Consider the following 57,671-nt stretch of genomic DNA (forward strand, 5'->3'; position numbering starts at 1 on the left):
GGCCGGACAGATACTGGACGTTCAGATGCCATTATGGTAGCAACCGTGAGTCCAGAAGACAACAAAACGCAAATTGTCAGCATTCCACGAGATACCTATATGGAGATTGTTGGTTACGGAACCGAAGATAAAGTAAACCATGCCTACGCATTTGGTGGACCAGCAATGTCAATGGATAGTTTGGAAAAATACTTGGATATTCCAATTGACCATTATGCAGCGATTAATATGAAAGGGATTAAAGACCTCGTAGACGCTGTCGGTGGTGTGACAGTAAATAATGACCTGGCATTTACAAATGAAGGTGTTTCTTTTGATATCGGACAAATTCGTCTGAATGGGGATCAAGCCTTAGCATTTGTCAGAATGCGTTATGATGATCCAAGAGGGGACTATGGTCGACAAGAACGCCAGCGGATGGTTGTAGAAGGAATTGCGAGACAACTATTAACATTCTCCGGTGTCACGCAGTATAAAGCTGTTTTAGACGCAGTTTCGATCAATATGAAGACGGATATGGATTTTGACATGATGCAAAAAATAGCCTTAGATTACCGCGATGCATTCGAAACGATTCAAATGGACCAGCTTCAAGGAGAAGGCTTTATGCAAGACGGTGTTTCCTATCAAAGAATTAGTGAGTCAGAATTACAACGTATTCAAGCAGAACTAAAAGATCAAATGAATATAAAATAATACTCAAAATAAGAGGAGTCGATTGAATGCCACGATTAATTTATTTGTCGTGGTATTTACATGTGGATAAGGGGGATAAGGATGGAACGAGAAACCGTTCAAAAAAGAGCCACAACCGTTTCGTTTATAGAAGGACAAGGGAGAAAAGTTGATATGAAACTTGTTAAAAGAAAATATTGGTTTTTCATGGTTAAGCGGGTGATGGATGTTGTAGGCAGTTTGTTAGGATTAATTGTTCTATCGCCACTTTTTCTTATTATTGCTATACTTATGAAGTTAGAAGACCCAAAAGCACCAATCTTTTTTAGTCAAACTCGAATTGGTCTAGATCAAAAGGAATTTAAAATGTATAAGATTCGTTCGATGGTGACGAATGCGGAAGAATTATTAGACGACTTGCTTTCTGAAAATGAAATCGAAGGGGCTATGTTCAAAATGAAAGAGGATCCTAGAGTTACGAAAGTAGGAAAAGTCATTCGTAAATTTAGTATTGATGAATTGCCTCAGCTTTGGAATGTTGTTATAGGAGATATGAGTCTAGTAGGTCCACGACCGCCGTTAGAACGAGAAGTGAGTGAATATACGGAATATGATAAACAACGACTTGCGATTAAACCAGGATGTACCGGTCTATGGCAAGTGAGTGGGCGGAATGATCTAGATTTTAACGAAATGGTAGAATTAGATTTAAAATATATAAGAAAATTAAGTTTGAAAAATGATATCTTAATAATGTTGAAAACAATATGGGTAATGATTAAGCCTAATGGCGCATATTAAACAGTGGTAGGGGAGAAAAAGTTGAAAGTCGCATTAGTAATACCAACTTATAATGCAGGAGAAGAGTTTAGAGATGTATTAGCATTAATAAATCAGCAACGAGAAATTTTAAGTACTATAAAAATTATTGATTCCTCCTCAATAGATAATACCGTTGAACTAGCAAAGGAATTTAATTGTGAAGTTGAGATGATAAAGCAATCTGATTTTAGTCATGGTGGAACTCGTAGACGTATCGGTATTGAGTTTTATGAAAAGGAGTATGACTATTTAATATTTATGACCCAAGATGTCTATTTACAAGAAGATGCTCTTCAAGAGTTATTAAAATTCATACAATCAGACTCTATGTTAGGACTTGCTTATGGTAAACAGGAAGTTGATTTGTCAAAAGGAGACTTATTTGAGTATTATGCTCGTAAGTTCAATTATCCTGATAAAAGCTATAAGAGAAAAATAGAAGATGTAAAAAAATACGGAATTAAAACAATATTCAGTTCGGATGCTTTTGTGGTTTATAATCTAGCATTGTTGAATAAAGTTGATTTTTTTGAAGATTCAAAAGATGTTTCGGAAGATATGTTGGTGGCACATAAAATGGTTCAATCGGGTTATAGTGTTGGCTATTGCTCAGAGGCCAGAGTTTACCATACCCATAATTATAATATGGTTGATGAATATAAGAGATATAAAGAAATCGGGAAATTTTATAAGAAACAAGCACACGTACTAGAGAAATATGGCAAAACAACCAGTAATGGATTGAGTTTAGCTTTAGGAGAACTTTCTTTTTTAATAAAAAAACGAAAAGTTTTTTTATTGCCAAAATCAGTTTTAAGAAATGCAGCAAAATTTATAGGGCATAAGGTTGGATATTATTATGGAAATAATTAAAATAAAGGTGGTAAAATAGTGGGGAAAGTAATAGATTTAATAAAAAATAAAAGAAATATAAATTTTTTTAATCCTTATTTTTTATTTTCTTTTATTTTTTTAACAATATTTATAATCTATCAGTTCGATTGGTCTCGATTAACTAATTCTCTTGATTGGGAGTTAAGAATTTTTTTGCTGTTTAATATTTTGTTATTTCTTTTTTTAGGTTATTTTTTTGAGAATAATGTAATTGAAAATAGTAAAAGAATAAGGTTTTATGAATATAAAAAATCATATATTTTTCTATCTATTTTTATTTTATTTGGAACATTACTTGAAGGTGTTGTTTTGAAGGGCTATCCATTATTTAATTCACTTGGATGGGGGAGTATTCAATATATTGAATATGGGATACCTCTATTTCATGTGCTACTATTAACAGTTAGTTACTTTTTTATATTGATACTCTTTGAACAAAGTATTTATAATCGAAAAGAAAAAAAAATATATGTTTCAATGACAATAGCTATAGCACCTTTTGTTTTAACGATAAACAGAGGAATGATTGTCATGATTATAATCAGCTGTGTCTGCTTATATGCTCGATATAATAAAATTAATCTTAATAAGAAAGTTGTATCAATACTAATAGTAGGGATGGTGTTCTGCTTATATGTATTTGGTTTGTTTGGAAATTATCGAATTAATTCTGATTATAAACAACAAAGAAGTATTACAGATTCCGCTATAATTATGGATGTTGGGGAGGCTACCAATTCTTTTAGACAGAGTTTTATACCTAAAGAGTTCTTTTGGTTTTATACATATGTGACTACTCCTTTGTCCAATCTACAGCATAATATGGATGAGCATAGAAAGATAGGAGGAAAAGAGCGAGACAACTTCTTCGATTTTATTAAAATAACATTTCTGCCTGAAACGTTATCAAAAAGAATGAATCCTACAGTTATTAGTAACTATCAAGTAAAAACAGAGTTGACAGTAGGTACTTCATATTATGAGATATATCCACGATATGGATGGACAGGAATGTTTTTATATTTATTTGTGATTTCAATTTTTCCTTTTCTTTATGTAAGTTTGTTAAAAAAGAATGCTGCTGAGTATGTTAACATTGGTGTTTCACTAGTGTGTACGATGTATGCTCTATTGTTTTTCACTAATTTTTTGAGTTATACAGGTCTTGTTTTTCAGTTAACATTCCCGTTTGTTTTAAGTTTTGAGAAAAAATATAGTATTGGAAGTAGGTTTTTAAAATTCATTCGGAAGTAGCAATACTGTTGTCAACATATAATGGGCAAGATTATCTTGCAGAACAATTAGAATCAATTATTAATCAAAGTTATTCAAACTGGCAAGTTTTTATTCGAGATGATGGCTCAAAAGATCGAACAGAAGAAATCATTCATGAATATGTGTCGAAAGATTCACGAATTGTTTATTTATCAGAGATGAGTCTTGAAAATGTGGGAGTAAAAAAATCATTCTTATCACTTCTTTTAGCAGTTGAAAGTGACTATTATTTTTTTTGTGATCAAGATGATTTTTGGTTACCTAATAAAGTAGCAGATACTTTAAACCTTTTGAAAAAAGAAGAGCGAGGTGACTTACCAGTTTGTGTTCACACAGATTTAGAAATTGTCAATCAAAGCCTAGTGAAAATAGATAGCTCGATGATTGAATCGCAAAACTTATATAAGGAAGATCACTTAAAAGAACTGTTGGTGCAAAATTCAGTAACTGGTTGTACAACTGCTTTAAATTATTCGTTAAAGCAACTTATTTTAAAGCAACCAAATGCAGAACATATTTTAATGCATGATTGGTGGATTGCGTTAGTGGCTGCAGCATTCGGTAAAGTTGTGTTGTTAGATATGCCAACAATCTTGTACCGTCAACACGGAAACAACGAAGTCGGAGCACAATCAATGATAACTAAAATTAAGAGTGGTTATAATTTAGATAAAGTACTATCGGCAGTTGTCGCTGCATACGTCCAAGCTCAAGAACTACTAGACGTCTATTCTGATTCTCTGCCTGTTAAAGAGAGAAAAGAAATTGAGTTCTATCTTTCGATCTTGTCTACTAAACAGTCGCCTTTCTTTTATCATAAATGGTTCCAAAAGTTTAAGAAAAAAGGTTTTTTGAAAAACCTTGTTTTTATACTAATCAATACATTTTATAATAAGCGAGTAAGGAAACAAGTGACAGAAAAAAAATCGAGAAATTAAAAATACTGAATAAAATTAGGATAAGGAGTTTTAATCAATGAAAGGTATCATCTTAGCAGGGGGATCAGGGACGCGTTTGTACCCCTTAACAAAAGCAACATCTAAACAACTAATGCCAATTTACGATAAGCCAATGATTTACTATCCGTTATCAATTTTAATGCTTGCTGGAATTACAGAAGTTTTAATCATTTCAACACCACAAGATACTCCGAGATTTGAAGAATTGTTGGGTGATGGAAAAGAGTTAGGGATTCAATTGGAGTATGCGATTCAACCAAATCCAGATGGATTAGCTCAAGCATTCATTATAGGTGAAGAATTTATCGGAAGAGACAGTGTTTGCTTGATCTTAGGTGATAATGTTTACTATGGTGGAGGGTTATCACAAATTCTTCAACGTGCAGCTAAAAAAGAAGAGGGAGCAACGGTCTTTGGTTATCATGTAAATGATCCTGAACGTTTTGGTGTTGTTGAATTTGATGATGAAATGCGTGCCTTATCAATTGAAGAAAAACCAGAATCACCAAAATCTAATTATGCTGTAACTGGCTTATATTTCTATGATAATGATGTGGTAGAAATCGCGAAGAATATAAAACCTTCTCACCGAGGAGAATTGGAAATTACAGACGTTAATAAAGCGTATTTAGATCGTGGTAATTTATCCGTAGAAATTATGGGGCGTGGTTTTGCCTGGTTAGATACAGGAACTCATGAATCTCTTCTAGAGGCTTCGCTTTTCATTGAAACAATTGAAAAACGTCAAAACTTAAAAGTTGCTTGTTTAGAGGAAATTGCTTATCGAATGGGATACATTACTAAGAAGCAAGTACTTGAGCTTGCCCAGCCATTAAAGAAAAATCAATATGGACAATACTTACTAAGACTAGTAGGTGAAGTATAAAATGGAAAAAATTAAAGTAACTGAAACGAATCTATTAGATGTTAAAATTATTGAACCTGCCATTTTTGGGGATCATCGTGGATTTTTTACAGAGAGTTACTCTAAAGAAGCTTTTAAAGATGTGGGGATTGATTTTAAATTTGTACAAGACAATCATTCGTTATCTGCTGAAGCAGGTGTGATTCGAGGACTCCATTTTCAAAAAGGAGAAGCTGCTCAAACAAAACTCATACGTGTGACTTCAGGAGTCGTCTTAGACGTGATTGTCGATATTCGTAGAGGTTCACCAACTTATGGTAAATCAGAAGGTTATATTCTATCTGAGTATAACCATCGTCAATTACTAGTTCCAAAGGGGTATGCCCATGGTTTTGTGACGCTCACTCCAAATGTAAACTTTTTGTATAAATGTGATAATTATTATAACAATGAAGCGGATGCTGGAATTGCTTTTGATGATCCAGAGTTAGAAATTGCTTGGCCAATTGACTTATCAAAGGCAATTTTATCTGAAAAAGATAAACAACATCCAACTCTAGCAGAGTTTGAAAAAGAAAATCCATTTGTTTATGGAGCTATTTAAGGAGAAGAAATCATTGAAAAAAATTATTGTAACTGGTGGTGCAGGATTTATTGGTTCAAACTTTGTTCACTATGTAGTGAACAATCATCCAGGAATTCATGTGACCGTATTAGATAAATTAACTTATGCAGGGAATAAAGAAAATTTAGCAGGTCTCCCAGAAGATCGTGTGACTTTAGTTGTTGGTGACGTGGCAGATGCCGAACTTGTCGATCAATTAATCAAGGAGACCGATGCAGTGATACATTATGCTGCAGAATCTCATAATGATAACTCACTAAGAGATCCTTTTCCTTTTGTTCAAACGAATCTGATTGGAACATATGTACTAATCGAAGCTTGTCGTAAATATGATGTTCGTTACCACCATGTATCGACAGATGAAGTTTATGGAGATCTACCATTAAGAGAAGATTTACCCGGACAAGGCGAAGGAGAAGGCGAAAAATTTACTGATACAACGCCTTATAATCCCTCAAGCCCTTATTCTGCAACAAAAGCAGGATCTGATTTACTTGTAAAAGCCTGGGTTCGTTCTTTTGGGTTACGTGCAACATTATCCAATTGTTCAAATAACTATGGTCCTTATCAACACATTGAAAAATTTATCCCTCGTCAAATTACCAATGTTTTAAGTGGGATTCGTCCGAAACTTTATGGTGAAGGAAAAAATGTACGTGATTGGATTCATACCGACGATCATTCCTCTGCAGTTTGGACGATTTTGAATAAAGGGCGAATGGGAGAAACTTATCTAATTGGTTCTGATGGCGAAGAAAACAATAAAGATGTAATGGAACTTTTACTAGAATTAATGGGCCAACCGAAAGATGCATATGAACATGTTGTTGATCGCCCAGGCCACGATTTACGTTATGCAATTGATCCAATGAAATTAAGAGATGAATTAGGTTGGGAACCTTCTTTCACGAATTTCCGTGAAGGACTAGCAGATACAATCGAATGGTATAAAGAAAATGAACAGTGGTGGAAAGCAGAGAAAGACGCTGTTGAACAAAACTATGCGAAGCAAGGACAATAATTAAATAGCTAGGTAAAGCAGGAGAAATCCTGCTTTTTTGAAAGGGAGAATAAAATGAATCTAATTATCGGAGCAAATGGTCAGTTAGGAACCGAGCTATGCCGCTTGTTTGATGAGCAATCAATTTCCTATATTGGGACTACAACAAACGAACTGGATATTACGAATCAAGAACAAGTCACTTCTTTTATTCGTCATTTAAATCCAAAGGTTATTTATCATTGTGCAGCTTATACCGCTGTTGATAACGCAGAAGATGAAGGGAAAGAATTAAATACTTTAGTGAACGTGGAAGGCACTAGAAATATTGCTTTAGTCGCACAAGAGTTACATGCTAAACTAGTTTATATTAGTACAGACTATGTTTTTGATGGGGAACTCAGAACTGGTGAATATCAAACCGATAGCCCAACCAACCCACAAAATGAGTATGGAAGGTCTAAATTGGAAGGTGAAGAAGTGATCAAAGAAATCATGTCTTCGTATTACATTATTCGGACTTCTTGGGTCTTTGGAGAATTCGGGCATAACTTTGTGTATACGATGCAAAAGTTAGCAGAAACAAGAGATAGTTTAACGATTGTTAGTGATCAGGTAGGTAGACCAACTTGGACGCGAACATTGGCAGAGTTTATGCAATTTGTTGTTGAAAAACCAGCAGCTTACGGTGTTTATCATTTGTCTAATCAAGGATCATGTTCATGGTATGAATTTGCGAAAGAAATCTTAAAAGAGAATATTGATATAACAGTATCACCAGTTACATCTGAGGAGTTTCCTCAAAAAGCAAAGCGTCCACAGTACTCAATCATGGATTTAAGTCAGAGCGAGGCTCTTGGGTTTAAGATTCCAAGGTGGGAAGAAGCTTTAAATCAATTTTTAAAGAGAAAGTAAGAAGAAATAGTCTATAGGGGGATGAAAATTGTTTAATCAAAAAAATAAAATCTATCAAATGTTAACGACAGTGTTTATTATTTCAATCTTAGTATCAAATTCGTTGATTGTTTATGCAACAGATATATCAGAAACTTCAACAACTGTAGACTCAACCGAATTAAGCATATCAGAGTTAATGAATGGTGAAGGAGGAATTGATCCTTACTTCCCACTAGATCCAAATGAAGATGATTTAATAGGGGACCAGATCAATCCAGGAGAAGTAGAGGCACCAGTCGATACAAGTAATGCTAGAAGTCGATCAAGTAAAATGAACCAAGAAATTATCAACAATGTAAATAATGGAACATTTAAAAAAGCGAAGATAAAAGAAGATTGGCGAGAGTACTCAATGTTTCCTTATCAATCACTGAATGGTGGCACACAAAATAAGCCGCATGGTATAGTAATCCATGAAACGGCTAACCCAAAATCGACAATTGAAGGTGAAATTTCATACATGGATCGTAATTGGCGTAATGCCTTTGTTCATGCTTTTGTTGATCAAAGTCAAATCATTGAAATCCATGATCCAAGCTATGGTGCTTGGGGTGCAGGTCGTGAAGCCAATAAATATTTTTTGCATATCGAGTTAGTTGAGCATCCAGATAATCGTACGGCGTTTATGAAATCTGTTTTAAATGATGCTTATTACGCAGCAAGTAAATTAGCACAGTTTGATTTAGAACCAAGTAGACCAAAGAAGAAAAAAGGAGACATCTCTGGTACCATTTGGAGCCATCATGAGGTTAGTACTTATCTAGGTGGAACGAATCATAGTGACCCAACAGGTTATTTTTCAAAATTTGGTTACTCAATGGAACAGTTTTATGAGTTAGTTCAATATGAGTATGAGAACTTGAGTGTGATATTACCTGATGGAAAAGAAGTAAAGAAAACTGGTTGGCATAAACTTGAAACAGGTAAGTGGTCCTTTGTAGAAAAGAAAAAATTAGCTAAAGATTGGCTAGAAGTAGGTGGTAAGTATTACTACTTTGACTCTAAAGGGATTATGCAACAAGGTTGGATTAAAAAAGGAAATGATTGGTATTATCTATTATCAGATGGTGCAATGGCTAAGGGATGGATATTAGCTGGAGGTAAATGGTATTACTTTAATCAATCAGGAGTGATGCAGCAAGGTTGGATTAAAGAAGGAAATGATTGGTACTATCTATTATCAGATGGTGTGATGGCTAAGGATTGGATATCAGCTGGAGGTAAATGGTATTACTTTAATCAATCAGGAGTGATGCAGCAAGGTTGGATTAAAGAAGGAAATGATTGGTACTATCTATTACCAGATGGTGCAATGGCTAAGGATTGGATATCAATTGGAGATAAATGGTATTACTTTAATTCATCGGGAATTATGGTGAGAAATTGACCAAGTCAAAAGGTCAGCAGTATCATCAATTACTAAGGAATATGTTGACTTGAGCTTGGAAAACACTGACATAATTAGTAATATTTCGATGATAAAAATACTAATATCGATACTAATCAAGCGAACGCTACTCCATGATTATGCTAATTCATTTTGTTTTATATTCTGGTTATGTTACAAGTGAGTTTACTAAAGAGGAATATAATATTTGTTATGAGGATAAAAAAAACGACAAGAAGAATGATGGTGCAATTATGGTTTATCCGCTATTTAGAAAGTACCAGAATCAATAATGTTTTACAAATAACTCGATAAAATTAAGCTAAGGTGTTAGTTTAGATACAAATTATTGTATAAATGATCGGAGAGAAAATACAAAAAAATATAATAATAAGCTAAATTCAGTAATTGAGTGTTGAAATCTACATTAATTTGATGAATAATTTAGAAAAAAATATATTTGAAATATTATAGAGAAAAGAGTGGTGTATTAATGGATGGGTTATATAAAAAAGCTGGGAGTACATTTTTCCTGAAAGTCTTTGGTTTAGGGGTGGCCTTTATATTTCAAATAATTTTAGGAAGAATGCTTGAGCCCGCATCTTACGGAGAATATACCATGTATCTGACTTATTCTTCAATATTTACAATTATTGCCGTTTTTGGTATGGATCAAAATTTGATTAAAGAAATAGCCAAAAATAAAAATGATCGACAGCAGTCAAATAGTTTTCTACAGTTATCAATGGCTATTTCAACAATATTGATTATAGTATTATCAGTGATTGTTCTTTTTTTAAAAGATAAACTAGGATTTAGTGCAGATGGTATTTATCTTTTTATTGCGATGTCAGTTATTCGAACGGTTGTGATGATATTTGATGGATTCTTACAAGGAAATGGTTTTGTGGTAAAAGTTACCATACTGAATGACGTGATAAACAATATCTTAAAAGTAATCTTGTTTATTACTTTAGTGATGGGTGGTATTTCGTCGCTAAAGGCAGCACTTTGGAGTTTTATCTTTAGTGAATTTATTATGGGATTCATTCGATTATTAAGTATTAATAGAATTTTAGGAAATAAATATAAATTGGTAATTGGTCTAGAGAAAAAAGTTAAGAATGAATTTATTAAATATTCTTCTACTGTTCTATTTGTCTCAGGAATAGGTATTTTACTTCAAAACGTCGATCGTATCATGATTTCTAGTTATCTAGATTTAGTAAACGTTGGAATCTATAAAGTGAGCCAAAACTATGTCGCTTTAATAGGAGTTTTTATTAGTCCTTTTATTGCTTTTTGGCCAATCATTTCAAAACTGTATCATGAAAATAAACTATTTGAAATTCAAGAAGAAATGAAAAAAATAGTTAAAATTGTGACATATTTAGTTATTCCTATGTTTTTTATTTTCGTTTTTCAAAGTGGAAATTTATTATCAATATTTGGTGAGTTTTATGCAACCGGTACAGGGAAAAAGGTATTGGTCATTTTAGCTTTTTCATTTTTAGTGGACGCGATATCTGGTCCTATTGGTTCAATACTCACAATGACAAATTATGCAAAATTTATATTGTATAATAGTATAGCATCGTTAGTTGTGAATGTTATTTTGAATTATCTTTTGATTGGAAAATATGGTATTGTTGGTGTTGCCGTTGCAACAGGGGTCAGTATTATTTTAAATAATATCCTATCAATTTTAGAAGTAAAAATTTTACTAGGTATTTTTTCATATGATTTTAAAAATGTTTTACAAATTATTTTGTTATCAATTGTAAACTGGGGAATTGGTGGAGGTTTATCAAAAGTCATTAATATAGACAGCCATATCCTTCAAATTATTGTCTACGGAGTACTAATCTATCTAATAAATATGATCATTATCACTTATGTTTATAGAAAAGAGATACATGTATTTTTAGGAGAAAGAGGAAAAAAATGAATACAGCCAAGCAAATAAAAAAAGAGAATAAACCATCTTTAAAAGAATTTTTTTTAGCATCGTTTTTAATATCACAAAGAATCTCTCCATATTTATCGAGTGTTTATATTAAAAAGGGAATAAAACCGAATACAATTACTTTACATATGATCTACAGTGGTATTTTAGGAGCAGTCTTGTTTGCAATGCCAAATACTTACATTAAAGTGTTAGGAGTATTATTTATCCACTTGTGGTTTATACTAGATTGTTCAGATGGTGAAGTAGCACGTTATACTAAAAAATTTTCAAAATATGGAAAAGAGCTGGATTATATGGCGCATTTAATTAACCATCCATTGTTTGGTATTGCGTTATTTTGTTCGCTTGTACAACTCAATCGCTATTCTTTCTACATTTTGAGTGTCCTTGTTCTTTTAAGTAATTTACTTGATTATTTAACTAGAAACTTAAACACATTGGATCTTGTTATCAATCTGAAAGCGGAAAATAAATCAATCAGATCGAGTAGTTCTACAAATTGGTCGTTAAAAGAATTTATTTTATTTGTTGCGAGCCTCTTTATGGTTTATCCAAATTTTATTTTATTTAGTGTTCTTTTTTTCTTTATTGATTATTGGGTGGGTACCAATATTGTCTATGTCTATTTAATACTAAATATTTTCATTACTTTTATTTTCAATCTTAAAGGAATGACTCAATTAGTTAGAAAGTTTCATAACGAATGATTCATGGGTTGTTCGTCAAATAGTGTTGATGGACTCACAGTGAATCAAAAATGTCGTGAAAATCGGTGGATAATCTTCCATCGATTTTTTTAATTTCTATTGATAAATGAAACCTTGAATAATGTAAATACGATTGCGAAGATGATAAAAAAATTGGTAACCGTAGGAGACCCGTTTAATGGGCTTGATTTTGTTATTTAAACCTTCTATCGCACTATTTGAGTAGTCTAAATTGATCCCTGATTTATACATCTTTAATAAAAGAGCAACTTCTTCTTAAACCATTAAGGTAATCGAGAATCTAGAATGTGTATTACATGAAAAAATGAAACCGAATCTTTTTCCTTTCGATGATAATGTAGGAGTTGTACACTCTTATAAGCAAGGCGTAGCGTTATATCGTAATTGAGTAACTCATCAATAATATCGTGTGGATAGAGATGGCATTTGAAGAGAAAATGATAACTGATTTTTTGTTTTTCGAAAGTGGCAGAATCCATTAGAAGCAGCTTCCAGTAACGTTTCAGTCGACGATGTTTTTTCTTATCTTCAGAGTTTGATGTATTGAAACGATTCATCGTTTTAATTCGCAATTGATTAAAAGAGCGAGTGATATGTTGGACAATGTGAAAGCAGTATGTGACAATTTACACATTATGAAAAACCATTTTGAGTAGCTGCCATTCATATCCATCACTAAGTAGCGTACTTTTAACCGTTATTCACGGGAAAAGCGTATGAAGTACTGAGCCAACTTAAACAAACGACAATCCTCTAAAATGTCGAACAATTGATTTCTTGTGCCATTGATACAAATAAAACTCATGGAGCTTTCACAGGATTTAATTGACTTGAATTCATCAATACATAGCACTTCTGGCAAGTGTTTTTTCTTTTTATGATAAGTTTCTGCGAGTTCTTCTAACCCATCTTCATCTGTTAATCCAAGTATTTTTCTAGTATTAATATTTATAAAGGCTCACTCCTAATCAATGTTTGTTTTAGTCGACTACATTTTATCAGTTTGAGCCCTCTTTTTGTCGTAAAAAATAAAAAAAGTGTTGAAGAAAAATCTTAACGAGATTTTCTATTAACACTAAATATTAGATAACTGATTTTTCCGAAAACTACTGGACCCGTACACTTTTTTTTGGTATGATGTTCACGAGAATCCACTATTTATTTTTCGTGAATCTAAGAAAGAGGGATATTATGAATATTTATGATTACGATACTTTAAAGCAATTATCAAAAGAAAAATATACAAGTCAACGTGTAATTTCAGAAAAGACAGGTTATTCCTTAGGAAAAGTGAATGAGGCTGTCCATCACTTATTGGGAAAAGGATTTGTTGATAAAGATATACAATTAACAGAGCGAGGAAAACAGGAAATAAATAAAAATAAACCTCAAAATGCGATTATTTTAGCAGCTGGTTTCGGGATGCGGATGGTTCCCATAAATGCTGAAATACCTAAAGGTTTACTTGAAGTTCATGGTGAAATTTTAATTGAACGATTGATTCGTCAACTGAATGAGGCAGGAATTCAAGACATTACAATTGTTGTAGGCTTCCTAAAAGAAAAATATGAGTATTTGATTGATCAATTTAATGTAAAATTAGTCTATAATGGAGAATATGCAGTAAAAAATAATTTACACTCTCTTTGTTTAGTGAGTGAGACACTTGGAAATACCTATATCTTACCTTCTGATATTTGGTTAGAAGAAAATCCATTCTCAATAACTGAGTGCTATTCTTGGTACCTTGTGACTGAGGTGATTGATGAAGAGAGCACTGTACGAGTAAATCGCCAACGTGAGTTAATGATGGTTAAAGTTGAGCAAGGTGGAAATGCGATGATTGGGGTTTCTTATTTAACAAAAGAGATAACTGAGGAATTAAAAGAAACACTCCTGTTACTTAGCCAAGATGAGAAATATGATAACGTTTTTTGGGAAGAAGCTTTATTTACAAGAGAACGAAAAACTCCAGTCTATGGCAAGGTCTATTTGTCGGATAAAGTGATGGAAATTGATACTTATGAACAATTACGAGAATTGGATAGTCATTCTATTCATTTAAACACAGAAATTATCCATTTAATTTCAGAAGCTTTACAAGTATTGCCAGAAGAAGTCATGAATATTGAAGTCATGAAGAAAGGAATGACCAATCGTTCTTTTAAGTTTAGTGTAAAAGATGCTTCTTATATTATGCGTATTCCAGGAGAGGGAACGGATCAATTAATTGATCGTAGCCAAGAATATGACGTTTATCAACAACTAAAAGATTATAAAATTAGTGATGATGTCATTTATATGTCTCCAAAAAATGGTTATAAAATTACACGATATATTGAAAATTCAGTTGTTTGCGATTCTCAAAATCCAAAAGATGTAAAGGAAAGTATGAAAAAAATACGTGAATTTCACGAGAGAAAACTAACAGTGGATCATTCCTTTGATTTATTTGGAAAAATTGATTTTTATGAATCTTTATGGGAAGGGAAACCTTCTATCTTTAAAGATTACTTAGAGACCAAAAATAAAATAATAGAATTACAAACGATTATTGATCAAATACCAAAAGATTGGGTACTAACTCATGTTGACGCTGTTCCTGAAAATATTTTATTTACAGAAGAAGAGATTCGAATGATTGATTGGGAGTATGCAGGTATGCAAGATCCGCACTTAGATATCGCGATGTTTGCAATCTATTCTTTGTATGAAAAAGAGCAAGTTGATGCATTAATCGATAGTTATTTTATTGAAGGTTGTTCAGAAGAAATTCGAATGAAAATTTATTGTTATATTGCAATTAGTGGATTGTTATGGAGCAACTGGTGCGAGTACAAACACTTTTTGGGTGTTGAGTTTGGTGAGTATTCATTAAGACAATACCGCTACGCAAAAGAATATTATAAAATTGTTCAAAAAATGGAAGTTGTTAAGGAGTATATTTAATGTATAAAGTAGATAATGCCATTATTATGGCCGCAGGTCTGTCTTCTCGTTTTGCACCGATTTCGTATGAGTATCCTAAGGCGCTATTGACAGTAAAAGGAGAAGTCTTAATTGAGCGGCAAATTACTCAATTAAAAGAAAAAGGTATCCATGATATTACAATCGTTGTTGGTTATAAAAAAGAATTATTTTATTATTTAACTGAGAAATATAATGTTGTCCTGATTGAGAATCCAGAATTTAGTACACGTAATAATCATTCGAGTTTGTACTACGTAAGAGAAAAGTTAAAAAATACATATATTTGTTGTGCAGATAACTATTTTTTAACGAATGTCTTTGAGACTGAAGTTGAAGATTCTTATTATTCAGCAGATTTCGAAGAAGGGAATACCAAAGAATGGACACTGACTGTGGATGAAAATGACTATATTAAGGACGTACAAGTTGGAGGACATGCATCTTGGGTTATGTTAGGACACGTCTTTTTTTCAGAGAAATTTTCAAAAACATTTATTTCAATCTTAGAAAAAATTTATCGAAAACCTGAAACGAGAGATTTTTATTGGGAAGATATTTATGTTAATCATCTTGATCAATTATCTATGAAGATGAAAAGATATGATAGAGGAGTTGTTTTTGAATTTGATTCTTTAGATGAACTTCGAGTATTTGATCCGAAATTCAGAAATGATACAGGATCAAAAATTCTAGAAGAAGTCGCGAAACAGTTAGAGGGTCAACAGGTAGATATTACTGGCATTCAACCGTTGAAAATAATGGGTGAGACCGTTGGCTTTCAATTTAAATTTAAAGAAAAAAAGTTCGAATATATGTATCAAACAAAAAAACTAGTCGCATTATGAGGATAAAAGTATTACAGAAGGGGAAGAAATGAAATGTATGCAGGGTTATTAGCAGGTTTTTTTTGGGGGTTAGATACAGTTATACTAGGTGTGGCTTTAGCAAGTAGTTCTTTTGTAACTACTGAACAAGCAATTTTTTTTGCACCATTTATTAGTACGTTTATTCATGATTTATGTTCAACGTTGTGGATGTTGCTTTATATGGGGATTAAACGACAATACAAAGAAATACTTAAAGCTTTAAGAACAAAAAGTGGAAAATTCATTATTTTGGCAGCCCTAGTCGGTGGGCCAATTGGAATGACTGGTTACGTTTTATCGATTAAGTATATTGGAGCAGCTTATACTGCGATTATTTCTGCATTATTCCCAGCGGTTGGTGCCTTTCTTTCTTATATGATTTTAAAGGAAAAAATGACAAAAATACAAATGGTTGGTTTGTCAGTAAGTATTTTAGGAGTTATCATTTTAGGTTATACACCGGGTGAAGGAACGGTAACTAATGGTTGGATTGGGATTATATTTGCTCTAATGTGTGTATTTGGATGGGCTTCAGAAGCCGTAATCATTGCTCACGGATTAAAAGACCCAACAATTACAGATGAGCAAGCCTTGCAAATTCGTCAAGGGACATCAGCACTCTTTTATGGGATAGTTTTATTGCCATTATTAAGTGGGTGGACGATGACTTTTAATATTTTAACAACAAGTACTTCAGCAATTATTTTATTCTCAGCATTATTTGGAACGACCTCCTACTTGTTTTATTATAAAGCAATCAATAAAATTGGAGCATCAAAAGCGATGGCTTTGAATATTACCTATTGCGCATGGGCAATTGGATTTGGCTATCTTTTGTTAAATGAAGTTTTAAATGTCAAAGACACCCTTTCTGCACTGATTATTATTGGTGGTTCGATTACTGCAGGTGGAGACATTAAGGAGTTAATATCACCAGTCTTAAAAAAAGTAGGAGTTAGTAAATAGTTAGGACAAAATATTTCCTATTCTCATAAATATTTTGTTTCTCCACTTCATTAATATCTAATCCTTCGAACTACAAGAAAACATACTAAAAAAGGTTCTATAATATTTGATGTGGATGGAGAAATTCATTCACATCTATTTTTTTATAAAAAAATAGAAACATATGAAGATTCCAGTTAAAATGATAGTTGCCACCACCACGTTTTGAAAGGAAGATTCATATGTCTCATAACGATTGTATACGAAATTCACTTGATTTAAAAGGTAAAAATATTTTATTTAATCATTCACTTTGTGAAGAACAGAGCATCAAGGGGAAAACATCGAAGTTTTATCACGGAAAGTTAACCTACCGTCCTAGATCCTGTTCTTGTTGTGGTATCGTAAATGAAGCATATAAGATTGTTAAAAGTAGGTTTATTCTGTCTAAAATCAAGTGAATCAGTCATACACACTATCTGACTTATATTTTCTTGAAAAAGTAGCGTTTTCTCTACAGAGAATGCCATTCGAGCTTTCTCGCAGAATTATTGGAGATTGAGAAACACTGCTTTATCGCTCGCCGCGTGAAGCAATCGGTTCTTTTCGAACTCAGTGATGCAACCTCTTTTAAAGATATTGCGAAGCGACATGCGATTTCTAGTACAACTGTGATTCGTATTCTACGAAGGTTTAGCGAAGAGAAAAGAAATCTCTTTCAAAAGTTACCAGAATCTCTTTGTTTCGATAAATTTACCTCGACGAAAGATAAAAAAGGGAAACATAACTTTATTTATTCGGATGCATCGTCGCATCAAATCATTGACGTGTTAATTGATAACTTTTTGAGGACCATTAGCGAACACTTTTTAAGGTATCCTCTAAAAGAAAGGATGAAGGTGAAAGCAATTGTGGTAGATGTGAATGCCGGTTATTTCAAATTGGCCAAAACGTTATTTCCGAATACATCCGTCATTATTGATCGTTTCCATTTGGTTCAATTGGTAAATCGAGCTCTCAACTTGACTCGCATACGGACCATGAATACTTATTGGGCCTTTTCTTTAAATGATCTGAAAGACTATTGAAAACTGGAAAAATACTGTTATCTCTTTCTAAAAAAAGAGGATGACTTAGACTATCAAGCCTATCGCTACCAACGGATGTTTAAGGAAATGATAATCGAATCAGAAATCATGGATTATTTACTGAGCTTCGATTATCAACTAACGGAGACTTACAAACTCTATCAAGACTTGCTTTATTGTTCAAAGAAGAATGACTACGAGGGCTTTAAAGATCTTTTCCGATCGACCAAAGTCAAAATATTTCGCCTTCGCTGGAAACCTCTGTACGAGCCTTAGTGAAGCACTTGACTCGCATTAATAATACGTTTCAATTTTCTTTGAGTAATGGTTCTTTAGAAGGCTCGATCAATAAAACTAAGCTCATTAAACGAATTGCCTATGGTTATCGGAATTTTTATAATTATAGAGATCGCATTTTAGTCAGTTTTAAAGAGAAGAAAAAAGGCAACGATTTCTTAGAAGGGCTCGTTGCCTAAAAGTAACATTATTTAACTAGATAAAAGGCCATCCACATCATTTAACATAGAGCCAATTTTTCCATCAACACTAAATATTATACGACTGGATTAAGGCGTCATGCTTTCGGTTATGAATAGAGCGCCGGATATTAGATGGAGGTTCTGATATTCGATACTTTTTCGTGATTGAAATAATAGGTAGACAGTATAATCAGCGTTGCAATCAACGATCCGCTATTACTTGATAAAAAGTTCGGGTTGAATAAAGGCTTAACCATCCAAAAGATGAAGTTAAAATAGAGTAGGTACTTGATATTTAAATTAGTAATATTGAAATTTATCATTAAATAAAACGAATAGATTAACATAATGATAATTAAGATAAATCCTAGAATACCAAATTGCATAATAAACGAAAAATATTCTAATTCATATGAATAAGGCGCGATATCACTTCTAGTAAAATCCGGATCGTAGTAACCTAATCCTTTACCAATAATCGGGCTTTCAGTAATATTTTCGAAAATTTTCTCAGCTTGAATATCTCGAATACTATCTGATTTAATCGTTTCTTCTGAAAAGAGTCGGTATGTTAATGAGTTATAGATGCTTGAAGTTGCTTGTGGAAAAATTACAAATGTCAGAGCAATTGCGAAGAACATCGTACCTATTAGTTTGGCTACATTGATTAAGTCGTGTTTGCTTTTCAAGTCTATTTTTCGTAGGATTAATGCAATGAATAATGTTAACGCTAGTTGTAAGAAAATAATTCTAGAATAGATAATCAATGAAAAGCAGACAAGAGAAATAACGGTTAATCCTCGTATTATTTTAGAGTAATTTTTATCAGCAATTAGAAAACCTAAAGCGACAAAAGGAAAAGAATCACTCGGGGTCATAATACGATACATGCCTAAATATTCCATATGCATGCTGACAGGTTGGCTGTCTAGTTGAGCATAGATATTCATAAATTGTTCGTAGCTGAGACCAAAATTCATAATACCAATTTCAATTAGTAGTGTAAATCCAACTTTTACAAAAGCAGTAATGAAAATCCATTTCTTGACGTTTTCAATATTCACTAACTCATGCTTTATCACATAGTAAGAGAGAAAACATGTGCCGATAAGTGAAATTAGGTTAACCAGCATTAGTGTAGGGCTAGATGTAGTTCCAGAAAAATAGCTATAAAGATACCATACTATAATAAAAAAAACAGAAATGGTCATAGGAAAAAAAGGATTTTTTAAGATTTTCATGTTGTTAGTACTAAAAAATTCTTTAAAATAATTACTAATACCAGTCTTTTCAATTTTTTTCCTATAGTTTTGAAGGAAATGCATGAAAATCATTAGCATTAAAGCTGTAAATAATAGATGTTTAACAGGAATGGCTTTAATTGAACTTCCTGGTAACCAAAATGTAAAAATGTATAAATAAAAGATGTAGGGAAGGGTTTTACGCATTAGATCTCTCCTTAAATTGAATATCAAAATATTTTATCACAGAGTAGTAATGATAACAACATTAATGAGAAATAATTTAGGTGCCTACCACTCGAAGGTGATAGTATTTAAGAAAGTATACTAAGTTTATCAAATAGGAAAATCGATAGCGGGCATCAAATGTGTTATTAGAGTAACTACTACCTACGGAAGACAGCAAGGAAAAATATTATACAACCAAAAACACAACCAAACTTTCTGGTTGTGTTTTTTTGTGTTCAAATATATACTAGGAGATACAGTTTTAATGAACTGTTTTTTTGTATCTTGGTGAATAGATTCAGCTGTTTTCTGAAATCAAGTTGATTGTATTCGTTTTATTAAATAATAATATAACAGAATCGTGTTCTGTTATATTAGCGGGGAGGTGGGGATTCATGTATCAATTAAAGGAAGTAACGCAAGTGTATCAAAAAACAACGGCGCTAGAAGGGCTCTCTTTTTCAGTTGAACCTGGCGCCTTTGTAGGAATTGTTGGAAAAAGCGGTTCGGGGAAATCGACTTTGTTACGGTTATTGAATTTAATGGAAAAGCCGACACAAGGACAAATTTACTTTGATCAAACAGAGGTAACGACGCTTTCGAAAAAGGCACGGCAAACCTACCAAAAGAAAATTGGCATGGTTTTTCAACAGTATCACTTGTTGTCCAATCAAACGGTGCTTGAAAATGTCTTGTTGCCGCTAAAATTAATTGGCAAAAAAGAGACGGATTATGCGTTGTCGTTATTGGATTTTGTCGGTCTATCTAAGAAGACGCAATTGTATCCTAGTCAATTATCAGGTGGAGAAAAACAACGGGTGGCCTTGGCGCGCGCATTGGTCCGAAAACCGGATTTGTTGCTATGCGATGAGGTGACGAGCGCCTTGGATGAGGAGTACGCTGAAGAGGTCTTAATATTATTACAAAAAATCCATCGTGAGTTTCCGGTGACCATTTTTTTTGTGAGTCACGATTTGGAGGCGGTCAAAAAAGTTTGCCATCGCGTTTTCGTAATGGAGCAAGGGCGTTTGGTCGGTAGGCTGGAAAATCAACCCGCGCAACTGACGAAAGGGCAGGAATCTTATTTTGAGAAAGTTCAAAGGAGGTTTGGCGGATGACCTTGCAAGAACAACTGGTTTATTATTGGCCGGAATTGATGGTTTCTTTGCAACAAACAGGGATTATGATGGGGATTTCTTTAGCGGTTTCCTTGGTTTTGGGCTTGCCCTTAGGTGTGGGGTTATTCTTGTCTCATCCCAAGGTTCAGGGGAGGCGTCCGATTCGTTACTGGGTATTAAATGCGGTGATTAGTGTCGTTCGCTCGTTTCCTTTTTTGCTGTTTGTCGTGATTTTAATTCCCGTCGTTCGCTGGCTGATTGGTCGTGCGTTTGGTCCTATCCCGGCCTCGGTGCCCTTAAGCATTGTGGCGGTGGCGATTTATGCCCGTCTCGTCGAACAAGTGTTATTAGATGTCCCTCAAGACATTCGGTTCTTGGCGGATTCACTAGGCGCAACGACTATGCAGTATATTTGGCATTTTTTATTTGTCGAAGGCCGTAGCGGTTTGGTTTTGGCCTTTACAACCACGATCGTTAGTATGACTTCATATTCGACGGTAATGGGGATTGTTGGCGGTGGTGGAATTGGTGATTTCGCGATTCGCTATGGGTATCAAAGTTATCAATATGGCATTATGTATGTGGCAATTTTGCTGATGGTTGGGTTTGTTTTTCTGATTCAAATGCTTGGCAATCAATTGGCACATCAATTAGATAAAAGAAAGTAGGAAGAAAAAATGAAAAAAATCGTTGTTGGTTTTATTTTATTAAGTTCGATTGTGGCTTTGGCTGCTTGTGGGAATAAAGGAGAAGAGACGAGTAACGACAAAGTGATTACGGTTGCAGCTCAAGCGCCTCCGATGACAGATGTTGTTAAAAAAGCGGCGGAAGTAGCGAAAAAAGAAGGTTGGGAGATTCGTTTAGTCCAAGTGAATGATAATGTGGCTTATAACGATATGGTTGCAAGTAAAGAGGCGGATGCGAGTTTTGCGCAACACACGCCATTCATGATGAAGTACAATGCTGAAAAAGAGGCGAGCCTAGTTGCCATTCAACCGATTTATGATGCAAAAGTGGGCTTTTATTCGAAAGATTATCAAACGGTGGCGGATATTCCTGCCAAAAGTAAAGTAGCGATTCCAAATGATGCTTCAAATGAAGGACGAGCACTTGCGATTTTAGCCGATGAAGGTCTCATTACCTTAAAAGAAGGCGTGGGTACCAATGCGACAACCAAAGATGTGATTGAAAACCCGAAAGCATTCGAGTGGTTAGCGGTTGACTTATTGAATTTGGCGGAAGCGTATAGTGAACCTGGCGTGGCTTTGGTTTATAACTATCCAACCTATATTTCGAAAATTGGCTTGAAACCTTCCGATGCCTTATTTTTAGAGGCGAACGTGGATGAACGGTTTTCGATTCAGTTGGTTGCAAGAGAAGACAATGAAAATAGTGAGAAAATCAAAGCGTTGAAAAAAGCGATGACGAGTGAGGAAGTTCGCACCTTTTTAATTGAGGAACATGGAGAAACTTTATTGCCATCATTTTAAGAAATAGAAGTCAAAAGACCGGATTATCGGTCTTTTTTCTATTTATGAAAAAGTTAAGTCCCGTTTTATTTTGCGAAAATGTTTGATTTTTGTGGTATACTTTTTAGTAAATCATTTGATAGAAAGTAGCGATGAGACGTATGCTAACCTGGTTTATTTTACTGCTTTATTTTACAAAGAAAATCTTACCGCGACGTCGCAAGATTTATTTTTTCCTTTTTCCTTATTTGGCCATTGTCATGGGTACGTTTAGTTTGATTTTATTACGGGAATTCAATGACGAAGCGCTAAGTCCACTCGTTTATCTCTTCCCAACAGCTGGTCGCAATTTATTGAACCATTTACTGATGCTCTTTGTCGGGGTCTTAATTTCTTTTGTTTTACAAGGAGTCCTTCAGTTAGAGAAAAAGGGAAGGCTCATTCGACGAGAAGGATTAACCAAGAAACAAATTTCTTGGATGACTTTTTCCGGCGTGCTTGTCTTTTTAGGCAGTCTGCTTGTTTCGAGTAGTTTGTGGGCGGTGCGTTCCTTTGGGAATCTAACCTTTGATCAAATGGTCTATACCTTGAGTCAACCTTTGGGGGATTCGGACCCCGGGCAAGTGATGAATTTCTTGGTTCACCCTTTTTTAAATGCGATGGGATTGACCTTGTTTATTTTAAATTTCTTTCTCTTGTTTGGGCTGTATCACTTTTCGTTGAAAAAGCAAAAAAAATCGTTATTGGTTCCGGTCGTATTCGGTTCGAGTCTGCTCTTATTAATTGGAAGCGCCTCAATCAGTATTCTTGAAATTGGGTACGCGGATATCAAAGCTTATTATTTTGAAGAGACGGAACTTTATGAACGATACTACGTCGATCCGCGACAGGTATCACTGACTTTTCCTGAGAAAAAACGGAATTTGATCTATCTTTATTTGGAATCAATGGAAAGTAGCTATGCTTCCAAAGAAGTTGGTGGGATTAAAGAACAGAACTTAATTCCAAACTTAACAGATTTGGCTTTTGATGAAGGCATCCAATTTTCACATCAAGAGGGCTTCGGTGGTTTTTATCAAGTTCCTGGGGCGAATCAAACGGCCAGTGCCATGGTCGCTCAAACTTCAGGTCTACCACTGAGAGCTTCTGGTGGCAATTTAGATGCGAATTTCTACGGGCAAGACGGGTCGGAGTTTTTCCCAGGCGCCTATTCATTAGGTGAAGTCTTAGAAACAGCAGGTTATAACCAAATGCTCTTTATTGGATCGAGTCAGTACTTTGCCGGACGTGGCAAATACTTTAGTCAACATGGAAATTATGAGATTCGAGACGTATACTGGGCGCGGGACCAAGGACTGATTCCTGAAGATTACTGGGAATGGTGGGGCTATGAAGACCGGAAATTGTTTGAATTTGCGAAAGCGTCTTTGACGGAGCTGGCAAGTAAAGGGGAACCCTTTAATTTTACGATGCTAACGACAGATACGCATTTTGAAGATGGCTATCTGACAGAAGAAACACCCGATCGGTTTGGCGACCAATATAGTAATGTGATTTATGACAATGATCGACAAGTGAAGGCCTTTTTAGACTGGATCAAGCAACAACCTTTTTATGAGGAAACGACCGTGGTTCTCGTTGGGGATCATTTGACGATGGATCGTGATTTTTTTGAAACAGATGATCCGGAGTATCAAAGAACCGTTTACAATGTCTTTTTAAATACAGAAATGACGCCCAAAAGCAGATATAATCGCCAAGCAACGGCCTTGGATCTATTTCCAACGACATTGGCGGCTCTAGGCGTAACCATTCAAGGGGAGCGTTTGGCGTTGGGAACGAATTTGTTTTCTAAGGCAGAAACCTTGGCAGAACGTCTAGGGGTTTCCAATTTTTACACGGAGTTAACGAAACGTTCAGATTTCTATGCGGAACACTTGATGCAAGGGACCGATGAAGAGGTGCTGAAAAAGCGTGAAGCGCAAGAGCAACAAGAGTCGCAAGAGAATTGAGGTTTGTCAAACACTGGATTTTCTGCTAAAATGAAGCGAATGATTTTTTTACATGAAGGGGATAGCAAATATGATAACAGCAGTCGATTTAAGAGCTGGAATGACTTTTATTCAAGATGGAAAATTAATTAAAGTATTGGATGCAAGCCACCACAAACCAGGTAAAGGAAACACAGTCATGCGTATGAAACTCCGTGATGTACGTACGGGTGCTACGTATGATACGACTTTCCGTCCGGATGAGAAGTTTGAAAAAGCACATATTGACACCAAAACCGTACAATACTTGTACACGATGGACGATACTGGCTTCTTCATGGACTTAGAAACCTACGACCAATATGAAATTCCTGTGGCAAACATTGAAGAGGAAATGAAATACATTTTAGAAAACATGGAAGTGAAAATCCAATTCTACGGATCAGAAGTCATTGGAATTCAACTACCGACAACGGTTGTATTAAAAGTAGCAGAAACACAACCATCAATCAAAGGTGCGACAGTTACGGGTTCAGGAAAACCAGCAACGATGGAAACCGGCTTGGTTGTAAACGTCCCTGATTTTATTGAAGCAGGGGAATTATTAGAAATCAACACGTCTGAAGGAACTTACGTGAAGCGTGCTGGAAAATAAGTAAAAAAAGAAGACCTCGCAGTCTTCTTTTTTTTACTTGTTTTTCAAGTCAGCAGGAGGACTTTTGGTCAGCCATTTTTTGTAAGTCCGATCAATTAAAATGGCGCCAAGGGGGGCAGTCAAAATAATAGAAACAACAGCCACCGTCAAGATGATTTCACCACTAGCCAGTCCCATCGCAAGTGGCAAGCCACCAATGGCCGCTTGGACGGTGGCTTTTGGCGTGTAAGCAAAAGCGGTAAAGAGTCGCTCCTTCTGAGTTAAATTGGTTCGTAGTAAGCTAAAGAAAACACCAGCCATTCGAAAGAGGAGGACGGCCAAAATGAGAACCACTACAATCAAACCTGCTTGAAAGGCATAACGGATATCGACCATGGCACCGACTAAAACGAAAAGTAAAATTTCCGCTCCGACCCAAAGCTTGGAAAATTTGCTTGAAATGCGTTTGGAAACAAGCGGCGTTTTTTGTTGGATGGTTGCTCCGAGAGCCATCACGGCCAGTAAACCAGAAAAAGGCACGTTTGTAGTGAGTCCTTGCTCGAGTGTGACCAGTAAAAAAGCCAGTGACAAAATCACAAGGACTTTGGCCGTATCTTTTAAATGAAAGGCCGTGAAGAACCGAGTGAGGGCGCTTCCGACTAAGACGCCTCCTAAGATGCCAAAAAGAATCGCCAAGGGGATCGATAAGAGTTGCGTGGCAGAAAAACTTCCTCCTTGGGCCACCGTTGTAAAGGAAGTAAACAAGACAATCACGAAGACGTCATCAACGGAAGCGCCAGCCATGACCATTTGCGGAATACTTTTTTGTGTGCCGTAACCTGTTTCAATGAGTTTGAGCATGCGTGGAACAATGACGGCCGGTGAGACCGCTGCAATCACGGTCCCTAAAATGGCGGCATCTAAGAGACTGAGATCTAAAAACTTAGGCGCCAGCAAGACCATTCCGATGATTTCAAAACAAGCCGGCACAAAGCACATCAGCATTGCGGGACGTCCGACTTTTTTTAAATCCTGCACGTCTAGATTTAAACCCGCACGCGCCAAAATAATAATTAAGGCAATTTGTCTTAAGTCGGTCGATAAGGTGAGGATGGTCGGATCGAGTAAGTCAAAGACGTAGGGACCAAGTAAGATTCCGGTGAGCAACATACCGAGTAACGGTGGGAGTCGAAGGAGCGTGAACACTTTTCCTAAGCTCATTCCAATTAAAAAAATGAGTGCGAGAGAGAATAACATGGGGAACCTCCAGTTTTTTATTTTTGTGTTTCCTCATTCAAATACGCTTCTTTTTGTTTTCTGGTCAATTTTTTAAAGGCGGCTTCGGCTTTCATGGCTGCGCTACGTGAATCAAAAATTTCTTGATGAATCAAAGTGACGGGACGCCGCTTGGCTAAACGGGTATATTTGGCGCCGATGCCGTCGTTATGTTCTTTGAGCCGCCGTGTCGGGTCGGTTGTGTATCCTGCATAAAAGGACTGGTCCCGACATTGTAAGACGTAAAAGTAATGGGCTTTATTTTCCATAATATTTCTCTTTGACAATCGGGGTGTATTCGCCATTTTGATCGTAGGTAAAAATCGGTGGTAAGACTTTAAAACCGGAAGTCTTGCCATCTTTAATTCCTTCAATCAGTAAGATATTGGCATCCTTGCCTTCTTTTGGATAGACGAATTGAACTCTTTTTGGCGCAATTCGATGGGCTTGCATTTTGGCTAAAATGTCTAAAAAACGATCCGGACGATGAACCATGGCCAAGCGCCCGTTCATTTTCAACAAGCGGCTAGACGTGGCCAAGACTTCGTCAAGATTGGTATGAATTTCATGTCGGGCGATGGCCAGGTGTGGATTTGGATTTTTTCGACCTTGTGGTTCATTTTCAAAATAAGGCGGATTGCACAAGAGTAAGTCAACGGAATCACTTGGGATTTTTTCGAGACTATTTTTTAAGTCCATTTGGTAGACGGTCATCTGCGCTTCTAATTGGTTTAAGGCGATGCTTCTGCGCGCCATGTCTGCCAATTTTTCTTGCAGCTCGACTTGGTAAATATGGGCTTGTGTTTTCCGACTGACAAAAAGACCGACGGCCCCATTGCCGGAACAAAGGTCCACGATGGTGCCTTTTTTAGGAATGTTGGGAAAATCAGCCAATAAGACGGCATCTAGTGAAAAAGAAAAGACTTCGGAACTTTGAATGATTTGAATATTTTCGGCGTAGAGTTGGTCGATACGCTCGTGTTCATTTAATTGCACGGATAAAAACTCCTTTAAATTCAGTTTGACTGCTTCTTATTCTACCAAATTTTTACAAAAAGTCTGCATGGTAGGGGGAAGAATTTTGCAATTTTCTCGAACTTTTTACCAGAATGCAAATCTTCGATGAGAAATCGTGGAAAAAGCTTGTTAAAAGGGCGATTTTTTTGCATACTTAAAGAAGATTCATGAGAAGGAAAGAAAGGGAGAAGCGAATGTTTTTTACTTTTATGCGCGGGGTTGTTCGAGTGGTTCTTTGGCTCGTGAATGGCTCCTTTGAAATTCAAAATAAAGAGGCCTTGCCCAAAGAGGAGAATTACATCTTAGTTGCTCCGCATCGTACGTGGTGGGACCCTCTTTATATGGCCGTGGCTGCACGTCCGAAAAAATTTGCTTTCATGGCAAAGGAAGAATTATTTAAAAATGCTTTTTTACGTTTTATCTTAAAAAATGCCAATGCTTTTTCTGTGAATCGGCAAAAACCAGGGCCAAGTGCGATTAAGACGCCAGTGAAGCTTTTAAAAGAATCCGATCTAAGCTTGATTATGTTCCCAAGTGGTACCCGTCACTCAAAAGCGTTAAAAGGTGGCATGGCCATGATTGCGAAAATGGCGAAAGTTCGAGTGGTTCCTTGTGTTTATCAAGGTCCCCTTACCTTAAAAGATTTGTTTAAACGCAAAAAAGTGGTGATTCGCTTTGGCGAGCCAATTGATTTATCGGATATCAAAAAATTAAATGCAGAAGGCTTAGAGGAAGTGGAAAAACGGGTGCAAGGAGCCTTTGATGGCTTGGATCATGCGGTGAACCCAGATTTCCGTTATGAAGTCGAGTAGGAGTAAGCAAAGGTTTTTCTTTTTCGAAAGAATTCCTTTGCTTTTTTCTTTTTCAATAAACAAACGCTTTTTTTTAACCGAGATATTTTCCCCACCTTCCCCTTAGTGGTATAATGGGGGGAAGAAGATTTTTCAGGAGGGGTAACATGCGTTTTTTACATACGGCCGATTGGCATATTGGGAAAAAGCTGCACGGCTACGATTTGCTGCGTCAGCAAGAAGCGGCGCTGGCGGCGATTGTCGCGTTAGCAAAAAAAGAATCCGTGGATGCAATCGTGATTGCGGGTGATTTGTATGATCGTTCTGTGCCGGGGGTTGAGTCGGTGGCTTTATTAAATCAACAATTTATCCAGATGAATCGAATCGAAAAGCTACCTTTACTCGTGATTTCTGGTAACCATGATTCCAGTACCCGACTAGCAACGGGGAATCCTTGGTATCAAGCGACTGATTTTTACTTACATACGACCTTGGCGCAAGCTTTTACGCCAGTGACATTTGACGATACGCAATTTTTCTTATTGCCTTATTTTGAACCGATTGAAGCGCGACTGTACTTTGAAGATGATTCCTTACGAAGCATTGGTGCGAGTGTACAACGCGTGGTCGAGGCCATGCAAGAACATTTTGATCCAACGAAGAAGCAAGTATTGGTGTCCCATTTTTTTGTTGCAGGAAGTCTACGAACCGATTCTGAGACACCGCTAGAAGTCGGTGGGTTAGATGCGATTCCGCCAGCAACCTTCGAGGCTTTTGATTATGTTGCCTTAGGGCATTTGCATTCAAAAAATGCTATTGGTTCAGGTAAGGTGCGCTATAGCGGTTCCTTGTTAAAATATTCCTTATCGGAAGTCAATGACGAAAAAGGGGTCTTTCTTATCGATACGGCAGACATGGAACCGGTCTTTCATCCACTGGCTCCTCTACAAGAAATGCGTACGCTTGAAGCTTCTTTTGCGGAATTAATTGATCCTGCGCGCTATCAAACCCTTGATCGTGACGCTTTTTGGCAGTTTTCCATTACCGATCGTGGCGTGATTCCGAATATGATGCAACAGCTGCGGGAAATCTATCCCTATGTCTTAACAGTTGAACGCGCGCATGGGCATCAAGTGGTGACCAAACCTTTGACCCAACGAACAAAGCAACAATCACCCCAGGAATTAACCAAAAATTTCTTTACGGAAATGACGGGTGAAGCTTTATCAGAAAAACAGCTGGCTTGGCTAGCAAGGGGCTTGCAAGAAGCCAATGAAACAGAAAAGAGGGATTCAGCTTGCAACCACGTCAATTAGTTTTACGAAATTTTGGACCGTTTATTGATGAGACCATTGATTTTAGTGATTTTGAAGCAAGTGGGCTCTTTTTAATTAGTGGCAAAACCGGGGCAGGGAAGACGACGATTTTTGATAGTATGACCTATGCCTTGTTTGGTGAAACAACGGGACAGCAACGAAAAGGCAGTGAAATGCGTTCGTTGTTTGCTTCACCTGATGACATGACGACTGTCCGTTTTACCTTTGAACATCAACATTTTATTTATCAAATCGAACGTTCACCGGAACAAGTCTTACGCAAAAAACGAGGCGACGGCACGACGACGCACGGTACGAAAGTTTCGTTGACGATTTTTGATGCAGCGATGAAAGAGCAAAAGCAAATCACCAAGGTCGGTGAAGTGGATACCTTTATCAAGGATTTGCTGCAATTGGATGCGAAACAGTTTTTCCAAATCATCCTTTTACCTCAAGGCGAATTTCGTAACTTCCTGATCGCTTCGAGTAGCGAAAAAGAAAAATTATTACGCAATGTCTTTGGGACGGTCTTATACCAACGCATGACTGAATGGTTGCATGAGTCGCAACGCGAGCAAAAGCGAGAATTGGACAAGCAAAGCGAGCAAATTCAGACGCTGGGGGAACAATATCAATGGTTTGCTGAAGCGGTGAGCTGTCCAACCTTACCGGAACAATTTACCGTTTGGGCGCAAGACGGTGCCTTACTGGCTGCAGAGATAGGGGAACAAGAACAATCTTTAGACCGCTTAAAAAAAGAAGTCGCAGAAAAAGAACAAGCTTTTTATCAAGGCCAAAGCATCAACGAGCAAAAAGTCGCTTACCAAAAACGATTGGTCGCGTTTGAACAGTTGGAGCAAGAAGCAACGACGATTCAAGTGGCTAAAAAAAGCGTCTCTTTTTTACAAAGATTAGAAAAAGACCAACCCTACCTGGAACAAATCGCAAGAAATCGCCAGTTACAAGTGGCAAAAGAAGCGGATCTTCAAGCGCTATTAGAGGAACAAGCCGTTTTGAAAAAGACCCAAGCGCAATGGGAAAGTCACATTCCCTTGTTTGCTGAAAAACAACAAGTCTTAAAAGAAAAACGCGAAGAACAAGCGATACTTCAAGGCTTGTTGCCGATTGCAAACGAGTGGGCCCAGAGCCAAATCGAAAACGAGCAGGTAAGGCAAAAAATTGCTCGAAAGGCGGAAGAAATCAATGAAATTGCGCAACAATTGGCACAACTTTCAGTAGATTTAGAAGTTTCAGTGTCTGCTTTGCCAGATCAAACAAGACTGGCACAAACGGAAATCAATTTAGCTAAAGCACAAGAACAAGTGACCCGTTGGGAAGAAAACGAAGGACAGCGTCGGCAATTGTTGGCAGCGTGGGAGCAAAAGTCGGCCAAGGTGCAAGACAAACAAACGCAGCTCTTACTAGAAGAACAAGACTTACTTGAAAAAGAGTCGGACTTTAAGCGATGTCAAAGTGACTATGCGAAAAAACAAATTGCGCATTGGCAGGCAAAATTGTTACCAGGTGAACCTTGTTTCATCTGTGGGTCAACAGAACATCCACTGGTCACAGAAGGTGGACTGCATGAAATACCGGCCGATTGGATCAATGAAGAAGCCGTTGCGTTGGCCGAACAGACTTGGGAAAAAGCGCGCGCACGTTGCTTAGCGAGCCAACAACAAATCGAACAGTGGTCGTTTGAAGCAGAGCATTTAAATCAGCAAGTGGCACAACGCACTGCTGAGGGACAAGCGCAATTGGCTCAATTGCAAAAGAGTTTGGATTTATCGACCAGCCTCACCCCCCGTGAAGCTTATCAACAAGCTTGGACGCAATTTTCGACTGAAAAAGAGCAGCAGCAAGCACTTACTGAAAAAATCGAGCAACAACGGCTGGCTTACGAACAACAGTGCCAAGTCAAAGAACAGCTCATCAAAGAACAAGAAGCGCAAGAAAAAGTACAAGTGCAACAACAAGGCGCTTTGGCTAGCTTAGCCAAGCAGCTGGATGGCTTTACCTTTGAAACATTGACGACAAAACAAGAGGCTACAAATCAAGTGATTGAGGAGTTAGCAGCCGCTATTGAGACGCATGAAGCAACCGGGCAAAGCCTCTTGCAAGAAGGTTTGATTTTAACCGAACGACAAACCGTCTGGGCAAGTGAGTTGGCCCAATTGCAAGCACAAAACGCGTTGCAAGAGGAACAGTTAGCCCAACGTTTGGCTCAATACGAGGAAGAACTAACGGAAGAACAACTCCGGGCGCAAGTTCCCTCACTAGCTACTTTACCGACACTTCTTGAAAAAATTGCTGCCTATGAAGAAGAATGGACGATTTTACAACGCCGGTTGGCTGAAGACGAGGCGTTAAAAACGATCCCTTGGCCAGATTTGGCGCAATTGGAACAAGACTTTCTTGTCGGCAAAGCCCAAATGGAAGAACAAAAAGAAAACATTCTGGCACAAAAACATCAACAAACGAGGAATGCCGCTTTAATTGAACAGTTGCAAGCACTCTGGCGAAAAAATCAAACCGCCTTAGACGATCTCGGAGAGTTGCAACACTTGTCTGCCACTTTACGTGGGGACAATTCAGAAAAATTAAGTTTGGAACGGTATTTATTGCAATCCTTTTTACAAGAAGTCTTGATAGTAGCCAATCAGCGGCTAGTCAAGCTCACTCGTGGCCGTTACCAATTTCTCATCGCGGAAGAAAAAGGCAGTTACCGCAACTCGACCGGTCTTGAAATCAATATTTACGATGACAATGCGGGAACGACCAGACGTTCACAGACCTTGTCGGGAGGTGAGAGCTTTATTGCCGCCTTGGCTTTGGCCTTATCTTTAGCCGACGTGATTCAACAACAAGCTGGAGGGATTGCGATTGAGGCCTTGTTTATTGATGAAGGGTTTGGCTCGTTAGATGAGGAGTCTTTAGAAATGGCTTTAGAAGCGCTCGAAATGGTTGAACAAGAAGGACGCTTGATTGGCATTATTAGTCATGTGCGTGAATTAAAAGAACGTGTGTATCAGCAACTGCTTGTTGAAACCAATGGTGCCGGTCAAAGTCGAACGAGAACAATCAGTGGATAGGAGGAGTGATAAGGATGAAGTGGAGTATACCCGAACGAATCATTGAACGAGGACGAGATTACTTAAAAGAAAATCGCGTCTTATCGGCAGTTCCCGATGCAGAAAATCAAGTCTGGCGCGCAGAAGTGCTCGGCAGTGAGTTGTATCGCATTGATCTGGATGCCACGGCGAAAGAAGAAGATTATTGCCAGTGTCCTTATTGGGAAGAACATCATTTTTGTAAACACACGGTGGCCGTTGAATTGTACTTACGACAAAAAGGGTTGACGCGACAAATTCAAGGAGGGCAAGCCAAAAATCCAGCGACCTTTTCCCCTTCGGAAATGTTTACCAAAGGATTTTATCGCTTGCAGGAGGAACAACAGGCCTTGGCTCAAGTGGTTCCTTTAGAAATTCAATGCCAAGTCGATCAAATTGCAACGAATCCTTATCGAAAAGAATTCGCTATTTTAGGGGTTAGTTTGAAATTAGGTGAAAAAACGGGTCGGAAATACGTGATTCGTAATATTTATAAATTTTTACAAGTGTATCATGAAGCAAAAATCTATAATGGCATTAAACAGGGCAGTTATTATTTGCATCCGCAGGCTTTTACAGCGGCAGAAAATGACCTCTTGGCTCGTCTTGTGCAAATCGCTCAAACCCAACAACTATTGGGGCAAATAGGCGTACAAGTCAACGGGCAGCTTGATAAAAAGTATCTTTTGTTGCCTGTACATGAGGGGAAAGAACTACTCGAAAAAATGCAAGAAGTTGATTTTCTTTTTCAAGCGGACGAGCGACGCAAAAAAGCGCTGGTTTTTACAGAAGAAGCCATTCCCTTGTCGTTTTCTTTAAAAGCAGTCGATGAAGGCTTCGAATTGGTTCAAGACAGTCGCTTTGATCAGTTGTATCAAGCCTATCAGTGGGGCATGCTAGGTGAGAAAGTCTATTCGTTAAGTACGGAAGCCTTGGAAGTCTATTTAACGACGATGCAACTAATGAAACGGTTGGAAGGTCCGAAGATTTCTTACACAAAACCAGAACTGTCCTTGCTCTTTCGTCAAGTGTTGCCCTTCTTACGTAAAATCGGTGAGGTGAAAATTGCCCCGGAAGTCTATGCGGCCATTAGTGAAGCGCCTTTAGAAATGATTTTTTATTTCCGTCGTAAACAAGGGATGATTGATGTGCGTGTTGATTTTCGCTATGGTGAAATTGTCTATTCAACCCATGCCGATTATACCTATCTCCCGCTCGATGCTCCCGAGGTCTTACGCGACTATCAAGGAGAAAAAAGAGTGGCTCAATTGCTGGAACAGTTTGACTTTCAGCAAGGAAAACAAGGCGGATGGCAAAAACCGATTCCGAAAGGCACGCAATTGTATCAATTCTTTACCCATGAAGTACCGGTTTTTCGTCAATTAGGCAAGGTACATTTAGGGAAAAAATTACGTGAACTCTACCTTGATGGGAAAGACTTTGCGCCAGTAATTGCAGTCGACCAAGAAGATTCTTGGTTGAATGTTTCTTTTGATATTTCTGGTATTGACGAAGAAGAAGTGCAAGCCATCTTGCAAAGCCTTTTAAGACAAGAAGCCTTTTATACCTTACAAGATGGCAAAGTCTTATCGCTCACTGACGATCGATTTCAAGAAACGAGCCAGATGCTGCAACAACTTCGAGCCCAATTGCGTAGTGATTCTGCGACCTTTGAAGTCCCTTTATATCAGGGGTTACAGTTACAAGAGCAATTAGGCGAGCAAGCAAATCTTAGCCATCGCTTTGAAGATTTAACCCAGCATTTAATTCAACCCGAAAGTTTTGCTGCCGCGTTACCTCAAGGCATTCAAGCAGACTTGCGTGAATATCAAATTCAGGGTTTTCGTTGGTTAAAAATGTTAAGTCATTATCATTTTGGGGGCATTTTAGCCGATGAGATGGGTTTAGGAAAAACACTGCAGACGATTACGTTCTTACTGTCTGAAAAGGAAGAAAAGGGCAAAATCCAAACCTTAATTGTCACACCTGCCAGTCTGACCTACAACTGGCAACAAGAGTTTAAGCGGTTTGCGCCTGATTTAAAAAGCGTAGTTGTCCATGGAACCAAAGAAGAGCGCGAGCAATTACTAGCCACTGAGCAAGAAATCTTTATTACTTCGTATACGAGTTTGCGTCAAGACGTCTCCATTTATCAAGAACAAAAATTTGATTATTTAATTTTGGATGAGGCGCAAATGGTCAAAAACAGTTACACGAAAACAGCGCAAGCACTACAATCGTTAGTTATTCCAAGAAAGTTTGCCTTGAGTGGGACGCCCATTGAAAATAACTTAGAGGAACTATGGGGCTTGTTCCAACTGATTATGCCAGGTTTTTTCCCAAGTCGCCAAAAGTATCGTGAACTGACGACCGAAGAAATTGCTCGGATGATTCAACCCTTTGTTTTACGCCGAGATAAAACAAGCGTCTTGCAAGATTTACCGGAAAAAATTGAACGCAATTACTATAGCGGCCTAACGGAAGAACAAAAGAAGGTGTACTTGGCTTACTTGCAACAAATGCGGGCCGAAGTTTCAAGCATGGATAGCGCGACTTTCCGGAAGAGTCGGATTTCAATCTTGGCTGGCTTAACACGTTTACGTCAAATTTGTTGCGATCCCCACTTGTTTTTAGAAGATTACAAAGGGTCTTCTGGCAAGCTCGAACAAGCCAAAGATTTGATTGAAACGGCGATTAAAAACAAACGCCGAATCTTGTTGTTTTCACAATTTACCGGGATGTTAAGCATTTTAGAAGAAACATTGAATCAAATGGGCATTTCCACCTTCTATTTACGGGGGAGTACGCCACCGAAACATCGAGTAGAAATGGTGAATGCATTTAATGCCGGTGAGAAGGAAGTCTTTTTAATCTCATTAAAAGCAGGGGGAACGGGTCTGAATCTCACAGGAGCGGATACAGTCATCTTGTATGACTTGTGGTGGAATCCAGCTGTTGAAGAACAAGCAGCTGGTCGTGCGCATCGGATGGGGCAAAAGAAAGTGGTCGAAGTCTGGCGCATGATCGCCGAAGGAACGATTGAAGAACGAATGGAAGCTTTGCAACAAGAAAAACGCGAATTGTTCCAAAAAGTCATTCAAGGAAATGAGACCCAGCTCCAACAATTAACGGAAGACGATATTCGTTTGATTTTAAGTGTCGGCGAAGCGTCCAACGAGTGAGGCTCGTAAAGGCTCTCTTTTTGGTTGTTCGTCAAATCGTGTGGATGGACCCGAGATGAGTAAAAATAATCGTTGGAAACGGTAGAGGAATGATTTCTCTATCGTTTTTTGTAGGCTTGAAAAAAGAGAGAGAACCTGGCGCTCTTCTGCGAAAAATCGCCAGAAAGTAATATTTTCGTCTGTTAATCCAAGCATCTTTCTCGTATTATTGTCCATGAGGCTTCATTCCTGATTCGTGTTTGTTTTGGTTGCCTACAATTTATCCGTTTGAGGTTTTTTTGAGGTGCGAACGTCGGTCATTTTTTCATGTTTGGAAAAAGAAAAAAATACCAGTCAGCTGTTTCGTTGTCTTGGAAATCTGTTATACTAAATAAGAAGGTGAAAAAAAGGAAGGGGTTTTTTATTTGATGCAACGTTTTTTTAGCTATTATCGCCCTTATAAGGGCTTGTTTTTACTTGATTTTTGTTGTGCCATCTTAGCAGGAGTACTGGAGTTAGCTTTTCCAATCGCGGTCAATCAAGTCATCGACCAAATTATGCCACAAAATAACTTTCGCTATGTGTTGCTTGCGAGTTTTGGTTTGTTAATCTTCTATCTGATTAATACATTACTACAGTATATTGTTGTGTATTATGGTCACGTTTTAGGAGTCAATATCGAAACGGACATGCGTAATGATTTGTTTAATCACTTGCAACATCAATCATTTGAATACTACGATAACCAAAAGACTGGGAAATTGATTAGTCGCCTAACAACGGATTTGTTTGAGATTTCAGAAGTGGCTCATCATGGACCCGAAGATGTCTTTATTACGGTGATGACTTTAGTCGGGGCTTTTCTCTTAATGTTACGAATGCATGTGCAACTCGCACTGGCTACGTTTGCGCTCATTCCTTTGATTATGTTTGCCTTAGTTTTCTTTAACAAGAAGATGACGCATGTAAACACCGAGATTTACGATAACTTAGGTGAGTTTAATTCAGGAGTGGAAGCGGCAGTCAGCGGCATTCGGGTGACCCAATCTTTTGCCAACGAGGCATTTGAAAAGAAACGGTTCTTTGATTTAAGTGAATTGTATCGCCGTTCAAAAATTGTCTTTTATAAAGTCATGGCTTTTAGTTCTTCCTATAACTATTTTATGATACGCTTAATTAACTTGTTCGCACTGATCTTTGGGTCCTACTACACGATTAAGGGCGAACTGACTTATGGGCAATTTGTCGGATTCATTTTGTTGTCGAATGTCTTCGTACGTCCCATTGAAAAGGTGAATACGATGATTGAAAGCTATCCAAAAGGAATCGCCGGGTTTAAACGTTTAACCGAAGAGTTAGACAAAAAACCAACGATTGTCGATGCACCAGATGCACAAGTGGTGGAGCAATTAAAAGGAAAAATTGTCTACGAGAATGTTTCCTTCTCCTATGAAGACCATACGAAAGTTTTGGATCGTATTTCCCTGAATATTGAACCGGGAGAAACAGTCGCTTTCGTTGGACAAAGTGGTTCAGGAAAGACGACGCTTTGTAACTTATTGCCCCGCTTTTATGAAGCAACAGGCGGCACCATTTCGATTGATGGGATCAATGTCAAAGCAATGACCTTAGCTTCCTTGCGTCATCAAATTGGCACGGTGCAACAAGATGTCTTCTTATTCCCGGGCACGATGCGTGAGAACATCGCTTACGGGAAATTAGATGCGACGGAAGAAGAAATCATTCATGCGATGCAACTTGCGCACTTATCGGGAGTGGTCGCTCAAATGGAAGAGGGGCTAGACACGATTGTCGGCGAACGCGGCGTCAAATTATCCGGTGGGCAAAAGCAACGGGTCGCGATTGCACGCATGTTCTTAAAAAATCCTCCCATCTTGATTTTGGATGAGGCGACTTCTGCGCTAGACACCGAAACCGAAACCGTCATTCAAGAGTCATTGAATTCACTCGCGCAAGGGCGGACGACCCTCATTATTGCGCATCGCTTAGCAACCATTAAGCATGCGACACGAATTATTGTGATGAGTGATCAGGGAATCTTAGAAGAAGGGACCCATGAGGAACTAATGGCACAACACGGTCCCTATCGCAATCTTTATGAGGCCCAATTCCACGAAGAGACTGCGGAATAAATGAGAAAAAATGATTCATAAAAGTTTAAAAAAGTCAAAAAATAAGGTGCAGTTTCTGCAATAAAGACAAAAAGGGTCTAGTATTTATCAAAAGACTGCTGTATAATAAATAGAATAATGAAACATTGCTAGGTTGCTGTTCTTTTGTTTTTTGAATAAGAAAAGGAGTGATGCACGTTGTTGACACTATATACTTCCCCAAGCTGTACGTCATGCCGCAAAGCCCGTGCTTGGTTACAGGAGCACGAAATTCCTTTTGTTGAGCGAAATATTTTTTCGGAACCGTTAAATATTTCGGAGTTAAAATCGATTTTACAAATGACCGAAGATGGAACGGAAGAAATCATTTCTACTCGTTCAAAAGTCTTCCAAAAGTTGAATATGGACTTGGATGATTTGCCTTTACAAGAGTTATTACAACTCGTCCAAGAAAATCCTGGCTTGTTACGTCGTCCAATTATGGTCGATGAAAAACGACTACAAGTTGGCTTCAATGAAGATGAAATTCGTCGCTTTTTACCAAGAGATGTTCGTCAATTAGAGTTGCGTCAGGCCCAGTTGATGTCCGGACTATAAACAATATTTTTGAGAAGGTGTGACGTTCTAGTCTCGCCTTCTTTTCAATTTATCAAAAAAAAGAAAGAATCCTCAAAGGGAAAAAGTCGAATAACTGTTTTTCCTTTACTTTTAAAATTCTTTCGTTACAATAAAATAGAATGACAAATAAAGTGAGGTGTAGCTAAAAAATGGAAATGGAACATATTAATGAAAATACGATTCGAGTATTGATTAGAAGCGAAGACTTAGCTGCTCGCGGCTTCACTTTTATTGATTTGCTCGGTAACCAACAAGAAATTGAGAACTTCTTTTACAGTATTTTAGAAGAAGTGGATGTCAATGGTGATTTTAAGAGCAGTGAAGCAGTCACTTTCCAAGTGCTACCAAATGGTGATGGCTTAGAATTATTTATTAGCAAAAATATTTCAGCAGAGGAAATCGATGCCTACAACCTGTTTTCAGAGCAGTTTTCAGAAGAAGGCTTGCTTTCATTTTTAGAACAAGATGAAACCGAAGAAGAAGCAGAAATGTTGGACCAAATGATCGAAGCGGTCGATCAAAAAGGCTCCAATAAGAAGGCGAAAAAGCAAGCGCTCGATCAAAAGGCAAAATCGAAAGCGAAAAAAGAAGAAATTCGTCGCGCCTATGTTTTTGAATTAATGAATTTTGAAGCAGGTGTTTATTTAGCTGGCGCAGTGACGCTTGACGACGTTGAAACCAACCTGGTTACGATGGACAATCACTACTACTTAAGCGTTCATTTTTCTCCGGAAGCTTCTGAGTTAGAGATTAAAAACAAGGTGGCACACTTAGCTGAATTCGCTCGTTTGAGTGAAGGAACGGCAGATGTTTTGCTAGAACACGGCCAAGTGCTCATGGCACAAGATGCAATTGGGACAATCAGACAATACTTTTTAACCGATTAGTCCTGACCGCAATCGTTTTTTTCTGCGATTGCCTTTCAAAATGCACAGCGTAAAAGAATCAAAGCAAGAAAAGGTCGAACTGTGGCAGTAGCTGCAGTTCTTTTTTTTTGTGCAATTTAACAAAGTTCGACCTTCTGCTTTGCGGACAGAAATACGACGAAAGGCTCCGTCAAAATCAGCTAAGATAAGGATGATTCGTCCGCGAAGACCTTTTAAGTGAGGGAGGGAGTTTGCAGTGAAGTTTTATTTTACACAAGAAAACACGATTAAAATCTTAATCGCCGTTTTATTAAGTTCGATGTATTACTCTTTTTTTAATGATGAAAATGGCAGTTTGATGTTGATTACATTGACGAATGCGATTTTTGGCATTCAATCAAAAACGGTCGATTCTTGGATTTACATTCGCTATCGCTTGTTGGGGACCATCATCGGTTGTTTATCGGGTACGCTTTTTTTATACTTGGTGATCAAATTTCCTTTTTTTAGCGAGTGGAAAATTTATTTTTTACCTTTCTTCGTTTATTTTATTGTCGTTTTTTCTGGAGGTGAAAAATCACCGATTACAGTGCGTGGTGCGGTGATGAGTTTTATTACAATGGCCTTGGTTGTTGCACCGAATAATGATAAGGCCTACGTCTTTCACCGAATTCTTGCGACTTTAGTCGGTCTCGTTTTTTCCATTGCAGTCAATTGGATTATTGCGCCGAAAAAGGAACACTTGCTACGCGATTTTAAAAGAAGCATGAAACATCGTCGATCAAAAAAATAACCCCCATTTGGCTTGCTGTCCGCTTTTTTAGGGCATCAAGCCTTTTTTTTGAAGAGACATGTGTGTAACGTCACAAGTATTTGTCGGATGAAAAGACATGAAGCGAAGTTTTCTGTCACAGAAACCTCGCTAAAATAAGTTTTGTAATCGGCGTACTGATGGAGATTCCTTTCGTTTCGTCGGGTTACAAAATCAGATGAATCGAGGAAGCCGACGATAAACAAAACAAAAAATTTGTTTCATGTTTATTCTGTGTCTCGAAGAAAAAATAGACACAGCAGTCAAATCATTGATTCACATAAAAAAATGTTAGGAGGGAAGTACAATGTTAGGCGTCATTCTTTTATATGTCGGCATGGTTTTAATTAACAACGGGATTGCCACCATTTACAACATGAAAGATAAGTCTGCGGCAGTAATGAACTTATTTACCGGAAGCTTAAGTCTCATTTTAAACATCGTAGCTATTTCGTATGGCGTGATTGCTTCAAAACCCGCATCCTTTTTCTACGCAAGTGCGACGGGTTTATTATTCGCCTTTACTTATCTATTTGTTGGAATTAATAATCTCTTTGGACTCGATCAGCGCTTATATGGTTGGTACAGCTTATTTGTAGCAATCAATGCGATTCCAGCAGGGATTCTATGTTTTTACGGTTATGGCGGCAATTCTTGGTACGGTATCATCTGGTTTGCATGGGGTATTTTGTGGTTAACCGGTTTTATCGAAAACGTGTTGAAAAAAGATCTTGGGAAATCAGTTGGCTATTTATCGGTCATCGAAGGTATCGTGACCGCTTGGATTCCCGGGTTTTTAATGCTACTAAATATGTGGCCAAAATGATAGGAGGAAGAACATGCAACTGACAAAAAGAGAACAAGAAAAAATGATGATTTCTTTAGCGGCGATGGTCGCTCAAGGAAGACGTGATCGCAAGATTCGTTTAAATCATCCAGAAAGTGTCGCGTTAATTACAAACTTGGTTTTAGAAGGAGCACGTGAAGGAAAAACGGTCGCTGAGTTAATGAAAGAAGGTCGCAGTCTTTTAACAAAAGAAGATGTGATGGAAGGTGTCGCAGAAATGATTACGATGATTCAAGTCGAAGCGACTTTTCCTGATGGGACGAAGTTAGTGACCGTTCACGATCCGATTCAATAAAACAAGTAGATGAAAGGGGCAAGAAAATGATTCCAGGAGAATTTAAATTAGGTGAAGGAAAGATTACCTGTAATGAAGGCTATGAATCAATTGATGTTCGTGTAAAAAATGTAGGTGACCGTGCCGTTCAAGTCGGTTCACAATTTCATTTCTTTGAAGCGAATGAAGAAGGTCTGAAATTTGATCGGGCAAAAGCTTATGGAAAGCGCTTAGACATCGCATCCGGTACCGCGATTCGTTTTGAACCAGGTGAAGAAAAAACAGTCAAATTGATTGACTTTGGTGGCAAACGTCGCGTCTTTGGTTTTAATAACCGTGTGGAAGGTTATTTAGATAAAGCATCAATGAAGGAGGGCAACTAATGAGTTTTGAAATCGAGCGTAAACCTTACGCACAAATGTTTGGTCCGACAGTCGGTGATAGTGTTCGTTTAGGCGATACCGATTTATTTGCGGCAATTGAAAAAGACTTAACGGTGAAAGGTCAAGAATGTAAGTTTGGTGGCGGGAAAGTCCTTCGTGACGGAATGGGTGTCAGCGCGACAGAAACGCGTGAAGCCAATGAAACGGTTGTGGATACGATTATTACCAATGCGACAATCATTGACTATACCGGTATCTATAAAGCCGATATTGGGTTGCGTGATGGAAAAATCTATGCGATTGGGAAAGGTGGAAACCCCGATAACATGGATAACGTGGACTTTGTCGTTGGTGCAAGTACCGAGGCCATTTCAGCGGAAGGCTTAATTGTAACCGCTGGGGGCTTAGATACACACGTGCATTTTATTTCCCCAGGATTAGCAGAAGCGGCATTAGATAATGGGATTACGACTTTAATTGGTGGGGGAACGGGGCCAGCTGATGGCACCAACTCTGCAACTGCAACACCAGGTGCTTGGAATATGGCGAGCATGCTAAAAGCAACGGAAGCACTTCCAGTGAACGTGGGTCTTTTTGCAAAAGGTGTCGGTGCGACAGAAGAAGTAATCACTGAACAAGTGAAAGCCGGTGCCATGGGAATTAAAGTCCATGAAGACTGGGGCGCAACGCAGTCAGGGATTGATTACTCTTTACGAGTGGCAGACAAATATGACGTTCAAGTGGCTGTGCATACCGACTCGTTAAATGAGGGTGGTTTTGTTGACCATACTTTAGATGCTTTTGGCGGAAGAACCGTCCATACCTTCCATACTGAAGGAGCAGGTGGTGGACACGCGCCAGATATTATGGTTGTTGCTGGACACGATAACGTGCTGCCATCTTCCACGAACCCAACCAATCCCTTTACCCTAAATGAGATTGATGAATTATTCGACATGGTAATGGTTTGTCACAACTTGGATCCAAAAGTTCCGGAAGACGTTTCTTTTGCGGAATCGCGTGTTCGAAAACAAACGATTGCAGCCGAAGACGTCTTACATGATATGGGGGCGTTAAGTATCATGACTTCCGATGCGATGGCAATGGGACGTGTCGGGGAAGTCGCGATGCGTTGCTGGCAACTAGCAAATAAAATGAAACATCAACGTGGTTTGTTGGAACAAGACACAGAATTTAGCGACAACAACCGAATTAAACGTTACGTTGCAAAATATACCATTAACCCAGCAATTACGAACGGGATTTCAGAGTACGTTGGCTCAATTGAAACAGGAAAATATGCCGATTTAGTTCTTTGGGAACCAAAAATGTTTGGTACAAAACCAAAAATGGTGCTTAAAAGTGGTGTCATTGCTTACGGTGTGATGGGGGATGCAAGTTCCAGCTTGCCAACGCCACAACCTCGTCTCATGCGGATGTTATATGGTGCCATTGGGAAAACAGGACGTTCATCAAGTATGACGTTTGTTTCCAACTATGCATACGAAGATGGGATTCAAGAAAAATTAGGTTTAGAAAAAAATGTGTTACCGGTGAAAAATACCCGTAACATTTCAAAACGCGACATGCATTTAAACAACTACTCACCGAAAAACTTAACGGTCGATCCGCATACTTATGATGTAGAAATTGATGGCGAGTTAATCACCTGTGAGATGGCCGATGAAGTGGCTTTAGCACAACGCTACTACTTCTACTAAAAAAGGAATTGAATGAAATCAGATAAGCGAAGGTTCGCTTATCTGGTTTTCATGAAGAAAGAGAGGATGAAAACGATTGATTTTTACGAAAATTATAGGAAATATTGCTGATGTTTCTTTAGGTGATGACCGTGAAATGGAAACCATCTGGTTACCAAGCGAAGATTTAACCAAACGAATTTTACGAGTGACCACCGATATGGATGTCGATCACGGCATTCAATTAAGTGATCCAAGAGAAGAATTAACGGATGGCGCCATTTTATTCATGGATGAAACGATGATTATTTTCATTAAGGTATTACCTGAAGAGCTGATTGTCATTCAGCCAAAAGACATAGATGAAATGGGAGTAATTGCACATTTACTGGGGAACAGCCATAAGCCCATTGATGTGAAAGAAGGGACAATTTTATTACAATACGATCCCGTGATTATTCAAATGCTTGAAAAGCAAAACATTGATTTTTCGATTGAAGAAAAAGTGTTATCTCAAGCATTAAGGCATGCGAATTTTGCGCACTAATCAAGGAGTTCATCCATTGGTTCAACAATTAGAGGTCTTTCAAATTTGCGATTCAACTTTTCCGATTGGTACGTTTAATCATTCTTACGGAATGGAAAATTACTTAGTGAATGACACCATCACGGATGCCAAAAGTTTTGAATCGTGGTTGCAAGTCTTTTTAAAAACCCAGTTTACTTATGGCGAAGGATTCATTATTCAGCTGGTGTTTCAAGCAATGGAAGAACAAAAATTCGACGACATTTGGCAATACGATCAAATATTATATGCGGCGACTTTAGCGCGGGAGACACGAGAAGCAGGTCTTTTGATTGCCCAACAAATGTTGACTTTGGTTTTAGACTTGTCTGACAGTCCTTTGTTGCGAACCTATCAACAAGCCATTCAAGAAAAAAAGGCGGTTGGAAACCCTGCGGTGGTTTTTGCTTTGTTTCTGTTTGAAAAGGGCATCTCGGCCCAAGAAAGCATTTATTACTATGGCTATAGCATTGTTTCAACGATGGTTCAAAATGCGGTGCGAACGGTCCCATTAGGACAAAAATCAGGGCAATTAATTGTCAAAGCGTCCTTTCCTGTTTTACAAGAAGTTATTGAAACAATTGCGACACTCGATGCCTCTTACTTAGGGGCGAGTGTTCCAGGAATTGAAATCGCTCAAATGAATCATGAAACACAGACGTTTCGTCTATTTATGTCCTAAGCGTGCTTCGAAAAAGAAGGGACGACTTTGGAGAGCAAAGAAAATAAATCGTTAAAATCTTGAGGAGGAAACAAAATGAAACCAGTAGTGATTGGTGTCGGTGGACCGGTTGGTTCAGGAAAAACCTTATTAATTGAACGTTTAACACGTAAAATGGATGGTAAATATAGCTTTGGCGTGATTACGAACGATATTTATACGTTAGAAGATGCCAAATTCATGGCAGCAAATTCAGTATTAGAAGAAGGGCGCATTATTGGCGTGGAAACGGGAGGTTGTCCGCATACCGCGATTCGGGAAGATGCATCGATGAATTTTTCTGCGATTGATCGCTTAAAAGCGAGCTATCCCGACTTAGATATTATCTTTTTAGAAAGTGGTGGCGATAACTTAGCAGCTACTTTTAGTCCCGACCTAGTTGATTTTTCCATTTATATTATTGACGTCGCTCAAGGAGAAAAAATTCCCAGAAAAGCAGGTCAAGGAATGATCAAGTGTGATTTATTTATCATTAACAAAATTGATTTAGCGCCGTATGTGGGTGCAGATTTAGCAATTATGAAGCAAGACACTTTGAATTTCCGAAAAGAAGACTCCTTTATTTTCACCAATTTAAAAACAGATGAAGGCATTCAAGCAGTGGAAGACTGGATTGAATCCTATTGCTTGCTGAAAGGATTGGATGCCTAAAATGAAGAAAAAATATGATGGTGAATACGAGTTGGTGATGAGCAATCGAAACGGTCGAACCGTAAGTGAAGTCGTTTATGGGACGGGGCAATCAAAAATATCTTCACGCATCGATTTAAATGAGGAAGAGATTCCCTGTCATTTTTTAATCTCGATGGGAGGCGGGTTTGTGGAAGGCGAACACTACCATGGTCGCATTCATATGAAAGAAAACACGCGTGGTATCGTGAGTAGTCAAGCCCCTACCTATATTTACAAGTGTGACAATCAGCGGTTAACAACCCAAGTAACTGAAATAATCTTAGAAGAAGCAGCCATTTTAGAATGTTTACTTGATGAAGTCATCCCTTATAAGAATGCCAAATTCTCCCAAGAAACATGGATTGATATGAAGTCGAGTGCCACGCTTTTTTATAGCGATGGTTTGACCTCTGGTTGGTCACCAGATGAATTGCCCTTTCAATATGACTCGGTACGTATGGATACAAAAGTCCGTATTGACGGTCAACTCATCTATCTCGATCAATTGTACTTAGAACCGAAAGCACTCGAAATGAAACAGTTAGGGGTTTTAGAAGGGTATTCGAACTTTGCGAGTTTACTCGTTCTCGATCAATCGATTGATCAAGCGTTTATTGAAGAGTTACGTGAAGTGATTGAAAATCAACATCCTACGGTGACCTTTGGAATTTCTCGCTTAGCAGTCAACGGCTTTGTCCTGCGCGTGCTGGGGAATACCAGTCCAGAACTGCAACAGGTCATTCACGATTGTGTTGATTTCTCACGTGGAAAAATTATGCAGGCACCAAAATTAGCATTAAGAAAAAACTTGGCATAAGTCAAAAAAGGAAAGTGGGGATTTTGATGGGTGTTGGTGTATGGAAACGAAAGATAAAACCGTTACGTATGCTCGTTTTTCTGGTTTTATCGTTAGGAATTTTAACGGCATGTGCGAAAGAAAAAACAGGTAAGACAGTGGAAAAAGAGGCTGGAGGAAAAGAAACCGTTGTGGTCGCTTTAAGTGCAACGAGTGAACCGAAAACGGGATTGAATCCCATTATGGGTTGGGGCTATGGTACGTCCCCTCTTATTCAAAGTACCTTGATTGAAATGACACCTGAGATGACGTTTGAAAATGATTTGGCTGAAAAAATGGAAAAAAGTCCAGATGGCAAGCGTTGGACTTTCGATTTACGAGAAGATGCGAAATTTACCAATGGCAAGCCGGTGACTGCCGAAGATGTGGCTTTTACTTTTATGGAACTCAAGGCGACACCTAGCGCAGCGAATTTATCGAAAGTGGAAAAAGTGTATGCGGCAACGGACAAGCAAGTGGTTTTTGAATTAAGCGAAAATCAATCGACCTTGATGAATACCATCTCAACCGTGGGCATTGTTCCTAAAGCAGATTACGCTACCGATTATGGAGAGCATCCCATCGGATCGGGTCCTTGGAAATTTGTCCAATGGGATAAAGGGGAGCAGATCATTCTGGAAGCGAATGAAGATTATTATGGGAAGGTACCGAGTATTAAACGTGTCACCTTTGTGTTCATGGATGAAAATGCTGCGTATGCCGCAGCTCAAGCAGGTGAAGTCGATGCTGCAGTGACTTCTGCCGTTTACGCCAATCAAGAACCAATTGCGGGAATGCGTCTGGAAGAAGTCAAAACGATGGACAACCGTGGGGTGACACTGCCAATGTCTGAAAACACGGGAAAATTGAGTCAATCAGACGCACCGGTTGGAAACGCGGTAACTTCGAACTTGGCGATTCGTCAGGCCTTAGCTTATGGGGTGAATCGCGAGCAGTTAGCCGAAGAAGCGATGCACGGCTATGCGGATCCAGCCTATTCAGAAAATGATGGCTTGCCTTGGAATAATCCGGAGGTCAAAATTGAAGAAGATCAAGCTTGGGCTAAGGAACTCCTAGAACAAGATGGTTGGAAGAAAAATGCCAAAGATGGGATTTTAGAAAAAGATGGGTTACGAGCGGCGTTTGACTTATTATACTTAGCCGAAGATTCGGACCGTCAAACGGTAGCGATGGCCTTTGCCAATCAAGCGAAAGAACTAGGCATTGAGGTCAAGGTGATTGGTAAAAGTTGGGAAGAAATCTCACAAGAAATGTTTACCCAAGCCGTGTTAATGGGCTGGGGCGATAGCAATCCTTATACAAGTTATTTATTATTCGACAGCGCCAACAAATTAAAAGATGATTACTACAATCCAGAAGGGTTTTCAAATCCAGTCGTGGATCAACTCTTTGAAGAAGCGCTAAAAGCGAATACCGAAGAAGCCGCTTATCAAGGATTTAAGGACGCGCAATGGAACGGCGAGACCGGCACCTCGATGCGTGGTGACGTGCCATGGGTCTGGTTAATTAATGCCCGTCATTTATACTTTGTCAAGGATGGTTTGAACATTGGAAAACAAGCCCTCCATCCACATGGCACTTCCTGGCCCTTTGTACAAAACATTAAAGATTGGAGCTGGTCGTCATGAAATGAAAGATTCTACGAGGACTCTCCTTAGTTTTTGGTACGAGTGTGGTGGCCTTTTTACTCATCAACTTGTCACCGATTGATCCAATCAAACGCTATATTTTAATGAATGGCGCGGTGACACCAGAACAACAAGCGCAATTAGTCGAGTATTGGGGCTTGAATTTGCCCCCTGTCACTCGCTATTTTGAGTGGTTGACTCAAGCCTTACAAGGGAATTTAGGAGAGTCATTTTTATATCGTCAACCAGTCAGTCAAGTCTTGCTGGAGCGTTTTATGAATACTTTTGGTTTGATGATGACGGCTTGGCTCTTCTCCTTATTATTAGGTTATGTTCTTGGGTGTCTGATGGGAGTGAAAGAAGGGAGCCTCTTGGATCGATGCTTAAAGAAAACATGTTTAATCTTAAGTTCTGTTCCGACTTTTTGGCTTGGAATGCTATTTTTAAGTGTTTTTGCGGTCAAGCTTCAGTGGTTACCGATTGGTTTTAGTCGGCCAATTGGTGCGACGACGGTTGAAGTCTCCTTTTTGGCACGCGTGAAACATTTAATTTTGCCGGCAATTACACTTAGTTTGACCTCTTTTTCCGGGTTGGCTCTGCAAGTTCGTCAAAAAATGATTCAGGTCTTACGGAGTGATTACGTTTTATTCTCCCGTGCGCGTGGTTACAATGATTGGGAAATATTGAAAAGACACGGGTTGAAAGGAACCATTATTCCAGCGGTGACCATTCAATTTATGTCATTTGCAGAATTGTTTGGGGGTTCGATTTTGGCGGAGACCGTCTTTTCATACCCCGGCTTGGGTTCAGCGATTACAGCTGCCGGCTTAAATGGAGATGTCTCTTTATTACTGGGAATTACCGTTTTTAGTACGATTTTTGTCTTTTTTGGGAATTTGATGGCCGATTATGTTGTTTTAAAAGTCGATCGACGAATAGGGGAGGGAGTCACCAGTGGCACTTGATAAGATAAAAATGGAAGAAGAAAAGGAATCATTGGTCGCATTCAATGGTGAAATTCGCTTGTTTTTTTTGAAAAGTCACACCATAAAACCTCGAACACGTAAAATATTGTCCACAGCGATTCTTTTTCTTTTTCTACTTGCAGTGATGATTGGTGGTTTTCTTTGTTCAGAAAAGGCGTTAGTCGTTGATTTTTCACGTCGAGGATTGAGTCCTTCTTTTTCGTATCCTTTTGGCACCGATTGGCTGGGACGGAATATGCTTTTTCGAACATTAGCTGGCTTATCCAAATCATTAAGCTTAGGGATGATAACGGCTTTACTTAGCGCCGTTTTGGCAACCATTATTGGCGTAATCTCAGCGATTAGTCCTAGTATAATCGATGAGTTCATCAAATGGCTGATCGACTTGATGATGGGGATTCCCCATCTCGTCTTATTGATTTTGATTTCTTTCGCACTAGGCGGCGGAGTCAAAGGGCTGATGATTGGTGTGATTGTCACTCATTGGATGAGTCTTTCACGTCTAGTACGCAGTGAAGTACTTCAATTAAAGGGACTTCATTACATTCAAGCTTCGCGTCAATTTGGAAAAAGCGCGAGCTGGATGATGTTCAATCATCTCGTGCCTCATCTACTCTCAGTATTTTTCGTGGGGTTAACCTTATTGTTACCTCATGTGATTTTGCATGAATCAGCGATTTCTTTTCTAGGATTTGGCTTACCACCCGAAGAACCTGCAATTGGAATTATTTTATCGGAAAGTATGAAGTACGTTAGTTCGGGGATGTGGTGGTTAGCTGTTTTTCCAGGCGCGCTATTAGTAGTCGTTGTTTTTAGCTTTGACCAGATTGGCCAAAACTTAAAAACCTTATTTCAGTCATTTGAATCTTAAGAAGAAAGGAAACCACGGATGAAATTAAATCCAATATTAAATGTTTGGCATTTTTCTGCGAGTTTTGAAATGTTTCAAAATAGTCGCCAGCCGATTGAAAAAGAAGTCATCAAAGACTTAACTTTAAATGTTTATCAAGGAGAAATTGTGGCAGTTGTCGGTCAAAGTGGTTCTGGTAAAAGTATTTTAGCCCATGGGATTTTTGGCGTTCTTCCTGCGAATGCCAAAGTGAAAGGCAAGCTTTTTTACGAAGACGTGCCATTAAATGAACAAAACCAAAAAGCGCTGCGCGGCGAAGAAATGGTTTTAATCCCACAATCAATTGATTACTTAGACCCTTTATTAACCGTGAAAAAACAAGTTTTGGGACTGCATGAACAGGCGGCTGCTTATCAAAAAATGCAGCGATTGTTTAAGCAATTGGGCTTGCCGCAAGCAGTAGAAGAATGCTATCCCCATCAATTATCTGGCGGGATGATTCGGCGCGTCCTCTTTGCTACCGCGCTTTTAGGCGAACCCCATTTGATTGTCGCCGATGAACCGACTCCTGGAATGGAATTGAGCCAGGCGACCGCCGCCTTACAAATTTTACGAGAAGAAGCCGATCGAGGAGCCGGGGTTTTATTAATTACACACGATCTTGATTTGGCCTTAGAAGTTGCCAATCGGGTTGTCATTTTTTATGAGGGAGAGACAATCGAGAGTATGTCTGTCGAACACTTTCTAGCAGGACCAGAAAATTTCAAACACGATTATAGTCAAGCGCTGTGGCGTGCCATGCCGCAACACGATTTTATCAATTGGCAACAAGAAGCTTAAATAGCGAAAAGGGAAGGTGAAAAAAATGAGTCTATGTGTAGAAAATTTGTCTTTTCGCTATGATCGAAAAGGGGAATGGCTCTTAAAGGATGTCTCATTTTCAATGAGTAAAAAAGAACGTTTAGGGGTCATGGCACCGAGTGGATACGGGAAAAGTACCTTGGCCAAAATTTTAGCGGGGATCCACGTTCCTGCTAGCGGACAAGTCTACCTTTCTGAAGAGTCGCAAGAAGAAAAAAAGAAAACGCGTTTTAATCCGATTCAGCTGATCTACCAACACCCTGAACAGGCGGTAAACCCGCGCTGGACAATCAAAAAAATCTTAGATGAAACCAAACAAGGTCATCCACAAATTTTAGCCTCGCTTGGCATTCAGGAAGAATGGTTAAATCGTTACCCGCATGAATTATCGGGTGGCCAGTTGCAGCGTTGTTGTATTGCGCGTGCGTTAGCAGCAGAAACCCAATTTTTAATTGCCGACGAGATTAGCACCATGCTTGATACGGTCACGCAAGCACAATTGTGGCAATATTTATTGTCAGAAGTGGAAGCAAGAGGCATTGGATTGCTTGTCATTTCTCATAACCAGCAATTATTAAAAAGAGTCTGTACAAGACAAGTCGATTTACGAACAATGAATCAAGTAGAAACGCTTAGCTAAAAGAGAGGCTGTGACGATGGTCGCATGCTCTCTTTTTTTTGAGGTGTTTTTTTTCTTAGGTTTTGTCAGCGTCCCTTGCTTTCTGACAAAAAAATGCGCCTAAGAGGGAAAAGCTTTGTTTGATTACTTGTTGTTTCTAGTTGTATGATGTTAGAATTTTTAAGTAAGAACAAACGTAAAATAGGAGATGATGAAAGCACTTCTTAATCATTATCCCCTTTTTTTATCTGAAAATGAAAGATTCTCACAAGTTTTTTGGTTAATCCTGTCGCCTTTTTGCTCTCTTGTTCAAAAAGAAGGATAGAGCACGCGCTTCAAAATGTCGGTGATTCCGTCAGTACCGAGCCGGCATTCGCAAAAACACTTGCTCTTCGGATGGGAAAAAATGCGGACAGTACAAGGAAAGGTTATGAGAATAGGGTTTGCTTTCTTTTTGTTTTGAAAAAGTAAAGGATTTTCCGACGAGCTTAGCGACTAGATAGAGCGAATGAGGAACAAGATAATTCTATATACTAAGCTCAGTTAAAGAAAAACAGATGTAAATCATTTCACAAAACCCTTTGTCAGATGATGGATGTTTGTCTAATAGGAGGAAATAGTATAATGGAAGTAATCAGTCGGAACAGGTGGCAAAATCTTATTATCGGAGCGCTTTTCATATGGGTGGCAGTCCTCGCCTTTCAAAATCCAACAGCCGATTTGCTAGGAATTGTTCTTTATTTATCGCTGGCTGCAATTGTGAAAGGCGTCTTAGAAATGGTAGCTTGGCAAAAGAATCAAAAATGGGCGGTCTTTATCGGGATCATTGATTTCGTCATTGGCATCTTTTTTTTATTCCATTTGACGATGGGGATGACGCTTAGTCCCTATTTGTTTGCCGTCTGGTTTATTTGCGACTCACTTTATCGCTTTGTCGCAATCGGGAAGATCGCTGCTCGCAAGAAAGCCTTTATGCAAATATTAAATCTTATCGGTCTGATTTTAGGTATCTTTTTATTGATTCATCCGATTGTATCGGCCTTTACCTTAGCCTATTTAATCGCTTTGAATTTATTGCTTATCGGTGTGTTCTATTTGTTTAGTGGCGTTAGTGAATTTTTTTAGCGAGTCGTTCAAGTTAGCGAAACCATTTTGGTCGCTAATGGTTAATGTTGGTGCATATTTTAATGTTCAGAAAGGTAAGGAAGTGAAGAAATGGAGTATATCCTATCAAGTTTAATTGAAAACCGAAATCAAATTTTACTCAGCGTTTTGGAGGTCATTGCCAAAGAACAACGTTGGTATAGTATTACTGAAATTAGTGAAGAACTCGGCGTTGTCGAACGGAGTGTGCAACGTTACGTCAATATCTTGGATGATTTTTTTGAAGAATACGAGATGACTTGTGGACCGAGATTTACCCTGTTATCCAAACGTACCAAAGGGGTTTATTTAATTATTGATGACAATACGAATTTTAATCAGTTGAAAAAATTCATTTATCAAAATGATGAATGTATCAAAATCTACAATGAAATTATTTTTGGTCATTTTGAATCAAAAAGCAAATATGCACAGGAGAATTTTTTGAGTATCAGTTACGTAAGTGCCTCGATTAAAAAAATCGAAGAGGTGCTCAGCGAGTTTTATATTCGGCTTTCACCGAGCGGCTTCCAATTAGAAGGGGAAGAAGCACAAATTCGTTTGATATTATATACGAGCGCTTGGAGCTTGTATGGTGGTTCGGAACTACCAGCAGTCTTTCAACCTTTTGACATTGAAAAATTGAATGAGAAAATCGATCATCTAATCGACTCGCTCGGTCTATCTGTCACCAAAATTCAAAAACGAGAAATGACCTTGATGTTATTAATTACCATTTTACGTTATCGTCAAAATAAGATCATTCAGATGGATGACGCTTGGGCCAATTATTTTTCTAATGATTTGAACAATCCTTTAGTCATTTTAATTAAAGAAATCTTTGAAAGCTATTATATTTTTTCACAACCAGAAGTGGTCTTCTTTGCAGTGAGTTTAATGACGCGGCCTTATTTGTATCAACAAGACACCTACCGTAAACGGCTAATTGCCAGACACCAAGCGAAACAAACAGATGTGTATACGGCCACGGTTTTATTTATGTCGGAGTTTTCAAAAGAACTGATGCCGATTCCGGATAAGGATTATGATGAGATTTTCTTAGCTGTTTTTCGCAATCATTTATATTGTAAGACGTACAAAAATGCCCCTTTTGATTATAATGCACATGACTATTTTAATTTTATTGAAGAAAATTACCCTCGTCTATTTGAAAAATTAAGTGAATTTGTTGACAATCTTTATGAAAAAAGCCAAAACGTTATTTTCTTGAAACGTGTTTTTTTAATTCAACATTACTTATTAATCTTTAGTCACCTGAAACCCATTAGTTATTTTGAGAAGAGTATGACAATCCAAATTGAAACAGATTTACCAGATCTGGCGGTACGAAGAATTGAGGATTACTTGACCTCTTACTTTAAGTATCGTTACAACTTAAAGTTCTTAAAAGGTGTTTCCCTGCAACAAGCAGACCTTGTATTATCAAGTATTCCATTTTTTGAAGAAGATGAGATCAACCATTTATTTATCGATTATCCCTTGAACCAACGCAATCTATTAGACATTGAGAAACACGTCGCATCCCATGTCACTTCTCGACGCGACAACTTCTTTCTTTGATTGCCATTTTAAAAAGATAAAAGAGTGAGGACAGGACTGACTGGACAGCCCGGCCCTCACTCTTTTTTTTGTGTTCTTTTGACGAAGGTGGGAATGGCCGGAAAAATCCCCCTCTTTCCTGCCAAATGTCGGAAAAGCGGACAATGAAAATCGTTGAACAAGCACTTGGTGGAAGGATTCATAAGAAAGCATGAGAGGAAGTGCACAAAATCAAGCGGAATCGTTGTTTAGGCTTTCGAATTGCTTCGTTTCATTCGCCAAATATCGTTCGTTGAAGCTTTCTTTTCAGGGCTATAATCAAACACATCAATAAGCAAATACCATTTGTTTATGAAGAAAGGAGGTAAATGATTTGACTGTAACAAGCAAGAACCAAAAGTTAACCAAATTCAGCTTTTTTGCAATGACTGCTTCACTCTTTATTACGGTATATGAGTATCCAACGTTTGCATCTTCTGGCAAGACCTTGATTTTCTTTTTAGTATTGAGTGGGATTTTTTGGTTTTTACCAGTCGCCTTGAGTTCAGCAGAATTAGCAACAGTGGAAGGTTATCAGGAGGGAGGGATCTTTAGTTGGGTTGGGAAACCACTCGGTGAAAAATTTGGCTTTGCCGCGATTTTTTTTCAATGGTTTCAAATCACGGTTGGCTTTGTGACGATGATTTATTTTATTATCGGGACCTTGTCGGATGTTTTGGGAATTCCTGCACTAAATAATAATACAATGATTAAGTTTGCAACGGTTGTTATTCTTTTTTGGCTCTTAACATTCTTACAATTTAAAGGAACGAGCGTCACGGCAAAACTAGCCAAATACGGCTTTTCGATTGGGATTGTTTTGCCCGTGTTAATGATGTTTGTGTTAGCGATTCGTTTTTTTGTAGCGGGTCATGCGGTGTCGAACAACTTTACGAAAAGTCCGTGGTTGCCAGATAAAAGCAATATTTCAGCGCTGGTTTCTTTCTTACTCGCCTACATGGGGGTCGAAGCGTCCGCGCCACATATTTCGGATCTTGATCATCCGAAGAAGAATTACCCGATGATTATGTTCATTTTAGTCGTCGTAGGCATTGTGTTAAGTACAATTGGTGGCAGCGTCGTGTCCATGGTTGTTCATGGGAAAATCTCATCGAACGAAGGAGTCGTGGATGCCTTTCAAGCATTGATTTCACCGGGACAAAATTCTTGGTTGGTCATTGTTTTAGGTTTCCTTGTTTCTTTTGGCGTCATCGCTCAAGTCAGTTCATGGATTGTTAGTCCAACAGAAGGTCTCTTATTTGTCGCCAAAAAAGGGCTACTTCCAAAAAGATATCAAAAAGTGAACCAAGCCAGTATTCCGGTCCCTCTACTCATCCTTCAAGGGGTGATTGTGACCATTTGGGCAGCGGTTCTAACCTTTGGATCAGGGAGCGCTGGAGGAAACATTTCCTTCCAAACGGCCATTTCCTTAACAGTACTTATTTATTTGAGTGCCTATGTGTTATTTTTTGTTGCCTATTTTGTGGTGGTCTATCGGAAAAAAGACTTAAAACGTGATTATCAAATACCGGGTGGGACATTTGGTAAAACGATTTTTGCAGCCTGCGGTCTAATAATGTCACTCGCGGCAATTGTCACGGCTTTTATGGTGCCAAATTCCATGTCAAAATCAGAAGGAAAAACCTATCTTTTGACTTTAACCGTAAGCTTTATTGTCACGTTGATTCTCCCGTTTTTATTTTATCAATTTTATAGTAAGAAGCATCGAATGGAAAGGAACGACAAAACATGAAAATGACGAAGCAAGAGTGGGTGAACCTCTTTAAGAACAAAATACTACTAATCTCTGTCATTGCCATTTCCTTTATTCCAATCTTGTATTCCTCGATTTTTGATAAATCGGTTTGGGATCCTTATGGTCGAGCGAAAGATTTACCCGTTGCGGTGGTCAACGAAGACCAATCGATTGAATTAATGGGGAAGAAAATGGCAATTGGCGATCAAGTCGTTAGTAATTTAAAGAAAAATCATCAGTTGGATTGGCACTTTGTGAGTAAAAAAGAAGCAGAAAAAGGGATGAAAGATCTCAAATACTACATGATTGTCAATATTACCAAAGATTTTTCAAAAAATGCAGCGAGCGTGATTACAAGCAATCCCCAAAAAATGGAACTCAATTACATCACCAATGATTCATTAAACTATATCGCTCAAGAAATCTCGACGGTCGGTGTGACGGCGCTCGAAGCACAAGTTCGAGAACAAGTGGTTGCTTCTTATGCAGAGGCGGTTGTCATGGTTGGTGAAACATTGCTATCTGGCATGGGGCAAGCAGCAGATGGCGCAGATGAACTGGCAACCGGTGGTGAGCAGCTGCAAAAAGGGCTCAAAGAATATACGCAAGGAGTCAGTCAAGCCAATGATGGCTCCGATCAGTTGGCTGACGGTACCAATCAATTAAAAGATCAATTGCCGACCTTGAGTTCCGGAGTGGATCAATTAGATTCAGGAGCGAATACCTTAAGTGGCGCCTTGAATCAAATCGAACAAGGGGTACGGCCACTTCAAAATAACTTGGGAAGTATTACGGCAGATATCGACCAGCTAGCCACTGGGAGTGCGGAGTTGGCAAAAGCTTTAGAAACATTTGAGAGCAATTTAGACGCCGGTCAAAAAAATGCACTGGATCAAGAACTGAAAAAAATTCGCACCGAAATTGATCGGATTGTTGGCAATAAAGAAACACTCTTGTCGATTTCAGCCATGGGTTCAGGCGTTGCCAATCAAGCGAATGCCGTTCGAAACGCCTTGAGTGGTGTGGGAGCGAATCTTTCAAGAATCGATCATGATATGAATGCTTTTGTGGCCAATTTACTCGCAGCAACGACGTTAACGCCAGATGAACAAGCATCAATCGTCGGCCAAATCGTTGGGAAAACAGAAGCGATTTTAGATGCCCAAGTGCAATCGGCTCAGGCAGAAGTCAATGCGGCGCTTGCCGCTTTAGAAGGCGAAGTAGGTGCACTCGAAGGTCAAGCGAATCAGTTGGCAAACTCTGCCAACGAAGTGAGTGCGGTCGCTTCAGCTATGGCTGATTCAGCGAGTCAATTAGATCGTGCCGTTCAGACGCTTGAATCAGGGATTGCGAACTTGGCAAGCTTGACGAATCAAGCACCTGATTCCGGTCAAGCGAGAAACTTGGTGAGTCGTTTAAATCAAGTCAGCGGTGACTTAACGAAATTAGCCAATACGGTACCTACTGCTTTAGGTGGAATCGATCAGTTAGCTTCAGGTGGTTCACAACTTTCTGCCGGTTTGGATCAATTGAAAGGTCAAATTCCAAACTTAGCTTCAGGTGTGGATCAATTAAATAGTGGCGCCGATCAGTTAAGAAGTGGCTTGCACACCTTATCAGATAATTCTCCCGCCTTATTAAGCGGTGTCGGCCAATTAGAAGGTGGCGCATCAGAACTGGCTCAGGCTTTAACGGCTGGAATTACCGAAGGCGACTCCCTCAAAATTACGAAGAAAAACATCAATCAATTTGCGGCACCAACGAAATTAACCTTAACCGAGTATAGTAAAGTCAAAAACTACGGGGTGGCCTTGGCACCGTACATCATGTCATTGGCGCTCTTTGTCGGATGTATGCTCTTTAACTTCGTCTATCCGATTCGTCGCGTTTCGATGACGGGGCAAAGTAGTCGTGATTGGTGGATGAGTA

Annotated in this window: 51 protein-coding genes and 2 pseudogenes (2 of these 53 cut by a window edge); 47 read left to right on the forward strand and 6 right to left on the reverse strand. The window is 38.5% G+C overall.

Features of this window, described 5'->3' with window-relative positions:
* From ACYSNO_RS05605 to ACYSNO_RS05660, 12 genes are all read left to right on the forward strand, one after another.
* Positions 1-696 carry the 3' portion of an LCP family glycopolymer transferase gene (locus ACYSNO_RS05605; protein WP_461730098.1) on the forward strand. 231 nt of this gene lie to the left of the window's left edge, so only the last 696 of its 927 coding nucleotides appear in the window; its start codon lies beyond the left edge, outside the window; its stop codon occupies positions 694-696.
* Positions 697-849: 153 nt separating this feature from the next.
* Positions 850-1,476: a sugar transferase gene (locus ACYSNO_RS05610; protein ID WP_461730177.1), complete on the forward strand. Its 627-nt coding sequence runs from the start codon at positions 850-852 to the stop codon at positions 1,474-1,476.
* 21 nt (positions 1,477-1,497) lie between these two features.
* Positions 1,498-2,370 carry a glycosyltransferase family 2 protein gene (locus ACYSNO_RS05615; protein WP_461730099.1) on the forward strand — a complete coding sequence of 291 codons (873 nt, stop codon included), beginning with the start codon at positions 1,498-1,500 and terminating at the stop codon, positions 2,368-2,370.
* Between the two features lie 18 nt (positions 2,371-2,388).
* On the forward strand, positions 2,389-3,645 hold the full coding sequence (locus ACYSNO_RS05620) for an O-antigen polymerase (protein WP_461730100.1): 1,257 nt from the start codon (positions 2,389-2,391) through the stop codon (positions 3,643-3,645).
* Between the two features lie 8 nt (positions 3,646-3,653).
* The gene (locus ACYSNO_RS05625; RefSeq protein WP_461730101.1) at positions 3,654-4,604 is read left to right on the forward strand and encodes a glycosyltransferase family 2 protein; all 951 of its coding nucleotides are present in this window, start codon (positions 3,654-3,656) and stop codon (positions 4,602-4,604) included.
* Positions 4,605-4,641: 37 nt separating this feature from the next.
* On the forward strand, positions 4,642-5,511 hold the full coding sequence (gene rfbA, locus ACYSNO_RS05630) for a glucose-1-phosphate thymidylyltransferase RfbA (RefSeq protein ID WP_461730102.1): 870 nt from the start codon (positions 4,642-4,644) through the stop codon (positions 5,509-5,511).
* Between the two features lie 10 nt (positions 5,512-5,521).
* Entirely contained in the window at positions 5,522-6,094 is a 573-nt protein-coding gene (rfbC, locus tag ACYSNO_RS05635; RefSeq protein ID WP_461730178.1) for a dTDP-4-dehydrorhamnose 3,5-epimerase, read from the forward strand.
* Positions 6,095-6,107: 13 nt separating this feature from the next.
* Positions 6,108-7,136: a dTDP-glucose 4,6-dehydratase gene (gene rfbB / locus ACYSNO_RS05640; protein WP_461730103.1), complete on the forward strand. Its 1,029-nt coding sequence runs from the start codon at positions 6,108-6,110 to the stop codon at positions 7,134-7,136.
* A gap of 54 nt (positions 7,137-7,190) precedes the next feature.
* Positions 7,191-8,030: a dTDP-4-dehydrorhamnose reductase gene (rfbD, locus tag ACYSNO_RS05645; protein ID WP_461730104.1), complete on the forward strand. Its 840-nt coding sequence runs from the start codon at positions 7,191-7,193 to the stop codon at positions 8,028-8,030.
* Between the two features lie 28 nt (positions 8,031-8,058).
* Complete coding sequence (locus ACYSNO_RS05650) at positions 8,059-9,459, forward strand: N-acetylmuramoyl-L-alanine amidase (RefSeq protein WP_461730105.1); 1,401 nt, start codon at positions 8,059-8,061, stop codon at positions 9,457-9,459.
* 493 nt (positions 9,460-9,952) lie between these two features.
* Positions 9,953-11,407, forward strand: a complete 1,455-nt coding sequence (locus ACYSNO_RS05655; protein ID WP_461730106.1) for a flippase — start codon at positions 9,953-9,955, stop codon at positions 11,405-11,407.
* Positions 11,404-12,135, forward strand: a complete 732-nt coding sequence (locus tag ACYSNO_RS05660) for a CDP-alcohol phosphatidyltransferase family protein (protein ID WP_461730107.1) — start codon at positions 11,404-11,406, stop codon at positions 12,133-12,135. The genes ACYSNO_RS05655 and ACYSNO_RS05660 overlap by 4 nt, the downstream gene beginning before the upstream one ends.
* 96 nt (positions 12,136-12,231) lie before the next feature.
* Here the strand turns inward: ACYSNO_RS05660 and ACYSNO_RS05665 are convergent.
* Together ACYSNO_RS05665 and ACYSNO_RS05670 are read right to left on the reverse strand one after the other, a co-directional pair.
* Positions 12,232-12,357, reverse strand: a pseudogene (locus ACYSNO_RS05665) (transposase); the annotation flags it as partial.
* A gap of 62 nt (positions 12,358-12,419) precedes the next feature.
* Positions 12,420-13,018 (reverse strand): annotated as a pseudogene (locus ACYSNO_RS05670) (transposase); the annotation flags it as partial.
* A 329-nt stretch (positions 13,019-13,347) separates the two neighbouring features.
* On the opposite strand from ACYSNO_RS05670, the gene ACYSNO_RS05675 reads away from it, so the two are divergent.
* The 5 genes from ACYSNO_RS05675 to ACYSNO_RS05695 all read left to right on the forward strand — a co-directional run bounded on the left by ACYSNO_RS05675 (position 13,348) and on the right by ACYSNO_RS05695 (position 18,501).
* On the forward strand, positions 13,348-15,105 hold the full coding sequence (locus tag ACYSNO_RS05675; protein ID WP_461730108.1) for a phosphotransferase: 1,758 nt from the start codon (positions 13,348-13,350) through the stop codon (positions 15,103-15,105).
* Entirely contained in the window at positions 15,105-15,971 is an 867-nt protein-coding gene (locus ACYSNO_RS05680; RefSeq protein ID WP_461730109.1) for an NTP transferase domain-containing protein, read from the forward strand. Before ACYSNO_RS05675 ends, ACYSNO_RS05680 begins: the two co-directional genes overlap by 1 nt.
* A gap of 33 nt (positions 15,972-16,004) precedes the next feature.
* Entirely contained in the window at positions 16,005-16,958 is a 954-nt protein-coding gene (locus ACYSNO_RS05685) for a DMT family transporter (protein ID WP_461730110.1), read from the forward strand.
* A gap of 530 nt (positions 16,959-17,488) precedes the next feature.
* Positions 17,489-18,025, forward strand: a complete 537-nt coding sequence (locus ACYSNO_RS05690) for a transposase (RefSeq protein WP_461730111.1) — start codon at positions 17,489-17,491, stop codon at positions 18,023-18,025.
* A gap of 251 nt (positions 18,026-18,276) precedes the next feature.
* The gene (locus ACYSNO_RS05695; RefSeq protein ID WP_461730179.1) at positions 18,277-18,501 is read left to right on the forward strand and encodes a transposase; all 225 of its coding nucleotides are present in this window, start codon (positions 18,277-18,279) and stop codon (positions 18,499-18,501) included.
* 131 nt (positions 18,502-18,632) lie between these two features.
* Here the strand turns inward: ACYSNO_RS05695 and ACYSNO_RS05700 are convergent, their stop codons facing one another.
* Positions 18,633-19,568 carry an O-antigen ligase family protein gene (locus ACYSNO_RS05700; protein ID WP_461730112.1) on the reverse strand — a complete coding sequence of 312 codons (936 nt, stop codon included), beginning with the start codon at positions 19,566-19,568 and terminating at the stop codon, positions 18,633-18,635.
* Between the two features lie 800 nt (positions 19,569-20,368).
* Between ACYSNO_RS05700 and ACYSNO_RS05705 the strand changes: the two genes are divergently transcribed.
* The 5 genes from ACYSNO_RS05705 (at position 20,369) to efp (ending at position 25,206) form a co-directional block, all read left to right on the forward strand.
* Complete coding sequence (locus ACYSNO_RS05705) at positions 20,369-21,091, forward strand: ATP-binding cassette domain-containing protein (RefSeq protein WP_461730113.1); 723 nt, start codon at positions 20,369-20,371, stop codon at positions 21,089-21,091.
* Positions 21,088-21,759, forward strand: a complete 672-nt coding sequence (locus ACYSNO_RS05710) for a methionine ABC transporter permease (RefSeq protein ID WP_461730114.1) — start codon at positions 21,088-21,090, stop codon at positions 21,757-21,759. The genes ACYSNO_RS05705 and ACYSNO_RS05710 overlap by 4 nt, the downstream gene beginning before the upstream one ends.
* Before the next feature lie 9 nt (positions 21,760-21,768).
* Entirely contained in the window at positions 21,769-22,581 is an 813-nt protein-coding gene (locus tag ACYSNO_RS05715; protein ID WP_461730115.1) for a MetQ/NlpA family ABC transporter substrate-binding protein, read from the forward strand.
* A 131-nt stretch (positions 22,582-22,712) separates the two neighbouring features.
* Complete coding sequence (locus tag ACYSNO_RS05720) at positions 22,713-24,572, forward strand: LTA synthase family protein (protein WP_461730116.1); 1,860 nt, start codon at positions 22,713-22,715, stop codon at positions 24,570-24,572.
* A 70-nt stretch (positions 24,573-24,642) separates the two neighbouring features.
* On the forward strand, positions 24,643-25,206 hold the full coding sequence (efp, locus tag ACYSNO_RS05725) for an elongation factor P (protein WP_461730117.1): 564 nt from the start codon (positions 24,643-24,645) through the stop codon (positions 25,204-25,206).
* A gap of 33 nt (positions 25,207-25,239) precedes the next feature.
* Here the strand turns inward: efp and ACYSNO_RS05730 are convergent, their stop codons facing one another.
* Genes ACYSNO_RS05730 through ACYSNO_RS05740 form a run of 3 tightly spaced genes read right to left on the reverse strand, consistent with a single transcriptional unit; the run spans position 25,240 to position 27,456 of the window.
* Positions 25,240-26,442, reverse strand: coding sequence for a cation:proton antiporter (locus ACYSNO_RS05730; protein ID WP_461730118.1), 1,203 nt, complete (start codon positions 26,440-26,442; stop codon positions 25,240-25,242).
* Positions 26,443-26,459: 17 nt separating this feature from the next.
* Positions 26,460-26,729, reverse strand: coding sequence for a GIY-YIG nuclease family protein (locus ACYSNO_RS05735; RefSeq protein ID WP_461730119.1), 270 nt, complete (start codon positions 26,727-26,729; stop codon positions 26,460-26,462).
* A complete protein-coding gene (locus ACYSNO_RS05740) occupies positions 26,719-27,456 on the reverse strand; it encodes a tRNA1(Val) (adenine(37)-N6)-methyltransferase (RefSeq protein WP_461730120.1) in 738 nt (245 codons plus the stop codon). Before ACYSNO_RS05740 ends, ACYSNO_RS05735 begins: the two co-directional genes overlap by 11 nt.
* A gap of 215 nt (positions 27,457-27,671) precedes the next feature.
* Here ACYSNO_RS05740 and ACYSNO_RS05745 point away from each other — a divergent pair, with 215 nt between their 5' ends.
* From ACYSNO_RS05745 to ACYSNO_RS05865, 25 genes are all read left to right on the forward strand, one after another.
* Entirely contained in the window at positions 27,672-28,289 is a 618-nt protein-coding gene (locus ACYSNO_RS05745) for a lysophospholipid acyltransferase family protein (RefSeq protein ID WP_461730121.1), read from the forward strand.
* A 146-nt stretch (positions 28,290-28,435) separates the two neighbouring features.
* Complete coding sequence (locus ACYSNO_RS05750) at positions 28,436-29,584, forward strand: exonuclease SbcCD subunit D (protein WP_461730122.1); 1,149 nt, start codon at positions 28,436-28,438, stop codon at positions 29,582-29,584.
* Positions 29,566-32,676, forward strand: a complete 3,111-nt coding sequence (locus tag ACYSNO_RS05755) for an AAA family ATPase (RefSeq protein WP_461730123.1) — start codon at positions 29,566-29,568, stop codon at positions 32,674-32,676. Before ACYSNO_RS05750 ends, ACYSNO_RS05755 begins: the two co-directional genes overlap by 19 nt.
* A gap of 14 nt (positions 32,677-32,690) precedes the next feature.
* Entirely contained in the window at positions 32,691-35,876 is a 3,186-nt protein-coding gene (locus ACYSNO_RS05760; protein WP_461730124.1) for a DEAD/DEAH box helicase, read from the forward strand.
* Positions 35,877-36,280: 404 nt separating this feature from the next.
* Positions 36,281-38,008 carry an ABC transporter ATP-binding protein gene (locus ACYSNO_RS05765; protein ID WP_461730125.1) on the forward strand — a complete coding sequence of 576 codons (1,728 nt, stop codon included), beginning with the start codon at positions 36,281-36,283 and terminating at the stop codon, positions 38,006-38,008.
* Positions 38,009-38,185: 177 nt separating this feature from the next.
* Positions 38,186-38,584 (forward strand): transcriptional regulator SpxA, encoded by a 399-nt coding sequence (gene spxA, locus ACYSNO_RS05770; protein ID WP_461730126.1) that lies wholly within the window; start codon positions 38,186-38,188, stop codon positions 38,582-38,584.
* 170 nt (positions 38,585-38,754) lie between these two features.
* Positions 38,755-39,492: an adaptor protein MecA gene (locus tag ACYSNO_RS05775; protein WP_461730127.1), complete on the forward strand. Its 738-nt coding sequence runs from the start codon at positions 38,755-38,757 to the stop codon at positions 39,490-39,492.
* A 235-nt stretch (positions 39,493-39,727) separates the two neighbouring features.
* Complete coding sequence (locus tag ACYSNO_RS05780; protein WP_461730128.1) at positions 39,728-40,264, forward strand: FUSC family protein; 537 nt, start codon at positions 39,728-39,730, stop codon at positions 40,262-40,264.
* A gap of 325 nt (positions 40,265-40,589) precedes the next feature.
* Positions 40,590-41,108 (forward strand): AmiS/UreI family transporter, encoded by a 519-nt coding sequence (locus ACYSNO_RS05785; RefSeq protein ID WP_461730129.1) that lies wholly within the window; start codon positions 40,590-40,592, stop codon positions 41,106-41,108.
* Between the two features lie 13 nt (positions 41,109-41,121).
* Entirely contained in the window at positions 41,122-41,424 is a 303-nt protein-coding gene (locus ACYSNO_RS05790; protein ID WP_461730130.1) for an urease subunit gamma, read from the forward strand.
* A 26-nt stretch (positions 41,425-41,450) separates the two neighbouring features.
* Positions 41,451-41,786 carry an urease subunit beta gene (gene ureB, locus ACYSNO_RS05795; protein WP_461730131.1) on the forward strand — a complete coding sequence of 112 codons (336 nt, stop codon included), beginning with the start codon at positions 41,451-41,453 and terminating at the stop codon, positions 41,784-41,786.
* Positions 41,786-43,507, forward strand: coding sequence for an urease subunit alpha (gene ureC, locus ACYSNO_RS05800; RefSeq protein ID WP_461730132.1), 1,722 nt, complete (start codon positions 41,786-41,788; stop codon positions 43,505-43,507). Before ureB ends, ureC begins: the two co-directional genes overlap by 1 nt.
* A 76-nt stretch (positions 43,508-43,583) precedes the next feature.
* The gene (locus tag ACYSNO_RS05805; RefSeq protein WP_461730133.1) at positions 43,584-44,033 is read left to right on the forward strand and encodes an urease accessory protein UreE; all 450 of its coding nucleotides are present in this window, start codon (positions 43,584-43,586) and stop codon (positions 44,031-44,033) included.
* A 16-nt stretch (positions 44,034-44,049) separates the two neighbouring features.
* Positions 44,050-44,733: an urease accessory protein UreF gene (locus ACYSNO_RS05810; protein ID WP_461730134.1), complete on the forward strand. Its 684-nt coding sequence runs from the start codon at positions 44,050-44,052 to the stop codon at positions 44,731-44,733.
* A gap of 75 nt (positions 44,734-44,808) precedes the next feature.
* Positions 44,809-45,423 (forward strand): urease accessory protein UreG, encoded by a 615-nt coding sequence (gene ureG / locus ACYSNO_RS05815; protein ID WP_461730135.1) that lies wholly within the window; start codon positions 44,809-44,811, stop codon positions 45,421-45,423.
* Between the two features lies 1 nt (position 45,424).
* Entirely contained in the window at positions 45,425-46,261 is an 837-nt protein-coding gene (locus ACYSNO_RS05820; RefSeq protein ID WP_461730136.1) for an urease accessory protein UreD, read from the forward strand.
* Between the two features lie 26 nt (positions 46,262-46,287).
* On the forward strand, positions 46,288-47,928 hold the full coding sequence (locus ACYSNO_RS05825; RefSeq protein ID WP_461730137.1) for an ABC transporter substrate-binding protein: 1,641 nt from the start codon (positions 46,288-46,290) through the stop codon (positions 47,926-47,928).
* Positions 47,929-47,975: 47 nt separating this feature from the next.
* Positions 47,976-48,893 carry an ABC transporter permease gene (locus ACYSNO_RS05830; protein WP_461730138.1) on the forward strand — a complete coding sequence of 306 codons (918 nt, stop codon included), beginning with the start codon at positions 47,976-47,978 and terminating at the stop codon, positions 48,891-48,893.
* Positions 48,883-49,785: an ABC transporter permease gene (locus ACYSNO_RS05835; protein ID WP_461730139.1), complete on the forward strand. Its 903-nt coding sequence runs from the start codon at positions 48,883-48,885 to the stop codon at positions 49,783-49,785. The genes ACYSNO_RS05830 and ACYSNO_RS05835 overlap by 11 nt, the downstream gene beginning before the upstream one ends.
* A gap of 18 nt (positions 49,786-49,803) precedes the next feature.
* Entirely contained in the window at positions 49,804-50,604 is an 801-nt protein-coding gene (locus ACYSNO_RS05840) for an ATP-binding cassette domain-containing protein (protein WP_461730140.1), read from the forward strand.
* Positions 50,605-50,629: 25 nt separating this feature from the next.
* Positions 50,630-51,265 (forward strand): ABC transporter ATP-binding protein, encoded by a 636-nt coding sequence (locus ACYSNO_RS05845; protein WP_461730141.1) that lies wholly within the window; start codon positions 50,630-50,632, stop codon positions 51,263-51,265.
* A 603-nt stretch (positions 51,266-51,868) separates the two neighbouring features.
* On the forward strand, positions 51,869-52,369 hold the full coding sequence (locus ACYSNO_RS05850; RefSeq protein WP_461730142.1) for an HdeD family acid-resistance protein: 501 nt from the start codon (positions 51,869-51,871) through the stop codon (positions 52,367-52,369).
* A gap of 90 nt (positions 52,370-52,459) precedes the next feature.
* Positions 52,460-53,968: a helix-turn-helix domain-containing protein gene (locus tag ACYSNO_RS05855; protein ID WP_461730143.1), complete on the forward strand. Its 1,509-nt coding sequence runs from the start codon at positions 52,460-52,462 to the stop codon at positions 53,966-53,968.
* Positions 53,969-54,320: 352 nt separating this feature from the next.
* Complete coding sequence (locus ACYSNO_RS05860; protein ID WP_461730144.1) at positions 54,321-55,739, forward strand: amino acid permease; 1,419 nt, start codon at positions 54,321-54,323, stop codon at positions 55,737-55,739.
* Positions 55,736-57,671 carry the 5' portion of a YhgE/Pip family protein gene (locus ACYSNO_RS05865; protein ID WP_461730145.1) on the forward strand. 491 nt of this gene lie beyond the right edge of the window, so the window shows 1,936 of its 2,427 coding nt (coding positions 1-1,936); its start codon is at positions 55,736-55,738; its stop codon lies off the right edge, out of view. Before ACYSNO_RS05860 ends, ACYSNO_RS05865 begins: the two co-directional genes overlap by 4 nt.

Source organism: Enterococcus sp. LJL98 (assembly GCF_054871745.1).

Excerpts from the sequence above, each read along its gene's own strand:
- ACYSNO_RS05610 (WP_461730177.1), top strand. The coding sequence starts at position 850 with ATGAAACTTGTTAAAAGAAAATATTGGTTTTTCATGGTTAAGCGGGTG.
- rfbA (WP_461730102.1), top strand. The coding sequence starts at position 4,642 with ATGAAAGGTATCATCTTAGCAGGGGGATCAGGGACGCGTTTGTACCCC.
- rfbD (WP_461730104.1), top strand. The coding sequence starts at position 7,191 with ATGAATCTAATTATCGGAGCAAATGGTCAGTTAGGAACCGAGCTATGC.
- ACYSNO_RS05655 (WP_461730106.1), top strand. The coding sequence starts at position 9,953 with ATGGATGGGTTATATAAAAAAGCTGGGAGTACATTTTTCCTGAAAGTC.
- ACYSNO_RS05660 (WP_461730107.1), top strand. The coding sequence starts at position 11,404 with ATGAATACAGCCAAGCAAATAAAAAAAGAGAATAAACCATCTTTAAAA.
- ACYSNO_RS05675 (WP_461730108.1), top strand. The coding sequence starts at position 13,348 with ATGAATATTTATGATTACGATACTTTAAAGCAATTATCAAAAGAAAAA.
- ACYSNO_RS05680 (WP_461730109.1), top strand. The coding sequence starts at position 15,105 with ATGTATAAAGTAGATAATGCCATTATTATGGCCGCAGGTCTGTCTTCT.
- ACYSNO_RS05685 (WP_461730110.1), top strand. The coding sequence starts at position 16,005 with ATGTATGCAGGGTTATTAGCAGGTTTTTTTTGGGGGTTAGATACAGTT.
- ACYSNO_RS05705 (WP_461730113.1), top strand. The coding sequence starts at position 20,369 with ATGTATCAATTAAAGGAAGTAACGCAAGTGTATCAAAAAACAACGGCG.
- ACYSNO_RS05710 (WP_461730114.1), top strand. The coding sequence starts at position 21,088 with ATGACCTTGCAAGAACAACTGGTTTATTATTGGCCGGAATTGATGGTT.
- ACYSNO_RS05715 (WP_461730115.1), top strand. The coding sequence starts at position 21,769 with ATGAAAAAAATCGTTGTTGGTTTTATTTTATTAAGTTCGATTGTGGCT.
- ACYSNO_RS05720 (WP_461730116.1), top strand. The coding sequence starts at position 22,713 with ATGAGACGTATGCTAACCTGGTTTATTTTACTGCTTTATTTTACAAAG.
- efp (WP_461730117.1), top strand. The coding sequence starts at position 24,643 with ATGATAACAGCAGTCGATTTAAGAGCTGGAATGACTTTTATTCAAGAT.
- ACYSNO_RS05730 (WP_461730118.1), bottom strand. The coding sequence starts at position 26,442 with ATGTTATTCTCTCTCGCACTCATTTTTTTAATTGGAATGAGCTTAGGA.
- ACYSNO_RS05735 (WP_461730119.1), bottom strand. The coding sequence starts at position 26,729 with ATGGAAAATAAAGCCCATTACTTTTACGTCTTACAATGTCGGGACCAG.
- ACYSNO_RS05745 (WP_461730121.1), top strand. The coding sequence starts at position 27,672 with ATGTTTTTTACTTTTATGCGCGGGGTTGTTCGAGTGGTTCTTTGGCTC.
- ACYSNO_RS05750 (WP_461730122.1), top strand. The coding sequence starts at position 28,436 with ATGCGTTTTTTACATACGGCCGATTGGCATATTGGGAAAAAGCTGCAC.
- ACYSNO_RS05760 (WP_461730124.1), top strand. The coding sequence starts at position 32,691 with ATGAAGTGGAGTATACCCGAACGAATCATTGAACGAGGACGAGATTAC.
- ACYSNO_RS05775 (WP_461730127.1), top strand. The coding sequence starts at position 38,755 with ATGGAAATGGAACATATTAATGAAAATACGATTCGAGTATTGATTAGA.
- ACYSNO_RS05785 (WP_461730129.1), top strand. The coding sequence starts at position 40,590 with ATGTTAGGCGTCATTCTTTTATATGTCGGCATGGTTTTAATTAACAAC.
- ACYSNO_RS05790 (WP_461730130.1), top strand. The coding sequence starts at position 41,122 with ATGCAACTGACAAAAAGAGAACAAGAAAAAATGATGATTTCTTTAGCG.
- ureB (WP_461730131.1), top strand. The coding sequence starts at position 41,451 with ATGATTCCAGGAGAATTTAAATTAGGTGAAGGAAAGATTACCTGTAAT.
- ureC (WP_461730132.1), top strand. The coding sequence starts at position 41,786 with ATGAGTTTTGAAATCGAGCGTAAACCTTACGCACAAATGTTTGGTCCG.
- ureG (WP_461730135.1), top strand. The coding sequence starts at position 44,809 with ATGAAACCAGTAGTGATTGGTGTCGGTGGACCGGTTGGTTCAGGAAAA.
- ACYSNO_RS05820 (WP_461730136.1), top strand. The coding sequence starts at position 45,425 with ATGAAGAAAAAATATGATGGTGAATACGAGTTGGTGATGAGCAATCGA.
- ACYSNO_RS05825 (WP_461730137.1), top strand. The coding sequence starts at position 46,288 with ATGGGTGTTGGTGTATGGAAACGAAAGATAAAACCGTTACGTATGCTC.
- ACYSNO_RS05840 (WP_461730140.1), top strand. The coding sequence starts at position 49,804 with ATGAAATTAAATCCAATATTAAATGTTTGGCATTTTTCTGCGAGTTTT.
- ACYSNO_RS05845 (WP_461730141.1), top strand. The coding sequence starts at position 50,630 with ATGAGTCTATGTGTAGAAAATTTGTCTTTTCGCTATGATCGAAAAGGG.
- ACYSNO_RS05850 (WP_461730142.1), top strand. The coding sequence starts at position 51,869 with ATGGAAGTAATCAGTCGGAACAGGTGGCAAAATCTTATTATCGGAGCG.
- ACYSNO_RS05855 (WP_461730143.1), top strand. The coding sequence starts at position 52,460 with ATGGAGTATATCCTATCAAGTTTAATTGAAAACCGAAATCAAATTTTA.